Annotated in this window: 53 protein-coding genes (2 of these 53 only partly in view); 29 read left to right on the plus strand and 24 right to left on the minus strand. The window is 70.8% G+C overall.

Annotated elements, in window-relative coordinates; genetic code table 11:
* A protein-coding gene (locus ACLVWQ_RS05875; RefSeq protein ID WP_414107076.1) for a sensor histidine kinase crosses the window boundary here: on the minus strand, window positions 1-850 show its 5' portion. 296 nt of this gene lie to the left of the window's left edge; only the first 850 of its 1,146 coding nucleotides appear in the window; its start codon is at window positions 848-850; the stop codon falls past the left edge of the window.
* Complete coding sequence (locus ACLVWQ_RS05880) at window positions 847-1,512, minus strand: response regulator (protein ID WP_414107077.1); 666 nt, start codon at window positions 1,510-1,512, stop codon at window positions 847-849. The genes ACLVWQ_RS05875 and ACLVWQ_RS05880 overlap by 4 nt, the downstream gene beginning before the upstream one ends.
* Window positions 1,513-1,686: 174 nt before the next feature.
* On the opposite strand from ACLVWQ_RS05880, the gene ACLVWQ_RS05885 reads away from it, so the two are divergent.
* Entirely contained in the window at window positions 1,687-2,958 is a 1,272-nt protein-coding gene (locus ACLVWQ_RS05885; RefSeq protein ID WP_414107078.1) for a DUF418 domain-containing protein, read from the plus strand.
* A 6-nt stretch (window positions 2,959-2,964) separates the two neighbouring features.
* On the opposite strand, the gene ACLVWQ_RS05890 is transcribed toward ACLVWQ_RS05885, so the two are convergent.
* The 3 genes from ACLVWQ_RS05890 to ACLVWQ_RS05900 form a co-directional block, all read right to left on the minus strand.
* Entirely contained in the window at window positions 2,965-3,882 is a 918-nt protein-coding gene (locus ACLVWQ_RS05890) for an ion transporter (RefSeq protein ID WP_414107079.1), read from the minus strand.
* A gap of 280 nt (window positions 3,883-4,162) precedes the next feature.
* Window positions 4,163-4,870, minus strand: a complete 708-nt coding sequence (locus tag ACLVWQ_RS05895) for a hypothetical protein (protein WP_414107080.1) — start codon at window positions 4,868-4,870, stop codon at window positions 4,163-4,165.
* A gap of 281 nt (window positions 4,871-5,151) precedes the next feature.
* Window positions 5,152-5,727 carry a TerD family protein gene (locus ACLVWQ_RS05900; RefSeq protein ID WP_414107081.1) on the minus strand — a complete coding sequence of 192 codons (576 nt, stop codon included), beginning with the start codon at window positions 5,725-5,727 and terminating at the stop codon, window positions 5,152-5,154.
* Between the two features lie 183 nt (window positions 5,728-5,910).
* On the opposite strand from ACLVWQ_RS05900, the gene ACLVWQ_RS05905 reads away from it, so the two are divergent.
* Both ACLVWQ_RS05905 and ACLVWQ_RS05910 read left to right on the plus strand, forming a co-directional pair.
* Entirely contained in the window at window positions 5,911-6,300 is a 390-nt protein-coding gene (locus ACLVWQ_RS05905) for a BlaI/MecI/CopY family transcriptional regulator (protein ID WP_414107082.1), read from the plus strand.
* Between the two features lie 253 nt (window positions 6,301-6,553).
* The gene (locus tag ACLVWQ_RS05910) at window positions 6,554-7,885 is read left to right on the plus strand and encodes an LCP family protein (RefSeq protein WP_414107409.1); all 1,332 of its coding nucleotides are present in this window, start codon (window positions 6,554-6,556) and stop codon (window positions 7,883-7,885) included.
* A gap of 97 nt (window positions 7,886-7,982) precedes the next feature.
* Here the strand turns inward: ACLVWQ_RS05910 and ACLVWQ_RS05915 are convergent, their stop codons facing one another.
* The 4 genes from ACLVWQ_RS05915 to ACLVWQ_RS05930 form a co-directional block, all read right to left on the minus strand.
* Entirely contained in the window at window positions 7,983-8,438 is a 456-nt protein-coding gene (locus ACLVWQ_RS05915; RefSeq protein ID WP_414107083.1) for a tellurite resistance TerB family protein, read from the minus strand.
* A 153-nt stretch (window positions 8,439-8,591) separates the two neighbouring features.
* Window positions 8,592-9,608 (minus strand): sporulation protein, encoded by a 1,017-nt coding sequence (locus ACLVWQ_RS05920; protein WP_414107084.1) that lies wholly within the window; start codon window positions 9,606-9,608, stop codon window positions 8,592-8,594.
* Between the two features lie 142 nt (window positions 9,609-9,750).
* A complete protein-coding gene (locus ACLVWQ_RS05925; RefSeq protein ID WP_414107085.1) occupies window positions 9,751-10,512 on the minus strand; it encodes an SDR family NAD(P)-dependent oxidoreductase in 762 nt (253 codons plus the stop codon).
* Window positions 10,509-10,931 carry a VOC family protein gene (locus tag ACLVWQ_RS05930; RefSeq protein WP_414107086.1) on the minus strand — a complete coding sequence of 141 codons (423 nt, stop codon included), beginning with the start codon at window positions 10,929-10,931 and terminating at the stop codon, window positions 10,509-10,511. The genes ACLVWQ_RS05925 and ACLVWQ_RS05930 overlap by 4 nt, the downstream gene beginning before the upstream one ends.
* 90 nt (window positions 10,932-11,021) lie before the next feature.
* Between ACLVWQ_RS05930 and ACLVWQ_RS05935 the strand changes: the two genes are divergently transcribed.
* From ACLVWQ_RS05935 to ACLVWQ_RS05945, 3 genes are all read left to right on the plus strand, one after another.
* A complete protein-coding gene (locus tag ACLVWQ_RS05935) occupies window positions 11,022-11,693 on the plus strand; it encodes a GntR family transcriptional regulator (RefSeq protein WP_414107087.1) in 672 nt (223 codons plus the stop codon).
* A 102-nt stretch (window positions 11,694-11,795) separates the two neighbouring features.
* Window positions 11,796-13,103: a sensor histidine kinase gene (locus ACLVWQ_RS05940; protein ID WP_414107088.1), complete on the plus strand. Its 1,308-nt coding sequence runs from the start codon at window positions 11,796-11,798 to the stop codon at window positions 13,101-13,103.
* Complete coding sequence (locus ACLVWQ_RS05945) at window positions 13,100-13,792, plus strand: response regulator (protein ID WP_414107089.1); 693 nt, start codon at window positions 13,100-13,102, stop codon at window positions 13,790-13,792. The genes ACLVWQ_RS05940 and ACLVWQ_RS05945 overlap by 4 nt, the downstream gene beginning before the upstream one ends.
* Window positions 13,793-13,815: 23 nt before the next feature.
* On the opposite strand, the gene ACLVWQ_RS05950 is transcribed toward ACLVWQ_RS05945, so the two are convergent.
* The gene (locus ACLVWQ_RS05950; protein ID WP_414107090.1) at window positions 13,816-14,439 is read right to left on the minus strand and encodes a flavodoxin family protein; all 624 of its coding nucleotides are present in this window, start codon (window positions 14,437-14,439) and stop codon (window positions 13,816-13,818) included.
* Window positions 14,440-14,693: 254 nt separating this feature from the next.
* Here ACLVWQ_RS05950 and ACLVWQ_RS05955 point away from each other — a divergent pair, with 254 nt between their 5' ends.
* A complete protein-coding gene (locus ACLVWQ_RS05955) occupies window positions 14,694-15,809 on the plus strand; it encodes an enoyl-CoA hydratase/isomerase family protein (protein WP_414107091.1) in 1,116 nt (371 codons plus the stop codon).
* Here ACLVWQ_RS05955 and ACLVWQ_RS05960 read toward each other — a convergent pair.
* Window positions 15,763-17,361, minus strand: a complete 1,599-nt coding sequence (locus tag ACLVWQ_RS05960) for a protein kinase domain-containing protein (RefSeq protein WP_414107092.1) — start codon at window positions 17,359-17,361, stop codon at window positions 15,763-15,765. The two genes, ACLVWQ_RS05955 and ACLVWQ_RS05960, sit on opposite strands and share 47 nt — an antisense overlap.
* A gap of 572 nt (window positions 17,362-17,933) precedes the next feature.
* On the opposite strand from ACLVWQ_RS05960, the gene ACLVWQ_RS05965 reads away from it, so the two are divergent.
* Together ACLVWQ_RS05965 and ACLVWQ_RS05970 are read left to right on the plus strand one after the other, a co-directional pair.
* Window positions 17,934-19,157: a serine hydrolase domain-containing protein gene (locus ACLVWQ_RS05965; protein WP_414107093.1), complete on the plus strand. Its 1,224-nt coding sequence runs from the start codon at window positions 17,934-17,936 to the stop codon at window positions 19,155-19,157.
* Window positions 19,158-19,286: 129 nt separating this feature from the next.
* The gene (locus ACLVWQ_RS05970) at window positions 19,287-20,126 is read left to right on the plus strand and encodes an MBL fold metallo-hydrolase (protein ID WP_414107094.1); all 840 of its coding nucleotides are present in this window, start codon (window positions 19,287-19,289) and stop codon (window positions 20,124-20,126) included.
* Window positions 20,127-20,145: 19 nt separating this feature from the next.
* On the opposite strand, the gene ACLVWQ_RS05975 is transcribed toward ACLVWQ_RS05970, so the two are convergent.
* Window positions 20,146-20,757 carry a carboxymuconolactone decarboxylase family protein gene (locus ACLVWQ_RS05975; RefSeq protein WP_414107095.1) on the minus strand — a complete coding sequence of 204 codons (612 nt, stop codon included), beginning with the start codon at window positions 20,755-20,757 and terminating at the stop codon, window positions 20,146-20,148.
* A gap of 2 nt (window positions 20,758-20,759) precedes the next feature.
* Window positions 20,760-22,118, minus strand: a complete 1,359-nt coding sequence (locus tag ACLVWQ_RS05980; protein ID WP_414107096.1) for a hypothetical protein — start codon at window positions 22,116-22,118, stop codon at window positions 20,760-20,762.
* Between the two features lie 275 nt (window positions 22,119-22,393).
* On the opposite strand from ACLVWQ_RS05980, the gene ACLVWQ_RS05985 reads away from it, so the two are divergent.
* The 9 genes from ACLVWQ_RS05985 to ACLVWQ_RS06025 all read left to right on the plus strand — a co-directional run bounded on the left by ACLVWQ_RS05985 (window position 22,394) and on the right by ACLVWQ_RS06025 (window position 31,208).
* On the plus strand, window positions 22,394-23,218 hold the full coding sequence (locus ACLVWQ_RS05985; protein WP_414107097.1) for an SDR family NAD(P)-dependent oxidoreductase: 825 nt from the start codon (window positions 22,394-22,396) through the stop codon (window positions 23,216-23,218).
* Complete coding sequence (locus ACLVWQ_RS05990) at window positions 23,211-24,185, plus strand: amidohydrolase family protein (RefSeq protein WP_414107098.1); 975 nt, start codon at window positions 23,211-23,213, stop codon at window positions 24,183-24,185. Before ACLVWQ_RS05985 ends, ACLVWQ_RS05990 begins: the two co-directional genes overlap by 8 nt.
* Entirely contained in the window at window positions 24,182-25,558 is a 1,377-nt protein-coding gene (locus ACLVWQ_RS05995) for an FAD-binding oxidoreductase (RefSeq protein ID WP_414107099.1), read from the plus strand. Before ACLVWQ_RS05990 ends, ACLVWQ_RS05995 begins: the two co-directional genes overlap by 4 nt.
* A gap of 122 nt (window positions 25,559-25,680) precedes the next feature.
* Window positions 25,681-27,075, plus strand: coding sequence for an FAD-binding oxidoreductase (locus ACLVWQ_RS06000; RefSeq protein ID WP_414107100.1), 1,395 nt, complete (start codon window positions 25,681-25,683; stop codon window positions 27,073-27,075).
* Window positions 27,076-27,170: 95 nt separating this feature from the next.
* Window positions 27,171-28,187 (plus strand): ABC transporter substrate-binding protein, encoded by a 1,017-nt coding sequence (locus tag ACLVWQ_RS06005; RefSeq protein ID WP_414107101.1) that lies wholly within the window; start codon window positions 27,171-27,173, stop codon window positions 28,185-28,187.
* A gap of 18 nt (window positions 28,188-28,205) precedes the next feature.
* A complete protein-coding gene (locus ACLVWQ_RS06010; RefSeq protein ID WP_414107102.1) occupies window positions 28,206-29,051 on the plus strand; it encodes an ABC transporter permease in 846 nt (281 codons plus the stop codon).
* 14 nt (window positions 29,052-29,065) lie between these two features.
* Entirely contained in the window at window positions 29,066-29,881 is an 816-nt protein-coding gene (locus tag ACLVWQ_RS06015; RefSeq protein WP_414107103.1) for an ABC transporter permease, read from the plus strand.
* A complete protein-coding gene (locus ACLVWQ_RS06020) occupies window positions 29,878-30,801 on the plus strand; it encodes an ABC transporter ATP-binding protein (RefSeq protein WP_414107104.1) in 924 nt (307 codons plus the stop codon). The genes ACLVWQ_RS06015 and ACLVWQ_RS06020 overlap by 4 nt, the downstream gene beginning before the upstream one ends.
* A 2-nt stretch (window positions 30,802-30,803) precedes the next feature.
* A complete protein-coding gene (locus ACLVWQ_RS06025; RefSeq protein WP_414107105.1) occupies window positions 30,804-31,208 on the plus strand; it encodes a VOC family protein in 405 nt (134 codons plus the stop codon).
* Window positions 31,209-31,526: 318 nt separating this feature from the next.
* Here ACLVWQ_RS06025 and ACLVWQ_RS06030 read toward each other — a convergent pair whose 3' ends face one another.
* Window positions 31,527-33,155 carry a tannase/feruloyl esterase family alpha/beta hydrolase gene (locus ACLVWQ_RS06030; protein ID WP_414107410.1) on the minus strand — a complete coding sequence of 543 codons (1,629 nt, stop codon included), beginning with the start codon at window positions 33,153-33,155 and terminating at the stop codon, window positions 31,527-31,529.
* A gap of 265 nt (window positions 33,156-33,420) precedes the next feature.
* Window positions 33,421-34,809 (minus strand): MFS transporter, encoded by a 1,389-nt coding sequence (locus ACLVWQ_RS06035; RefSeq protein ID WP_414107106.1) that lies wholly within the window; start codon window positions 34,807-34,809, stop codon window positions 33,421-33,423.
* 143 nt (window positions 34,810-34,952) lie between these two features.
* On the opposite strand from ACLVWQ_RS06035, the gene ACLVWQ_RS06040 reads away from it, so the two are divergent.
* A complete protein-coding gene (locus ACLVWQ_RS06040) occupies window positions 34,953-36,746 on the plus strand; it encodes a helix-turn-helix domain-containing protein (RefSeq protein WP_414107107.1) in 1,794 nt (597 codons plus the stop codon).
* Window positions 36,747-36,784: 38 nt separating this feature from the next.
* On the opposite strand, the gene ACLVWQ_RS06045 is transcribed toward ACLVWQ_RS06040, so the two are convergent.
* Together ACLVWQ_RS06045 and ACLVWQ_RS06050 are read right to left on the minus strand one after the other, a co-directional pair.
* Window positions 36,785-38,386 (minus strand): long-chain fatty acid--CoA ligase, encoded by a 1,602-nt coding sequence (locus ACLVWQ_RS06045; protein WP_414107108.1) that lies wholly within the window; start codon window positions 38,384-38,386, stop codon window positions 36,785-36,787.
* Between the two features lie 459 nt (window positions 38,387-38,845).
* On the minus strand, window positions 38,846-39,022 hold the full coding sequence (locus tag ACLVWQ_RS06050) for a hypothetical protein (protein ID WP_414107109.1): 177 nt from the start codon (window positions 39,020-39,022) through the stop codon (window positions 38,846-38,848).
* A gap of 305 nt (window positions 39,023-39,327) precedes the next feature.
* Between ACLVWQ_RS06050 and ACLVWQ_RS06055 the strand changes: the two genes are divergently transcribed.
* Complete coding sequence (locus ACLVWQ_RS06055) at window positions 39,328-39,936, plus strand: hypothetical protein (protein WP_414107110.1); 609 nt, start codon at window positions 39,328-39,330, stop codon at window positions 39,934-39,936.
* Window positions 39,937-40,021: 85 nt separating this feature from the next.
* Here ACLVWQ_RS06055 and ACLVWQ_RS06060 read toward each other — a convergent pair whose 3' ends face one another.
* Together ACLVWQ_RS06060 and ACLVWQ_RS06065 are read right to left on the minus strand one after the other, a co-directional pair.
* Window positions 40,022-41,149, minus strand: a complete 1,128-nt coding sequence (locus ACLVWQ_RS06060; protein ID WP_414107111.1) for an NAD-dependent epimerase/dehydratase family protein — start codon at window positions 41,147-41,149, stop codon at window positions 40,022-40,024.
* Between the two features lie 25 nt (window positions 41,150-41,174).
* Window positions 41,175-41,630: a MerR family transcriptional regulator gene (locus tag ACLVWQ_RS06065; protein WP_414107112.1), complete on the minus strand. Its 456-nt coding sequence runs from the start codon at window positions 41,628-41,630 to the stop codon at window positions 41,175-41,177.
* Between the two features lie 187 nt (window positions 41,631-41,817).
* Between ACLVWQ_RS06065 and ACLVWQ_RS06070 the strand changes: the two genes are divergently transcribed.
* Window positions 41,818-42,267, plus strand: coding sequence for a DoxX family protein (locus tag ACLVWQ_RS06070; protein ID WP_414107113.1), 450 nt, complete (start codon window positions 41,818-41,820; stop codon window positions 42,265-42,267).
* A 134-nt stretch (window positions 42,268-42,401) separates the two neighbouring features.
* Window positions 42,402-43,736, plus strand: a complete 1,335-nt coding sequence (locus ACLVWQ_RS06075; RefSeq protein ID WP_414107411.1) for an NAD-dependent succinate-semialdehyde dehydrogenase — start codon at window positions 42,402-42,404, stop codon at window positions 43,734-43,736.
* An 86-nt stretch (window positions 43,737-43,822) separates the two neighbouring features.
* On the opposite strand, the gene ACLVWQ_RS06080 is transcribed toward ACLVWQ_RS06075, so the two are convergent.
* Together ACLVWQ_RS06080 and ACLVWQ_RS06085 are read right to left on the minus strand one after the other, a co-directional pair.
* Window positions 43,823-44,602: an SDR family NAD(P)-dependent oxidoreductase gene (locus ACLVWQ_RS06080; protein ID WP_414107114.1), complete on the minus strand. Its 780-nt coding sequence runs from the start codon at window positions 44,600-44,602 to the stop codon at window positions 43,823-43,825.
* Between the two features lie 40 nt (window positions 44,603-44,642).
* Complete coding sequence (locus ACLVWQ_RS06085) at window positions 44,643-45,425, minus strand: SDR family NAD(P)-dependent oxidoreductase (protein WP_414107115.1); 783 nt, start codon at window positions 45,423-45,425, stop codon at window positions 44,643-44,645.
* 138 nt (window positions 45,426-45,563) lie between these two features.
* Here ACLVWQ_RS06085 and ACLVWQ_RS06090 point away from each other — a divergent pair, with 138 nt between their 5' ends.
* From ACLVWQ_RS06090 to ACLVWQ_RS06115, 6 genes are all read left to right on the plus strand, one after another.
* Window positions 45,564-46,436: a fumarylacetoacetate hydrolase family protein gene (locus ACLVWQ_RS06090; protein ID WP_414107116.1), complete on the plus strand. Its 873-nt coding sequence runs from the start codon at window positions 45,564-45,566 to the stop codon at window positions 46,434-46,436.
* 4 nt (window positions 46,437-46,440) lie between these two features.
* Window positions 46,441-47,304: a fumarylacetoacetate hydrolase family protein gene (locus ACLVWQ_RS06095; protein ID WP_414107117.1), complete on the plus strand. Its 864-nt coding sequence runs from the start codon at window positions 46,441-46,443 to the stop codon at window positions 47,302-47,304.
* On the plus strand, window positions 47,304-48,536 hold the full coding sequence (locus ACLVWQ_RS06100; protein WP_414107118.1) for an amidohydrolase family protein: 1,233 nt from the start codon (window positions 47,304-47,306) through the stop codon (window positions 48,534-48,536). The genes ACLVWQ_RS06095 and ACLVWQ_RS06100 overlap by 1 nt, the downstream gene beginning before the upstream one ends.
* Window positions 48,533-49,960 (plus strand): carboxylesterase/lipase family protein, encoded by a 1,428-nt coding sequence (locus ACLVWQ_RS06105; RefSeq protein ID WP_414107119.1) that lies wholly within the window; start codon window positions 48,533-48,535, stop codon window positions 49,958-49,960. The genes ACLVWQ_RS06100 and ACLVWQ_RS06105 overlap by 4 nt, the downstream gene beginning before the upstream one ends.
* A gap of 46 nt (window positions 49,961-50,006) precedes the next feature.
* The gene (locus ACLVWQ_RS06110) at window positions 50,007-50,534 is read left to right on the plus strand and encodes a carboxymuconolactone decarboxylase family protein (protein WP_414107120.1); all 528 of its coding nucleotides are present in this window, start codon (window positions 50,007-50,009) and stop codon (window positions 50,532-50,534) included.
* A 70-nt stretch (window positions 50,535-50,604) separates the two neighbouring features.
* The gene (locus tag ACLVWQ_RS06115; protein WP_414107121.1) at window positions 50,605-51,414 is read left to right on the plus strand and encodes an SDR family NAD(P)-dependent oxidoreductase; all 810 of its coding nucleotides are present in this window, start codon (window positions 50,605-50,607) and stop codon (window positions 51,412-51,414) included.
* Window positions 51,415-51,473: 59 nt separating this feature from the next.
* Here ACLVWQ_RS06115 and ACLVWQ_RS06120 read toward each other — a convergent pair whose 3' ends face one another.
* Window positions 51,474-52,214 (minus strand): GntR family transcriptional regulator, encoded by a 741-nt coding sequence (locus ACLVWQ_RS06120; protein ID WP_414107122.1) that lies wholly within the window; start codon window positions 52,212-52,214, stop codon window positions 51,474-51,476.
* 394 nt (window positions 52,215-52,608) lie between these two features.
* On the opposite strand from ACLVWQ_RS06120, the gene ACLVWQ_RS06125 reads away from it, so the two are divergent.
* Entirely contained in the window at window positions 52,609-53,373 is a 765-nt protein-coding gene (locus ACLVWQ_RS06125) for an alpha/beta fold hydrolase (protein WP_414107123.1), read from the plus strand.
* A 120-nt stretch (window positions 53,374-53,493) separates the two neighbouring features.
* On the opposite strand, the gene ACLVWQ_RS06130 is transcribed toward ACLVWQ_RS06125, so the two are convergent.
* Both ACLVWQ_RS06130 and ACLVWQ_RS06135 read right to left on the minus strand, forming a co-directional pair.
* A complete protein-coding gene (locus ACLVWQ_RS06130; protein ID WP_414107124.1) occupies window positions 53,494-55,530 on the minus strand; it encodes a hypothetical protein in 2,037 nt (678 codons plus the stop codon).
* 271 nt (window positions 55,531-55,801) lie between these two features.
* On the minus strand, window positions 55,802-56,243 hold the final stretch of the coding sequence (locus ACLVWQ_RS06135) for a family 16 glycoside hydrolase (RefSeq protein WP_414107125.1). It continues 2,585 nt past the right edge of the window; 442 of the gene's 3,027 nt are visible here — the last part of the coding sequence; the start codon falls outside the window, past its right edge — the gene reads right to left on this strand; its stop codon occupies window positions 55,802-55,804.

Below are 56,243 nucleotides of genomic sequence, written 5' to 3' on the forward strand. Positions count from 1 at the left end.
GAAGCGCGTCGGTCAGGTCGGTGCGCAGGTCGGTGTCGATGCCGCTGGTGGCGACCAGCCGCTGGAGGTCGGCCAGGGACGGCTGGGGGGTCAGCTCGGTGGGGCGGCTCCCGGAGGCGCGCAGGACGCTGACCATGTGCCGCAGCTCGTCCAGGGTCTGCACACTGAGCCGCCGGATGGTGGCCGCGGCGTCCTTCGTCTCCCGGTCCCGGGTGCCGATCTGGAGCACTCCGGCCTGGACCGCGATCAGGCTGACCTGGTGGGAGACCACGTCGTGCATCTCCCGGGCGAGCTGTGCGCGCTCCCTGGCCAGCACGCTCTGGGCCAGCAACCTGCGTTCGTGGTCGCGTGCTTCGGTTATCTCGGTGAGCCGCAGCGAGAGTTCGCGGGTGGCCTGGACGAGCTGGCCGAGGAACACCGGCGCGGCGGCGGTGGCCAGGCTGTAGGTGACCATGACCAGTTCGGAGGCGTCCGTCAGATCGGCGAACTCCGGTGCGGGCAGCGACCATTCGGTGATGTCACTGGCCGCGAACGCCAGGGCGCACAGGACCAGAAGTACGCGACGGCGGCTGAGGGAGGCGAGGGTGTACAGGGCGACCAGGGTGGCGAGTACCGCGTCGCTGACCAGGGTGGCAGGCAGGGCGAGCAGGAAGACCGGCAGCGGCAGCCGGCGCCGGAGCACGAGGGAGCAGGCGGCGAGCAGCGCGCAGGCCATCCGCAGCGACTCCTCGCTTTCCACGTGGATCCAGACGTCCAGCAGGCAGACCCCGACGAGCAGCGCGTCCATCAAGGGAGCGGGCACGCGCCGGAGTCCGCTCCGCTCGCCGCCGCGCACCACGAGGGACCTCATCCGTCCTCCCGGCCCCGGGGCAGCCTGAGCAGGCCCGCGCGTTCCGCGAGCAGGGCCGCCCGGACGCGGCTGCCCACCTCCAACTTGGCGAGCACGGCGCTCACATGGTCCTTGACCGTGCCGATGCTCAGATGCATCCGCGTCGCGATACCGGTGTTGGACAGTCCCTCGGCGACGAGGACCAGGACGGCGCGCTCGCGTTCGGTCAGCCGGGCGACGCAGCACATGGCCTCTTCGTGGCGGCCGTTGTCCAGGAAGCCGTCCACCACGGTACGGGTGACCCGGGACGACAGGACGACGCCGCCGTCGGCCAAGGTGCGTACCAGGATCGGCAGTTGCACGGGATCGGTGTCCTTCAGGAGGAAACCGGCGGCTCCCGAGCGCAGCGCCGTCGCCACGTACTCGTCCATGTCGAAGGTGGTGAGCATCGCGACCGTCGGCGCGTGCGGCAGCCGGCGCAGCTCGGCCAGGACGGTGAGCCCGTCCACGTCCGGCATCCGGATGTCCAGCAGCACGACGTCGGGGCGCAGTTCCCGCGCCGCGTCGAGCGCCCCGCCGCCGGGAACCGCCGCCACCACGTCGATGTCGGCCGCGGAGTCGAGGATGTGCCGGAAGCCCGTCCGGATCAGCGCCTCGTCGTCGACCACCAATACCCGGATCACCCGCGCTCCCCTCGCCCCGGGCCCCGCCGGACAGCTACGACGCCCGGGGGAGCCCTCCGGTTCCGTCGCATCGGGGCTCGCCGCGCGGCGGGGGCGGCTCCGGCCGGTCGGCGGGGCGAGGTTCGACCACCTGGCGGATGGCCCGGTACCGGTGCCGCCGCAACCCTGAAACACATGACACACGACATGTCACCGGCCTTTCCCCGACCGTCCGTTGAACCACTCACCGCCGTCGAACCCGTCGCCTGTACGTCGTCGCCGTCACTGTCACCGGCGTCACCGGCGTCGCCCTCGGCGGGGCGGCTCATCGGCATCGACCTGGCCCGCGGACTCGCCGTCCTCGGCATGTACGCGGCCCATGTGGGCCCCGACCCTTCGGTGGGCGGCCCGGCGGGCTTCGTCCTGGAGGTGGCCCGCGGCCGTTCCTCCGCGCTCTTCGCCCTGCTCGCCGGGTTCTCGCTCGTCCTCATCACCGGCCGCCCGCACCCGAGGACCGGACGGGCGGGACGGCAGGCGGTGGGCAGGATCGTCATCCGCTCCGTCGTCCTGATCGCGCTGGGTTTCGCCCTGACCGCCCTGGACACCGACGTCGACGTGATCCTCGCCTTCTACGGCCTGATCTTCCTCGTCATCCTGCCGCTGTACCGGCTGCGGGCCCGGACGCTCATGGCCGTCGCCGCGGCGGGCGCGCTGGTCATGCCCCAAGTGCTCTACGTGATCCGGCAGTCGATCGACCACGGCGACTGGGCGGACCGGATCGTCGCCGGGGACCCGCTGGCCCGGGTCAGCGGCACCGACGGCTTCATGGAACTGCTGTTCACCGGCGAGTACCCGGTGCTCACCTGGATGTCGTTCATGGTCGCGGGCATGGCGGTGGCCCGCCTCGACCTCACCGGCGCCCGGGTCCGCACCCGGCTGGCCCTCGCCGGCGGCGCGCTGGCCGTCGTGGGCTACGGCGGTTCATGGCTGGCCCTGCGTCTGGTCCCGCACGCGCTCACCACGGTCGCCGACGCCACGGACGGCGGCTCGGTGTCCTCGGCGTGGTGGTCCGACAGCGTCGGCTACCTGACCGACGGCACCCCGGCCGCCTGGCTGCTGGTGGCCGCACCGCACAGCCAGACGACGTTCTCGGTCCTCGGCAACACGGGCGTCGCCCTCGCCGTCGTGGCCGGGTGCGTCGCGGTCACGGACCGGACGCCCCGCCTGACGCGGCTGACCGTCCCCGTCCGCGCGGTCGGCATGATCGCGCTGACCGCCTACGTCGTGCACATCCTCGCGATCCGCGTCGTGGGGATGGCGGAGGAGACAGGCCCCGCACTGGTCGCGCTGCTCGGTTTCACGGGAACCGCCCTGCTGGTGGCGACGTTGTGGACCCGGCGCTTCCGACGCGGCCCGCTGGAGTACCTGCTCCATCACGTCACCCGGGTCAGCCGCCTCATCAGGTGACCTGCCCTACGGCAGCCCGGCGGGCACCTGGCCGCCGCGTACCGCTTCCGTGTCGACGGGAGGCGGAACGGAGGGGGCCGGAAGGCTGTGTTCGAGGTCGTCGAGGGCCTGGCGGGCGGCGGCGATGCGGTCCCTTACGAGCAGCGGGTCCACCGGTGAGGCTGCCGGCGGCACCGGCGGGTTGTCGGCCGGCCGGGCGTCGGCCTCCGCCTCCATGGTCCGCGCCTCGTCGAGCGAGGTGATGACCACGCCGATGAGGACGTTGACCAGGACGAAGGAGGCGAGCAGGACGTAGGTGGCGTAGTAGAGGATGCTCCAGCGGGAGATCTCCAGACCCGCGCGGACCGCGTCGCCGATGCCGTCCAGGGTCATCAGGAGGAAGAGCGTGAGCACCGCGCGGCCGATGGAGCCGTAGTGCTCCGGGTCGTGGTGGGCGAAGAAGACCCAGCCGACCATGGCGAAGACGTACAGCAGCAGGGCGCCGACGAGCAGGAAGCTGAGTGTGCCCGGCAGACTGCGCCCGACCGCGACCAGGACGATCCGCAGCTGCGGCAGGAAGCGGGCGGTGCGCAGGACGCGGGCGAGGCGCAGGAGCCGCAGCACGGTGGTGTTCTCGCGTACGACGGGCAGGAACGTGCTCAGCACGACGGCGAGGTCGAAGAGGTTCCACGGATCGCGGAAGAAGTCCTTCGGGCGGTCGGCGTGGGCGGCCACGCGCAGGAGGATCTCGACGGTGAAGGCGACCACGCAGCAGTGTTCGGCGAGGCGTAACCAGTGGTGCCAGTCGTCGACCAGCCCCGTGTACGTCTCGACGCCGAGCAGCGCGGCATTGGTGAGGATCAGGGCGAAGACGGTGACCGCGAACCATCGTGCCTCGGTGATCGTGCGCGAACGGTGCGCCAACGCCACCCGGGCCGGAGCCACTTGACTCGCTGTGACCGCTGTGACCGCTGTGACCGCTGTGACCGCTGTGACCGTAGAGACCGGTGGGATCGGTGCCGTCCGGTCGTCGTGCTCTGGCATCCTGCTTCTCCTGCTCCTTCGCGCAACGCACCAGCCCCGGCCAACCAGGCCGGAACGCGGGTGAGTTGAGTGATCACGCTCCAGGAGAAACTTCTACAGCAATGTAGTTCGGAATGTGATGTCGGTGGTCGGGCGCGGCGGCGGGCCGTCGTGCCATCGCCTCCGGCGTCCGCTCGGGAGGCTATCCGGGAGCGTCTTCGAAGCCGTCCGCGACGGCACCGGTGTCGGCCCGTGAGTGAGGGCCGCGGGTGTCGGTGGAGGGAGACGCCGACCTGGGGGGAGCGGGGCGCAGGCGCTCGTCCTCGCCGATCGACCGGCGCAGATGAGGCAGCATGCCGTGCTCCAGCAGGGCCAACTGCCAGTCGAGGCGGGCCTGTTCGAGCCGGGCGGGAGCGGCGGAGCCGCCATGCCCGCGTATCGCCGTGGCCAACAGCGCGGCAAGGACGACGAGGGTGCTCACGGCCCCGACCAGTGCGAGGACCCAGCCGACGGATATGAGCGAACCGGGCAACGAGCCCCGCACGTCGGCCAGTCGGAGCACGTAACCGAGTACGAGCAGAGCGGCGGCGGCCGAGGCCGCCACCGATGGGGTGAGCACGGCGAGCGCCGCGAGCGGGCCGGCGCCGGGGGATCGGCGCTGGGTGGCCGGGGCCGCCTGTTCGGCGGCCTCTCTCAGCGCGACACGGGTGAGATAGGCGCGGTACTCGTCGTAGGTCGCCGCCGTGATCTCGTCGGCGGCGGCGAGTGCCCGGATGCGCAGGAGCCTGGCGGTCCGGCCGGTCGGGTCGGCGCGCAGTGCGTCCCGGACGTCGGGTGTGTTCAGTGCCAGATGCAGTACGGCTTCGAAGTCCGCCCGGTCCTCGGGGCGCAGGCCGGAGGGATCAACCATGTGGTCTCCTGACGGATGGGGGACGGCGGCTTCGACGCTGACCGAACGGGCACGGAGCCCGCCCCCGGGGATCAGGCCCGGGGGCGGGCGGTCTGCGGCGGACACCGGCGGGGTCGGGCCACCGAAGCCGGATGTCGGGGTCGGACACCGGCGAGGTCGGGCACCGAAGCCGGACGGCGGGGTCGGCGCGGACGCCGGGCCACGCAGCCAGGTGCCGGCGGCCGGACTGCGACGCCGTACGCCGACGCCTTAGGTTCGGACGCGGGCACCGTGCGTCGGTGTCAGACGTTGACGCCGAAGTCGGACGCGATGCCGGCCAGGCCGGAGGCGTATCCCTGGCCCACCGCGCGGAACTTCCACTCCGCGCCGTTGCGGTACAGCTCCCCGAACACCATCGCCGTCTCGGTGGCGGCGTCCTCCGACAGGTCGTAGCGTGCGATCTCCGCGCCGCCCGCCTGGTTCACGACCCGGATGAACGCGCCCCTGACCTGCCCGAAGCTCTGCCCGCGGTTCTGGGCGTCGTGGATGGACACGGGGAAGACGATCTTCGCGACCTCGGCCGGCACCGTGGCGAGGTCGACCTTGACGGACTCGTCGTCGCCCTCGCCCTCACCGGTGAGGTTGTCGCCGGTGTGCTCGACCGAGCCGTCGGGGCTCTTGAGGTTGTTGTAGAAGATGAAGTGCTGGTCGGAGAGGACCTTGCCGGACGCGTCGACCAGCAGGGCGGACGCGTCGAGGTCGTAGTCGGTGCCGGTCGTGGTCCGTACGTCCCAGCCGAGGCCCACCAGTACGGCGGTCAGACCGGGCGCCTCCTTGCTGAGCGAGACATTGCCGCCTTTGGCCAGGGAAACTCCCACTGCGAACTCCTTCTCGTTGCGTCGGGCCGGGGTCCCGGCGGACCCCGGAGGTGAAATCTACAACACTGTAGAAAAAGCGGAAGGGGTGGCTCGGCGCCCGGAGGAGTGGGCGGCGCCGTGGGTGTCGGGTGCGTCTACGATGGACCGCCCGTGAATTCGGGGTCGGCGGAAGGGTGGCAGGACGTGACGGACCAGTGGCGGCGTCCACCGCGGCGGGGGCAGGGCGAGTTGGAGGCCCTTGTCCTGTCGGCCCTGAGTGAGGCGGACGGCCCGGTCGGCACCGGGTGGGTGCAGGAGCGCCTCGGCGGCGACCTCGCCTACACGACGGTGATCACGATCCTGACCCGGCTGCTGGCCAAGGGCGCGGTGACGCGTGAGCGCGTCGGCCGGTCCTTCGTGTGGACCCCCGCGTCGGGCCAGGCGGGCCTGGCCGCGCACAAGATGCGCAAGGTGCTCGACGCCGAGAGCGACAGGGAGGCGGTGCTGGCGAGCTTCGTCACCCGCCTGGAGCCGGACGACGAGCGGCTGTTGCGCGACCTGCTGGATCGGGCCAGGGCCGAAGGGGACGGCTGAAGGCTCGGGTGCGGGTGCGGGTGCGGGAGCGGTGCCGGGTCCGGGGTCTCTGTGAGACGCACCCACCTTTCATCCGTATCTCTACATGACTGTAGAGTTCCGCCGTTCGGTACATAGGCGCACCGAACGCTCATGAGTAACGGACCGGCCGCATACGACCGAGTGGGAGAAAGGGGCGCCTGTGGGTACCAGGGGGCAACGGCGGGGGACTCCGGCGGGAAACGGGCCGAGGCGGTCGCGGCAGCCGGCGAGGCTGACACGGCGCGGCCGGATCCTCGCGTGGACGGCGGGGGGCTTCGCGGTGCTCATCCTCGGGGTGGCCGGGGTAGGCGCCTGGATATACCAGGACTTGAACGGCAACATCAGCGCCGCCGACATCGACAACAAACTCGGCGGGGACCGTCCCGCCAACCTCAGTCCGGGCTCGAAGAACATCCTGGTCGTCGGCTCGGACAGCCGTGACGGGGCCAACGCGAAGTACGGCAAGGGCCTGAACACCATGCAGTCGGACACCCTGATGGTGATGCATGTGCCGGCCAACCGGAAATGGGCGACCGTGGTGTCCTTCCCACGTGACTCATGGGTGCAGATATCGGCGTGCGACAAGGGCGACAGCGGCACCTCGGCCCCGCACCACGCCAAGATCAACGAGGCATTCGCGATCGGCGGCATCGGCGGCAAGGTCGCCGGAGCCGCGGCCTGCACCATCAAGACGGTCGAGGCGAACACCGGACTGCGCATCGACCACTTCATGTCGGTCGACTTCCAGGGCTTCAAAGGCATGGTGAACGCCCTGGGCGGCATCGAGGTCTGCCCCGAGCAGGCCATCAGCGACAAGAAGGCCCACCTGGAGCTCGAAGCCGGCTGCCAGACCATCAAGGACGAGAAGGCGCTCGGCTACGTACGGGCTCGCTACAGCGTCGGTGACGGCTCCGACCTCGGACGCATCGGCCGTCAGCAGGAGTTCATGGAGGCGCTGGCGAGCAAGGCGCAGTCCAAGCTGACCAGTCCGAACGCGCTGTACGACTTCCTGCAGTCGGCCACCAAGTCCCTGACGACGGACAAGGACCTGGCCGGCATCAAGCCGCTGTACAGCCTCGCCTCCGAGGTGAAGGGCATCCCGAGCGACAAGCTGACCTTCCTCACCGTGCCCAACTATCCGCGCGAGGCGGATGTGGCCACCGACAAGGCCAACGTGGTGTGGCAGTACCCGCAGGCCGACGACCTGTTCACCTCCCTCGCCAAGGACAAGGAGGTGGACAAGAAGGAACTGCAGGCCGACGCGAAGGACTTGGTCTACGCGTCGAGCGTGCGCGTGCAGGTCCTCAACGGCACCGGCGTCTCCGGGCGTGCGGCCGCCGTCGCGGCCAAGCTGCGCGAGGCCGGGTTCACCGTCGTCAGCACGGGCAACGCCCCGGAGACGACCGGCACCACCACGGCCACCTACCCGCAGGAGATGGGGGATCCGGCGAAGGTGCTCGCCTCGCGGCTGCCGGACGCCCGAGCCACCCAGGAGGCGGACGCCGTCGCGGGGGTGGTGACCCTCGTCGTGGGAACCGACCTCGACCCGGACGACATCCTGTGACGCCGAGCCCCTGACACAGGGATGACGGACCGGAGAAGACGACGAGCCGGGCCGAGCCCCACAAGGGGGTCGGCCCGGCTCGTGCGTCGCGGTCCGGTCAGAGATCGAACTCGTGCGGCTGCAGTTCCAGGGCGAAACACGCCTCACGGATGACGGCCTTCTCGGTCGCGTCGAAGTCGCCGTCGGCGCCCCCGATGACGATGCCGATCTGGATCACGGCACGCGCCTCGGTGGGCTTCTTCTTGGCCTTGGCGATCTCCTGGAGGACACCGACCTTGCAGAGCTGGAAGTCGGCGAGCAACTTGTTGAGGTTGTCGTCGAAGCGGTGCTGGAGGTCGGCGGGCGGGAAGTTCTGCAGTACTTCATTGGTGGCGATGAGCTGGGCCACACGCTGGCGTTCGGCCGGGTCGATGGTGCCGTCGGCGGCCGCGACCAGCGCGCACATCGCCATGCTGGCGTCCCGGAAGGCGCCGCTCTTCAGGTCGTTCTTCTTCGCCAGCAACTGGGTCTGCATCGTCGATGCAGAGTCCTTGAAGCGGTCCCACAGGGCCATTGGAACTCCGTACGTATCAGAGGCGCGCCCGGTCCGAGCCGGTCCGGGCAGGCGCCTATTTCTACAACAGCGTAGAAGTTATCAGGCGTGAGTGATGGGGCGTGAGTGAGTGGCGAGGAGGGAGTGACCGGCCAGCTGTCACTCCCTCCCGGATCACTCCTCCTCTTCGCCCTCCTCGTCGCCCTCGAAGAAGTCGCCTACCTCGTCGACGACTTCGGCCGCCACCATGCCGCCCACGACGCCCACCGCGAGTCCGGCCGCGCCCGCGGCGACGACGGTGCCCATGCCCGGCCCGGAGCGGTGGCCGTCGTGGTGGTGCTCGTCGTGCCCGTGGTGGTCGCCGTGCCCGTGCCCGTAGGGCTCGCCGTGGCTGTACGCGGTGTGCGGGTCGTGGGCCGTCCGGCGCTCGACCAACTGCCTGATCCAGCCGTCGACCACGGTGTTCCAGTCCTGGTGCTCCACCCCGTCGTGGGAGACGATGAAGCGGGTGAGCGCGTCCTGGCCGGAGGAGAAGAGCCCGCCGCGCTTGTCCGCCTCAAGGATCACCTCCGCGCCGCCGGGCGTGGCCAGGAAGGTCAGCTCGATCTCGTTGACGGCGTGGGCGTACTGGGGCGACGGGGTGAGCTCGATCTCCTGGTAGAAGGGCAACTGCTGCCCCGTGCCGCCGATGTGGCCGTACTCCAGATCGGCGGACCGGAAGCCGAAGCCGAGCTGCCCGAGGGCTTCGAGGATCGCCTCCTGTACGGGCAGCGGGCCCACCGTGAGCTGGTCGAGGTCGCCCTTGTCCTTGGCGCCGGCCACCGACAGTTCGGTGCGCACGCCGAGCACGATGCCCAGCCCCTGCCCGTACAGTTCGGTGACCGGGGTCTCCCAGGGCAGCATCGCTCTGAACGGGACGGTGCGCTCCTCACCCGCGCCGAGCCGGAAACCGCCGCCGACGGTGAACCGGTCGAAGACGACCGCACCCTCGTGCTCCCCGTCCTCGTGCTCGGTCTCGACCCGCGCCAGCAGTTCCAGGGTGATGTGCTCGATCTCGAAGTCGGCGTCGCCGCCCCGGAGACGGACCTGCCCCGACAAGGCCGCGCCGGGCAGGGTCGCACTCGGGTCGAGGGTCGTGTCGACCGTGGGGCCGCCCACACCGAGGGATCCGAGTAACCGTTTGAACACCATCGCGGCGTCCACTCCTTCATGCCGTTCTTCTTCTACAGACGAGTAGAAGAATAGAGTTGATCAGGGCCGGTCCAGAGCTGTTCTCGCGACCCGCGGCGGGAAAGTCCGAAAAGCGCCGCCGCCGGATCCGCGGCACGGTGGCTCAGGTGCGCAGATGGGAGGCGCCGTTGACGTCGAGCACCGTGCCGGACGACCAGGCGGCCTCCGGTGAGGCGAGGTAGAGCACGGCGGCGGCCACTTCCTCGGGGGTTCCCACCCGGCCGAACGGGCTCTGGCCGCGCAGGGCGTCGCCGTCCGCTCCGGCCAGCTTCTCGGTCTGTCGCTCGGTCGCGATGAAGCCGGGCGCCACGGAGGTCACCGCGATGTCGTGCGGCGCCAGCGCGATGGCCATCGACTGTCCGAAAGCGTGCAGCGCGGCCTTGCCCGCTCCGTACGCGGGAAAGTCGGGTTCGCCCCGGAAGGCCCCGCGGGACCCGATGTTGACGACGCGGCCTGGCGCGCCCCGGTCGATGAGGTGCCGCGCGACCGTGTAGGTGACGTTGACCGCGCCCATCAGATTGACCTGGATCATGCGGTGCCAGATCTCCTGCCAGTCCGCGTAGGAGACGTCGGCCACCGGATGCCGGTTCTCGGCGTTCGGTGCGAGCGCGGCGTTGTTCACCAGGACGTCGACTCCGCCGAGAGCCCGTACCGCCTCCTCGACGACACGGCGGGCCGCCTCGGGGTCCGCGAGATCGCCGCCGACCAGCGCGTGGCCGTCACCGGGCAGTTGCCGCAGGGTCAGCGCGGCGTCCTCGCGGTTCGTTCCGTAGTGCACGGCCACGCGGTCACCGCGCTCGGCGAACGCCCTGGCCACCGCGCGGCCGATGCCCCGGGACGCTCCGGTCACCAGCACCCGCCTCATGGCGTGAAGACCTTCGACTCGTCCCGGAACGCCTTGAACTCCAGGGCGTTGCCGCTGGGATCGCGGAAGAACATGGTCCACTGCTCGGCCGGTTCGCCGGGGAAGCGCAGGTAGGGCTCGACGAGGAAGTCGACGCCGGCGCCGCGCAGCCGGTCGGCCAGCTCGTGGAAGCGTGCGGTCTCCAGGAGCAGGCCGAAGTGCGGGATCGGCACGGCGTGCCCGTCGACGGAACTCGCCCCGGGGGACGAGGGTCCGTCGGCGACGACATGCGTCACCAACTGGTGGCCGTGCAGGTCCCAGTCGATCCACTGCTCGGTGGAGCGGCCTTCGGGAAGCCCGAGGACACTCCCGTAGAACTGTCGCGCTCTGCTCAGATCGTCGACCGCTATGGCCAGGTGCACTGCCGGGCGCGTGGGCATACCGCAGCTCCTCGATGATGGTCGGGCTCCGTCGGGCTCCGTGGGGCTCCGAGCTTGCTCCGGGCGTTGTCCGAATGTCAACATGAGGACATGACTGCTGCGCTGCCCAAGGCGAACCGACGCGGACTGGCCACGGAGGTCGCCGATCTCGTGCGCGAGGCGATCTTCGCCGGACACTTCCCGCCCGGCTCGCCCCTGCGTGAGACCGAGCTGGCGGCCTCGCTGGAGGTCAGCCGCGGCTCGGTGCGCGAGGGACTCGCCCTGCTCGCGGGGGAGGGGCTGGTGCGTGGTGGCTGGCACCGGGGTGCCGCGGTGATCGACGTGACCAGGGAGGACGTCGAAGAGGTCTACACGCTGCGGGCCGCCCTCGACCGCCTCGCGGCGACGAGCGCGTACGCGGCCGTGGACGGCGGCCGGCCGGCCGAGCTGGACGCCCTGGTCGGGGAGATGTCGGCGGAGGTGGCGGGCGCGGCGGACGGTCCCCGGCTGCTCGCCCTCGACATCGCCTTCCACGACCGGATCTACGCCATCGCGGGCAACCGGCGCCTCAGCGAGGCCTGGCACGCGGTGCGGTCGCAGGTCCGTCTCTTCCAACTGCGCCGGATCGCCCTCGGCCACGAGCACTACAGCGCGCGCGTGGTCGACGAACACCGCGAACTGGCCAGGCTGTTGAGCACCGGGGACGTGGAGACCCTGGCCCGCCGCGCGGAGGAGCACGTCGACGCGGCGCGGCGCGGCCTGCTGGAGCACCTCGCACGGTGAGCGGCCAGGCGTGAGGCCTGAGCGCGGAGTGGGTCCTGAGCAGCGCCGAGGGGCTGCCGGAGCCGGATCGTCCGAGGGCCGACGGAGGGATAGGCTCTGCCTGTGGTCGGATCGGCGAGGTCGTTGCTGAGGAGGAACGCGCCTGTTCTCGCGGCGCGTTGGGAAGCGCTGGGCGTGCTGGGGCGGGACGCGGTGGTCACCGTGCTGCTCGCCCCGGTGATGTTCGCGCCCGCGACGGCTCCGATCGGCGCGCGGTTCGGTGATCTCGCGGAGCGCCCGGCCGGCCTGCCCGGTGCGCTGGTGATGGCCGCGCTGTGGCTGCCCTTGGTGGTGCGACGGCGGTGGCCAGGTATGTGCCTCGCGCTGGTGGCGGGCGCGTTCGCGGCCCAGGAGCTGGCCGGCTATCCGAAGACGGGCGCGACCTGGGGGCTGTACATCGCGCTCTACAGCCTGGGCGCCCATGGAAGAGGCGTCGACAGCAGGCGCCGCGCCCTGTGGATCACCGTCGCGACCGCGCTCTTCGCGCTGTTCGCGCTCGCGCTGTACGACAGGGGCTCGCCGCAGCGGGTACCCGACTTCGTCCTCATGTACCTGGTCCTGCTGGGGTGTTGGGCCGTCGGCAGGGTCGTACGGGCCCGGCAGGACGGGGAGGCGGAGCGGCGCAGGCTCAGTGTGGAGGCGGCGACCGCGCGGGAACGGGCCCGTATCGCCCGGGAGTTGCACGATGTGGTGACCCACCATGTCACCGCGATGGTGGTCCAGGCGGACGCCGCCCAGTTCCTGCTCGCCGACGCGCCCGAGCGGGTGGAGGCGGGACTCGGTGCGATCAGTGACTCGGGGCGGCACGCGCTGACCGACCTGCAGCATCTGCTGGGCGTCCTGAAGGCGTCCGGCGGCACGTCGTCCGAGGACACGACGGCTGACGGCAAGGCGCCTGACGGTCGGGCAGCCGACGGACCGCGGGCCGCGGCATCGGCGGCGGACCGTACGCCGGAGCCGGGCAGACTGAGTGATCTGGTCGAGCAGACCCGGACGGCGGGACAGCCCGTGGAACTGGCGGAACGCGGCGAGCGGGTGCCGATGGCCTCGGCGGTCGAACTGGCCGCGTTCCGCGTGGTGCAGGAGTCGCTGACCAACGCGCTCAAGCACGCGCCGGGCCACCGCACCCGCGTCCAGGTCCACTACGGCCGCCACGAGCTGGAGGTCGAGGTGACCACCGAGGGAGCGCCCGCCTCCCCGGACGCTCCCCGGGTCAGGCCGTTGGGCCGGGGCAGTGGGTACGGCCTGATCGGGCTGCGCGAGCGGGTGAGCGTGTTCGGCGGTGACCTGTCGGCCGGCGCCCTGCCGGACGGCGGCTTCAGCGTCCGCGCCCGTATACCCTCCGGGGCGGCACCCGGGGGCCAGGAATGACCGGGCCCGACGCGCAGCCGCCGATCCGGGTCCTGGTCTGCGACGACCAGGAACTCGTACGCGCGGGATACGTCACCATCTTCACCGCGCAGCCGGACATCGAAGTCGTCGGCGAGGCCGGCGACGGCCGCACGGCGGTGGACATCGCGAGACGGCTGCGTCCCGACGTGGTGGTGATGGACATCCGCATGCCCCTGCTGGACGGCATCGAGGCGACCCGGATGCTGGCCGGCCCCGACGTCGTCGGACCGATGAAGGTCCTGGTGGTCACCACCTTCAACCTGGACGAGTACGTGTACGAGGCGCTGCGGGCCGGGGCGAGCGGCTTCCTGCTCAAGGACTCGCCCCCGCGCGAGCTGGTGAACGGCATCCGGACGGTCGACGCGGGGGAGTCCCTGCTGGCACCCGCCGTCACCCGGCAACTCGTCGGCAGGTTCGCCGACCGGATCCGCCACAGCCGTCAGCACGCGGCGGCACAGGCGCTGTCCGCCCTGGCACCCCGCGAGACCGAGGTCCTCAAACTCATCGCCGAGGGACTGTCCAACACCGAGATAGCGGACCGGATGGTGATCAGCCGCGAGACGGTCAAGACGTACGTGTCACGCATCCTGACCAAGCTCGATCTGCGCGACCGCGTCCAGGCCGTGGTGCTGGCCCACCGGGTGGGCCTCGTCAGCTCCCACGACTGAAGCCCCCGGAGCCGGGGCGCGGGTCAGCCGGCCGGGTACGGGGCCGCCTTCAGGAGGCGGGCCAGGTGGGCCGTGTTGGCCGCCAGGGTGGCCGTCGTGCCCGCGGTGGCCTCGGGGGTCTCGTCGAGGTCCTGGTAGTCGGTGCCCTGCATGGCCTCCCCGACCCAGTAGGTGACCGCGTTCGGCGCGAGCGTGAAACCGACGTCGTCGAGCCCCTGGAAGAGGTCGGCGCTCACCTTGTGCGCGCCGTCCTCGTTGCCGACGACACACACCGCGGCGACCTTCCCGTACGTGAGCGTCCGCCCCTCGTCGTCCGTCTCGGAGGTCTCGGCGTTCAGGCGTTCCATGACCCGCTGGGCGACGCTGCACGGGTGGCCCAGCCAGATCGGCGTGGCGAGGATCAGGATGTCGGCGCCCAGGACCGCGTCCCGGATCTTCGGCCACTCGTCGCCGTCCCCCATGTCGGTCTTCACTCCGGGCCGTACGTCGTGGTCGGCGACACGGATCACCTTGCCGGTGACACCGTGCTTGCCGAGTGCCGTCATGGTCTGCTCGGCCAGGAGCTGTGAACTGGAGGGGGTGGGCGAGGGCGACAGCGTGCAGACGAGCGCGACGGCCCGCAGCGAGGACGTTTCGGTGGTGGTCATGGCGCAGGAGTACCCCTCGTGCCGGCCGCGTACCGAAGTTCACCGGAGAGGCGGACCCCCGGACCGGGTCCGACGCCCGCCGAAGGGTGGAAGCGGGGGAGCCGTGGGTCCGGCGCGTGGCCCCGCGGGCCCCGGCCGCCCCGGCGGGTACGGCACTGAGAGGATCGTCCGTGACCCGTGCGTCCACCGGATACCGGAAGGAACCACCAGATCATGCGCGTCACCCCGGCCCACGGCCCGACGGAGGCAACCGGATGACCGGCGGCGAGGAGCAGGTACTGCTGCGCACCGTCGGCCGTGCCGCCCACATCACCCTCAACCGGCCCAGGGCCATCAACGCCCTCAACCACGCCATGGTGCGGCGCGTCGACGAGGCGCTGGCCGCGTGGGAGGACGACCCGGCCGTCGAGACCGTCGTGCTCACCGGCGCGGGGGACCGGGGGCTGTGCGCGGGCGGCGACATCCGTGTCGTCCACGACGACGCCCGGGACGGGGACGGCACCGCCTCGGCCGCGTTCTGGTACGACGAGTACCACCTCAACGCCCGTATCGCCCGCTGCTCCAAGCCCTACGTCGCCGTCATGGACGGCATCGTCATGGGCGGCGGCGTCGGCATCTCCGCGCACGGCGGCGTCCGGATCGTCACCGAGCGGTCGAGGGTCGCCATGCCCGAGACGGGCATCGGCTTCGTGCCGGACGTCGGCGGCACCCACCTGCTCGCCCGGGCCCCGGGCGAGCTGGGCACCCACCTCGCCCTGACGGGCACGGCGGTCGGCGCGGGGGACGCCCTGCTGTGCGGCCTCGCCGACCACCACGTACCGTCCGCCGCGCTCCCGGACCTCGTCGCCGGCCTCGCCGACCTGCCCGTACCGGAGGCGCTGGAGCGTCATGTGCGGCGCGCGCCCGAGGGGGAGCTGGCCCGGCAGCGGGAGTGGATCGACTCCTGCTACGCCGCGGACACCGTCGAGGAGATCGTCCGACGGCTGTTCGCGCACGGCGACCCGGCCGCGAAGGAGACCGCCGAGACCCTGCTCGGCAAGTCGCCCACCGCGCTCAAGGTCACTCTGGCGGCCCTGCGCCGCGCCCGCCGGCTCGGCACGCTGGAGCGGGTGCTGGAGCAGGAGTACCGGGTGTCCTGCGCGGCCCTGAGCACCCCCGACCTGGTCGAGGGCATCCGCGCCCAGGTCGTCGACAAGGACCGCGATCCGCGCTGGTCGCCGGCCACACTCGCGGAGGTGACCGACGCCGACGTGGAGCGCTTCTTCGCGCCGCTCGGCGAGCGCGAACTGGGACTCGTCCGACCGAGCCCCCTGCCCGCGCCGGTCAGTCGGCCTTGCTGCTCAGGAAGAGGTCCTGGCCGTCCTTCGTGATGGCGAAGTCGCCGTCGGCGCGGAGTTCGAGCACGGCCCCGCCGTCCGGGTATCCCGTGTTGGTGGCCCACACCGGCTTGTCCTCGGCGGTGTAGACGACCAGGTTGCCGTCCTCCTGGAACACGGCCTTGTAGTGCTCCCCGGAGGTGAGCGACGCCCACCGGGCCTGGTTGTTCTCGTCGTACGAGACCAGGTTGCCGTCCTCCTGCATGACGAGTCGCACGTGCGCGCTCTGCAGGAACTCACCGGTCTCCAGGGTCCGCCGGGGCTGGACCGTCAGTGTCTCGGGCAGGGGCGCGGGAGCCGGCGGCTTCTCCGCCGCCGGTGATTCGTCGGCGCCTTTGCGGGAGTCGTCGCGACTCGCGGACGCCCGTGGGTCCTTGGCGTCGGTCGTCGAACCGGAGCCCTGCAGCGCGACCACCGCCACCGCCGCCGCGACCGCGACGGTGACCACCGCGCCGACGACGATGACGGGTGTGCGGCGGAACCAGGCCGGTCCCGCGCCGGATGCGGGCGGGCCGACCGGTTCCGTCTGCGACGAGAGAGGCATGAGGCGGGTCGAAGCAGCGGGCACGGCGGCCACGGTGGCCTGGTCCGCCGGCGGAGCGGCGGGAGCGACCAGAGTGGCGTCGGTTCCGGGGGAGTTGTCCGGCGCTGTGGGCGTGGGCGACACGGGAGAGGGGTCGGTCGCGATGCCCTCGGAAGGCGCCGAGGCGATGATCCGCTGGTAGGCGGGGTGCCGCACGATATCGGTCTCGCTGTCGCAGAGCTCCACGATGCGCTGCGGCTCGGGGCGTCGCTCGGGGTCCTTGTGCGCGCAGGCGGCGATCAGCTGGGCCATCTCGGCGGGGATCCCGTCGAGGTCCATCTCCTCGTGGACGGTGCGATACGTGACGGTCGCCAGCGAACCGTGACCGTACGGCGCACGGCCGGTGAGGCAGTACGCCATGGTGACACCGAGCGCGAACACGTCGGACGCGGGTCCGGCGTCGCCGCGCGTGATGGTCTCCGGAGCTATGAACCCCGGGGTGCCGATGGCGGTGCCGACCTGCGTGATGTTCGACATCTCGTCACTGCGGGCGATCCCGAAGTCGATGAGCTGGGGCCCCGTGGCCGACAGGATGACGTTCTGCGGCTTGATGTCGCGGTGCAGCACACCCCGTACGTGGACGTCGGCCAGCCCTTCGGCCAGGGCGGCCAGCACGGCGCGGCCGAGGTCCACCGGGAAACGGCCCGACTTCTCGACGGCGTCGGCCAGCGTCGGCCCCGGGACGTACTCGGTCGCCATCCAGAACGGCGGGGTGTGCACCTCGGCGTCGATGAGCGCCGCCGTGAACGCGTTGCGGACGGTCCCCAGCGTCTCCACCTCGCGACGGAAGCGGTGCAACGCCGCCGGGTCGTCCTGGAGATGGGCGTTGATGACCTTCACCGCGGCGGGTCGTCCTCCCGGGGTCCGGCCGAGGTAGACGCTTCCCATGCCTCCGGAACCGAGCCGACCGATGAGACGGTAGCGGCCTATGTTCGTCGGGTCGGACTTTTGCAGCGGGTACACCTAACACGCCTTCCTGGCAGTCGAGACACAGGGATCCGTAGTGACGGGGCTCGTGTCCAAGACTCTTGCGGCGGCATGTCGGTTCCGGAGCCACCGTGGCGGTGAGTCGGCCCAACACCTGACACGCCGTCATTGTGGTCCGATGTGTGCGTCAGAGCAGTAACGCGAAGGCAGGCAGGCGTACCTGTGTGCTGCTTACTCCCTGCGCCCCTTCGGTCCACTCTGAGCATGAAGAATATAGCGCCCGCGGCACAGCCTCTTGCCGGGTTCACGCCCACAGGGCACGAACCACCTGAGCGCCCCGCCCCGTAGGCGTGCGCGACGATGGCGGATTCTGGGCAACTCGGCCCATTTGGGTATCCGTTGTCGGCGTACGGACTCCGCACGAGTAAAGGGGGTATCAGGTAGGAAAGATGCTGGGGCTGGCCGTAGTAAGGCCGGGGTGATATCACCTCCGTGGATCGGCCGGTTGTCCTCAGGGTGGATTTCGAGCGCTCTTCCTAGTGTGGTTCAGCACACCGCGGCAGCGGTGTCAGAAACCACATTCCATTGTTCGGAAGAGAGTTGTGCCGATGACCCGCAGAGCCAGGACCGTCTCCCGTATCGCCGCCGCGGCAGTGGTGGTCGCACTCACCGGCACAGGATGCTCGGCGGGCACGTCGAGTGCCGCGATCCGGACTTCGAGCTCGACGGACCGGACCGTGAATGTCTCGAAGGCGACCGGGGTCTCGTTGCGGGACGATGTGAACGCGATTCTCACGACAGGGACGGTCGGTGTCGTGGCCCGGTCGACCGGGCCACGCGGCACGCGCTCCGCCACCGCGGGAACGGCCGACCGGAGCACGGGAGAGGCCGTCCGCCGCGGTGACCGGTTCCGGATCGGCAGCACCACCAAGTCGTTCGTGGCCACGGTGGCGCTGCAACTCGTCGGCGAGGGACGTCTGTCGCTGGACGACACGGTCGAGCACTGGCTGCCGGGCGTGGTGTCAGGGCACGGCAACGACGGCAGCAGGATCACGGTACGGCAGTTGCTGCAGCACACCAGCGGACTGTTCGAATACCTTGAGGACTTCCCGGAGATCGCCAGTGTCGAAGGGTTCCAGGCCGGCCGGTACATCACCAGGACACCGGAACAGCTCGTGGCCATCGCGATGCGGCACGAACCGGGCTTCGAACCCGGCGCCAAGTGGTCCTATTCGAACACCAACTACATCGTCGCCGGGATGATCATCGAGAAGGTCACGGGGAAGAGCTGGGAACAAGAGGTGACCGAACGCATCGTCCGACCCCTGAACTTGCGCGACACCGTCGTCCCGACCACCGACCCCCACATACCCGGGGACCACCTGCGGGGCTACTCCAGTTTCGGGGAATCCGGTGAGGGCATCGACGTCACCGAATTCAGTCCCACCGCGGCCGATGCGGCCGGGGCCATGATCAGCACCACCGCCGATATCGACACGTACTTCTCCGCCCTCATGCGCGGCAGGCTGCTGGGCCCGACGCAGCTGGACGAGATGAAGAAGGTCGTGGCGGCTCCGCCCATGGACGCCCTGAAGCCCGGCGCCGGATACGGCCTGGGCCTGGCGCGGATTCCGCTGACCTGTGGAGGCGCCTACTACGGGCACGGCGGCGACGTCCCCGGCTACACCACGCGCAACGGTGTCAGCGCCGACGGCCGGCACACCGTCGCGGTGCAGGCGACCGGTGACGGCTCGGCCGACTCGGCCACCACCGAGGCACTGGACCGGCTGATCGACGACAGGTTCTGCGCTCCCGGCGACTCCGGGCGATGAATTCGCCCTGACAGTCGGCTCCGTGAGGCTGTCGCACCGTAACCGTCCGGTCGTCCCGATACCCGGCGAGTATCGAGACGACCGAACTGGTATTGGACGCACGGATCTACTGTGCCGGACGATTCCCCCATGTCGCGCCTTCCGATGCCCTCTGTTTGGACCGGCTCTCTTCCCGAGGCCGCGCCGCCACCCGAGACGGCTGTTTATCAAATACCCACCGGTACCTACGAAACCAGGGCGGCATTCGCTTTCAAGGGCGGCTCGTTCCGCGAGAAACGCCGTTTCGCCGCGACGGCTGTCCTGTTGCGTCACCCGAAGGGCGATCTGTTGATCGACGCGGGTTTCGGCTCGAATGTAGCGGCGCACATCCGGTCGCTCCCGCGAATGGAGCGAGCTCCGTTCCACAAGGCCGCCACAGCGAGCGAGCAACTCGACGCCGTCGGTTACGATCGCGGCGGCCTGCGCGGTGTATTGCTGACGCATTCCCACTGGGACCACGTCAGCGGACTCGACGGTCTGCACGTGCCCGTCTGGCTCAACGAAGGTGAACTGCGCTATGCGAACGGACACCGCGGCGGGAAGGTGTTCCGCGCCGTCTCCGCGGATCACCCGATCCATGAGTACGCATTCGACGGTCCGGCGTATCTCGGCTTCTCGTCGAGCTTCGACGTGTACGGCGACGGCTCGGCGGTCGTCGTACCGGCCCGGGGGCACACGACCGGGTCCGTGATCGTCTTCGTCACACTGCCGACCGGCAAGCGGTACGCCTTCATCGGCGACCTGACCTGGCAGAGCGACGGCATCCGCCGTCGTGCCGAGCGGCCGCTCCTGCTGCGCAAACTCGCCGACACCGACCCCGCACTGGTGCGCGAGGACCTCCTCCGGGTGATCGCGCTCGCGGACGTCATGCACGTGGTGCCTGCCCACGACGTGGCGGCGTACGACGGGATCCCGCAGCTCCCCGGCTGAGCGACGACCGGCTCCGCTCCTACCGGCTCCGGTCGTCCGGTACCGACGGCACGGGCACGCGGAACAGGCGCAGTTGGAGGGCGAGCGTGGCGTAGTAGCCGACCAGTGTGGAGAGTTCGAAGAGGGCGATCTCGCCCAGGGCCGCGCGGGCGGCCGTGTACCAGTCGTCGTCGAGCGGGTCCGAGGGGTCGGCGAGGGCGCGGACGGCCGACCACGCGGCGCGTTCGACCGGGTCGGTGAAGCCGGGGTCGGTCCCTTCGCGCAGTGCGCGCACCTCGTCCTCGGTCAACCCGGCCGCCCTGCCCAGCGGTTCGTGGGCGTACCGCTCGAAGCCGCTGTCCCGGGCGGCGGCCACGACGAGGACGGCGCTCTCGCGCACCCGGGACGACAGGTCCGTGCGATAGCGGATCGCCGTGCCCAGGTTCTGCAGGTCGCGACCCAGCTCCGGGCTGAACAGCATCGCGTTGAAAGGGCCGTTGAGGCGTCCCTCGGGGTCGGTGAGGGCGAACAGCTGGGGTCCGTCGGCACGCGGACCGCCGGTGATCTCCTCGTACAGGGCCCGCCGGCCGGGGGAGAGCCGGTCGGGCGACAGGAGGGGGAGCCTGCCGGACGGGGACGGGGACGGGGACATCGTCATCGCTCCGTGCGGGCCGGCGTCGAGGGGCCGTCCGTCACCTCGCGCGCGAGCGCCGCCAGGTCGGGGTCGGAGAGCAGCCGGGACTCCCGCGTCATGACGGCGCGGGCCCTGCGCAGGATCTCGTCGACCTGGGCGACCGTGGTGTCGACACCCAGTGCGGCCAGCTTGTCGGCGAGCGTGTACGGGCCGCTGTCGGGGGTGAAGGGGACCTTGCGCGCGTTGCCGACGAGGGCCGGCTCCAGGCAGTTGTGCAGCAGGGGATCGACCGCGGTCTCCTGGGTGATGAGGTCCATCCCGCCCCAGGAGAAGGCACTCGTACCGGTCACCGGGTGGTTCCAGGCCAGGTGATAGCCCGTCAGCTCCTCGCCCGCGCGGGCGAGTCCGGTGAGCCGCTCGGTCCTGATCCCGGTGCGCACCCCGTGCAGCGCCTCGAAGGCCAGCGCGGTGGCGGCCAGGTCGGCGTTGCCGGGGCCGCCGCAGTAGCCGTTGACCGACAGCTCGACGACATCGGCGCCGGCCCGGACCGCGCCGACCGCGCAGGCGACGGCCAGCCCGAACGTGTTGTGCGGATGCAGACCCACCTCGACACCCGGGGCGAGTTCCTTGGTGCGGGTGACCAGATGGGCGTAAGCCTCGGGGCTCATCGCGCCGGGGCCGTCGAACAGGGTGAGTTCGGTGGCGCCCGCGCCCGCCAGCGTGGTGACCGACTCCTCGAGGACCTCGTCGGTGAGGTAGGAGACCATCAGCATCGGGACGACGGCGGCCAGTCCGCGTGAGCGGGCGTGCCGGATCAGGGGCACCGCACGGGCGAGGACGTCGGCGCGCCCCCGGGGCGTGGCCCGGTCGCGCCAGTCCTCGCCCCGCCACGCCTGCTGGTAGACGGCCGGGTCGTAGATGAGGGACGCCTCGCCGAGACCCTGTACCCAGATCTGTACGGCGTCGTAGCCCGCGTCGGCGGCGCGGTCGATGTCCGCGGTGCTGCGCAGCAGGGGCAGCATGGCCCGGCAGTCGGGGTTCTCGCCCTTGACGACCTCGACCTCGGCGCGCAGCGCCTTGTCGTCGCGCCCGGCGAGACCGGCCGTGACGACCTCGCGGACGCCCGCGCCGGCGAGCCGGCGCAGGTATGCCTCCTTCGCCCCGGTGGACGCGACGACGCCGGGCAGGGTCTCCACCGATCGCAGCGTGGCGTCGCGCAGCCGCACCGACCCGGGCATCGGCCCGCGTACGTCGGGACGGCGGGTGAGCGGGCTGACCGACCAGCGGCCCGGTTCGTACGCGCCCGGCGAGCGCCTGTCGGCCAGCTCCGCGCGGAAGCGGGCGATCTCCTCATCGGTGAAGACGGCCGGCTTGTCCATGGGATGCCTCCGGAGACGTACGGGATGGGACGGAACGGGTCTGGCTTGGCGCCATTCAAGCATCACCCGTCACTACCTGTCGACACTAGTGCGTTGCTGAGCGGGGTCGAGCCGTACGTACATGCACTTGTATTTACTTTGTGTCGACACTAGGTGAGACTGTCGACAGTCGGGAGCTCCGACGGTGTCCCCCGGACCTCCCGGGGGCTTCCGGGGCCCGGCTCACCTCACGCCCGGACCGGGTCCGGACCGGGCTCGAACCAAGGGAGACCCCCGTGACCCAGGACGTGCCCTCCGCACGGCCCGGCCGCCTGGCCGGGCGGGTTGCCGTCATCAGCGGCGCCGGCAGCGTCGGCCCCGGCTGGGGCAACGGCCGCGCCACCGCCGTGATCTTCGCCCGCGAGGGCGCCACCGTGTATCTGACCGACCGGGACAAGGACGCGCTGGACGTCACCGCGGAGCAGATCCGCGAAGAGGGGGGCACCGCACACACCCACCTGCTCGACGTGACCGAACCGGACGCCGTCCAGGCCTACTTCCAGGAGGCCGAACAGCGCGCGGGGCACGTGGACATCCTCGTCAACAACGTCGGCGGCTCCCGCGCCGGCGGAGTGGCCGAGCTGTCCCTGGAGGACTGGGACAGCCAGTTGCGCACCAACCTCACCAGCGCCTTCCTGGCGTGCAAACACGTCGTCCCGATCATGCGACGCGGCGGCGGTGGCTCGATCGTCAACACCGCCTCGGCTTCAGGCCTGCGCTGGACCGGCGCCGCGCAGGTGGGCTACGCGGCGGCCAAGGCCGCCGTCGTCCAACTCTCCCGTGTGACGGCCGTCCAGTACGCGCCCGACGGCATCCGGGTGAACACGGTCGTCCCCGGACAACTGCACACCCCGATGGTCGAGGCGCGCCTGGCCCACCAGCGCGCCGACGGCGACGTGGACAAGCTCCTCGCCCAGCGGCAGGCCCGTATCCCGCTGGGGTTCATGGGCGACGGCCGGGACACGGCGTACGCGGCGCTCTTCCTGGCGTCCGACGAGGCCCGCTTCGTCACCGGCACCGAGATCGTCGTCGACGGCGGAATGACGGCGCGCTGTGACTGAGCCCGCCCTCCGCACGGCGCACCCGGCACCCTCGCCGGGCTGCCCGCCCCCGCACCCGGCCCCCCGCAGACCCACCCTGGCGCTGCCGCCCGGCAGTTGTGACGCGCACTGCCACATCCTGGGCCCCGCCACGGTCTTCCCCTACGCGCCCGAGCGCACCTTCACCCCGGTCGACGCACCCAAGGAACAGGTCGCGGCCCTGCACGCCCACCTGGGTCTGTCCCGGGCGGTCGTCGTCCAGTCGTCCTGCAACGGCGCCGACCACCGCACGCTTCTGGACGCCCTCACAGCCGGGCGTGGCAGGCTCCGCGGGGTGGCACTCATCGGCGAGCGGACCACCCGGGCGGAGATCGAGGAACTCCACCGGGCGGGAGTGCGCGCGTTCCGGCTCAACTTCCTGCCGCATCTGCGCACCGCGCCCACCCGGGCGGAGATCGACTCCGTCCTTGAGCGCGTCGACGGTCTCGGCTGGGCGGTCGAACTCCACCTCACCGGCGCCGAGGTCGCCGATCACGAAGACCTCGTCCGCGCCCTCCCCGGCCGCGTGGTCATCGACCACCTCGCCCGCGTCGACCTCGGGGAAGGGCCGCACAGCCCCGCCCTGCGCAGCCTGCGCCGCCTCCTCGACACCGGTGAGGTCTGGCTGAAGGTGAGCGGGGTGGACCGGGTCTCCCGGCAGGGCCCGCCCTACGCGGACGCCGTGGCGCTGGCCGCGTCGTTCGTGCGGCAGGCGCCCGGCCGGGTCGTGTGGGGGACCGACTACCCGCACGTGAACATCCGGGGCGCCGCTCCGGACGACGGTCTGCTGGTGGACCTGCTCACCGACATCGCCCCCGACCCCGCCCTCCTGCGCCGGCTGCTGGTCGACAACCCGGCCGAGCTCTTCGACTTCCCGCCGGCCCCGACACGACCGACACCCCTGACGCCCTCACCGGACCTGCCGGACCCGCACGTGGAGCAGACATGAACGACTTCGACGGACCCTTCCTCACCCGGGGCGCCCCCGGCTACGAGGAGGCACGGCTCGGTGCCGTCTGGAACCTGCGCAAGCCCGACCGGCATCCCGACGCCGTCCTCGTCGCCGCCGGTGACCGTGACGTACAGGAGGGAGTCCGCTGGGCCGCGGCCCGCGGGGTGCGCGTCTCCGTCCGGTCCGGCGGGCACAGCTGGGTCGGCAACGGGGTACGGGACGGCGGTCTGCTGATCGACCTCTCCGCGCTGGACGAGGTCGTCGTGGATGCGCCCCGGCGCCGTGCCACCGTCCGCCCCGCCGTCCAGGGCAGCCGCTTCAACGCGCTGCTCGCCGCCGAGGGCCTCGTCTTCCCCAGCGGCCACTGCCCCTCCGTGGGCGTGGGCGGATTCCTGATCGGCGGCGGTTACGGCTGGAACTCCCGGGCACTGGGACCGGCCTGCTTCAGCGTGGAGGCGGTCGACGCCGTCCTCGCCGACGGCACCCTGGTGCACGCCACCGATGAGAGCCACCCGGACCTCATGTGGGCCGTACGCGGCTCGGGTCCCGGCTTCTTCGCGGTGGTGACCCGCTTCCACCTGCGGGTGTATCCGGCGTACGACCAGATCCTGCGCAGCGCGTACGTCTTCCCCCACGAGCTGCGCGACGAGGTGCTGGCCTGGACCTACGAGGCCGTGCCCGGGATCTCGGACTCCCTGGAGATGTCGGCGAAGGTCGCCCGCACCCCGGGTGCGCCACGGCCCACCACGACGATCACGGCGGCTGCCTTCTGCACCCCGGGGGAGGGGCCGCAGATGCTGGAGCCCCTGGAGAAGGCGCCCTTTCTGCGTCATGCGCTGCGCAGGACCGAGCGCGTGCCGTCGACGCTGGACGACCTGTACGCCCTCTCCGACGGTCTGACTCCGCAGGGCCGGCGCTACGCCGTCGACGGCGTGTGGACGGACGCGCCGGTTCGGGACGTGCTCGACGCGGGCCGCGGGGTGCTGGACGGGCTGCCCAACCGGGACAGCTTCCTGCTCTGGATGCTGTGGGGCGGCCAGGCGACCCGGGAGAACGCCTGCTGGTCCACCCAGGCCCGGCTGTACTTCTCCCCGAACGCCGTGTGGCACGACCCCGCCGACGACCTCCGCAACGAGACCTGGGCCCATGACGCGCTGCGGGCCATGGCCCCGGTCGCCCACGGCACCCAGTTCGCCGACGCGAATCCCGCGGACCGCCCCGACCACGGGCTGGAGCCGGAGCAGACCGCGCGGCTGGAGGAACTGCGGCGCCGGTACGACCCCCAGGGGCTGTTCCGCTCGTATCTGTCGCCCGACGAGTCGACCACGGCCCTGGCCGCGCAGCGGCGCCACGACGGTATCCGTACATGAGGGCTCACATGAGGGCTCTCTAGTGTCGACAGAAAGCCGAAATTATCGGCGTACAGCCCCTTGACCTCCATTTTGTGTCGACAGTACCGTTCGGAATGTCTGCACCACCCAAGGAGCCACACTTGTCCAGGACGCCCGATCCCCATCCTGCCCCGTCCCCGCGCGGCGTTGTCGTCCGCCGTGGCGAGGCGAGCTACGAGAAGGCTCGTCTCGGCGCCGTGTGGAACGCGCGCAAGCCGGACCGGTTCCCCGACGTCATCGTCGTCGCCGAGGACGAGCGGGACGTCGTCGAGGCCGTACGGCTCGCCAGGGCGGAGAAACTGCGCGTCTCCGTCCGCTCCGGCGGCCACAGCTGGGTCGGCAACGGGGTACGGGACGGCGGACTGCTGGTCGATCTCTCCCGCCTCCAGGAGATCACCGTCGACCCGCACGGCCGGAGCGCCTCCGTCCAGCCCTCGGCCAAGGGGCCCGAGATCCAGCGGGCCCTCGCCCCGCACGGACTGTTCTTCCCGACCGGACACGCGCCCACCGTCGGCATCGGAGGCTTCGTGCTCGGCGGCGGCTACGGCTGGAACTCCCGTCACCTCGGACCGGCCTGCCTGAGCATCCGCGCGATCGACGTGGTCCTCGCCGACGGCACCCTGGTGCACGCCACCGACGAGACCCACCCCGGGCTGCTGTGGGCGGCACGGGGCAGCGGCCCCGGATTCTTCGGCGTCGTCACCCGCTTCCACCTGGACGTCCACGAACGCCCCACCGAGATCCGGCGCACGGTGCACAGCTACCCCATCGACCTGCGCGACGAGGTGCTCGCCTGGTCCTACGACCTCCTGGAACGACTGCCCACCACCGTGGAGTTCTCCGCCAAGGCCGGCTTCACCCCCGGTCTCGGCACCCCGTCGGTCTCCCTGACCGCCACCGCCTTCTGCACCCCGGCGCCCGGCCAGGGCCCCGAGTCCCTCGACCCGCTGGAGGACGCGCCCTTCCGGGACCGGGCCCTGCGCGCGGTGGTCGCCGAACCGACCACCATCGGCGAGCTGTACGACATCGCGGACCGCCTCAACCCGGAGGGCCTGCGCTGGGCCGTGGACGGGGTGTGGGCGGACGGCCCGGCCCAGGAACTCATCGGCGCCGCCCGCCCCGTGCTGGACACGATCCCCGACGGCAACAGCTTCGTCCTGTGGATGCTCTGGGGCCACTACCCGCCGCGCCCCGAGGCCTGCTGGTCCGCGCAGGCCAAGGCCTACCTCTCGCCCAACGCGGGCTGGCACGACCCGGCCGAGGACCTGGCGCACGAGAACTGGGTGCACGGCTCACTGTCCGCGGTGCAGCACCTGTCCAAGGGGCTCCAGTTCTCCGACAACAACCTCGCCGACCGCTTCGACCGCGGCCTCAGCGCCGAGAACGCCGAGCGGCTGGAGAAGCTCCGGGGCATCCACGACCCCGACGGGCTCTTCCGCACCTACATGACCCCGGCCGAGTCGACCACCGCCTACGCGGTCGCCGGCCGCGCGTAGCGCCGTGCGAACGCCGATCGACATGCCGTACGAACCCGTGCAGGGAGCGGTACGGCCTCCGCAGCGCCCGCCACCGTGCAAAGGAGCACACCCTCATGCCGAAGCGCACGAGAAGTACGAGAAGCCCGTTCGGCCGCCTGGCCGTCGGCCTGGTGACGCTCGTCGTCGCCGCCCCGATGGCCGCCTGCGGTTCGGGCGACTCCACGTCCGCCGGCAGTGACGGCTCGGCGAAGATCACCGTGCTGCGTTCCAACGGCGCGCTGTTCGAGCCGCTCTACATCGCCGAGCAGCAGGGCTACTTCGAGGCCGCGGGCCTCGACGTCACCATCAAGGCGGGCGCCCAGGACACCTCGCAGAACGCCCCGTCCGTGCTCAACGGCGAGGCCCAGTTCGCGATGACGGACAGCTCCGGCTTTCTCAAGGGCGCCGCGAAGAAGATGCCGATCCGCATCGCCACCGGCCTGGTGTCCGCCACCACCAGGACCGACCCCACCGACGGCCTCCTGGTCGAGAAGGGCAGCTCCATCGACGGCTTCGCCGACCTGGAGGGCAGGACCGTGGGGCTGTCCGCCCTCGGCGGCACGATCCAGTTCATCGTCGAGTACCTGGTCGAGAAGGACGGCGGCGACCCGAGCAAGGTCAAGTTCGTCTCCCTGCCGACCACCTCCCTCACCGACGCCGCCACCACCGGCAAGACGGACGCCGTCTACTCCTTCGGCGCCTTCTACGGGGCCGGCAAGGAGGCAGGCCTGCGCTCCGTCGGCAACGGCATGAACGACCTGCCCGGCATCCCCCAGGGCGTCCTCTTCGCCACCCAGAAGTACCTGTCCACGAACGCGGACACGGCGAAGAAGTTCACCGGTGCCGTCGCCAAGGCCATCACCTACGCCAACGCGCACCCCGACGCCGTCAAGGCGATCGACAAGAAGTACACCCAACTGCCCGCCGACTTCATCGAGAAGTCGCAGATCGCCTACTACGACAAGACCGTCAACACCACCGTGATGCGTACCGTCATCACGAAGATGCACGGCTACGACCTGCTCAGCAGCACCCCCGAGGACGACGCCGTCTACTGGGACCAGGCTCCGACGGTCACCGGCGGCAGCTGAGAACGGCAGAGGTACACCATGGCCATCTCCACGACGGACCGGCGCCCGGCGGCCCCGGACCGAAAGCGTCTCGCCCGGCACACCCGGGCCCAGGCACCCGGCCGCCGCACACTCCTGTTGCTCCAAGCGTCCGCCGTCCTCGCCGTCCTGGTCCTCTGGGCGGCGCTCGCGGCGGCCGGCCCGGTCAGCGCCACCGCGCTGCCCGGACCGACGGCGGTGTTCGGGAAGTTCCCCGAGCTGTTCGGCGACTCCGCGTACTGGCGGGCGGTGGGGGACACCCTGAACGGGGCTCTGACCGGCTTCGTCGCCGCCGCAGTGATCGGCGTTCCGCTGGGCCTGGTCACGGGCACCTACGCGGCGGCCGAGCAGTCGTCCCGGCTGCTCGTGGACGTCCTGCGGTCCTTCCCGGTCATCGCCCTGCTGCCGGTGTTCCTGCTGGTGCTCGGGTCGACGCCCACGACGAAGACCACCGTCGTCCTCCTCGCCTGTGTCTTCCCCGTCTTCCTCCAGGCCCAGTACGGCGCCCGGTCCGTGACCCCGATGATCTCGGAGACCATGGACAGCTACCGCATCCCGCGGCACCTGCGCTTCCGCAAGGTGATCCTGCCCAGCGCCACACCCTCGGTCATGACCGGGCTGCGGCTCGCGGCGACGACCTCCGTACTCGTGGCCATCGGCGTCGAGGTGCTCACCACACTGCCCGGGATCGGCCACGAGGTGGTCCAGGCGCAGCAGGGCGGGGCCGCGGCACGGGCGTACGCCTACATCATCACCGCGGGTGCGATCGGCTACTCGGTCAACCTGCTCTCCCAGTTCGCCGAACGACGTCTGCTGCGCTGGCGCCCGCCGGCGCACACCGACTGACGAGGGGAGGCATCATGTCCACGCGCGCTTCGAGCGCCCTCTTGAAGTCCCTGCTCAAGCAGGTGTGGCTGCCGGTCCTGTGTGTCGCCGTCCTGCTGCTCGCCACCGCGGGCAGCACCAGCTTCTACTTCCCGCCGGCCACCGACGTGCTCGCCACCCTGTGGCGGGAGCTCCTGCACGGCGGACTCGTCGACGACCTGCTGTTCTCCCTGCGCAACATCGCACTCGGACTGGGCATCGCCACCGTCGTCGGAGTCGGCGCGGGCCTCGTCATCGGCGAGGTCGACCTGCTCCGGCAGGCGACCGGACCGCTGCTGGACTTCGCCCGCGCCACCCCGACGGTGGCGTTCGTCCCGGTCGTCATCCTGACACTGGGCATCGGATCGGGCCCCAAAGTCTTCCTGATCGCACTCGGTTCGGTCTGGCCGATCCTGCTCAACACCGTCAGCGGCGTGCACGGCATCAACCCGGCCGTGCACGAGACCACCCACAGCTACCGCATCCCCTGGCGGCTGCGCCTGCGGAAAGTGGTGCTGCCCGGAGCCCTGCCGCAGATCTTCGCCGGCATCCGCGTGGCCCTCTCGATCGCGGTGGTCCTCATGGTCGTCAGCGAGATCTACGGATCGCCCGTGGGCCTGGGCAACTTCATCCTGCAGAGCGGTTCCGACTTCGCCGTCCCGGAGACCTGGGCCGGCACCGTGCTGATCGGCATCCTCGGCTACGGCCTGAGCGTGCTCCTCCTGGCAGCCGAGTACGCGCTGCTCGGCTGGTACCACCAGCGTCCGCCGCGCGCCCGGCGGGCCAAGTCCCGAAGCGAGGTCAAGACATGATGCAGCGACACGTCAAGGCGGGCGGGTCCAGCCTGATCGTGGAGGACGTCTCCAAGACGTTCGGCCACGGCACGGACGAACACCGCGTGATCGAGGGCCTGTCGCTGCGCGTGGACCCCGGTGAATTCGTCTGCGTCGTCGGCCCGTCCGGCGCGGGCAAGACCACCCTGCTGCGCTGTCTGTCCGGTCTGGTCGGGCCCACCTCGGGCACGGTCCGCTACGGGGACGAACCCCTCACCCGGCCGCACGCCGACATCGCGGTCGTCTTCCAGGACTACCGCGGCTCCCTGCTGCCCTGGATGCGCGTACGGGACAACGTGGCCTTCCCCCTGGAGGGGATGGGGGTCAAGCGCGCCGAACGCAACCGGCGGGCGGAGAAGTGCCTGGACGCCGTCGGTCTGGCCGGCATCGGGGACAAGTACCCCTGGCAGCTCTCGGGCGGTATGCAGCAGCGGGTCGCCATCGCCCGCGGACTCGCCTACGAGGCCCCCGTGCTCCTGATGGACGAGCCCTTCGGGTCGGTCGACGCCCAGTCCCGGTTCGACCTGGAGGACCTGACACTGTCCCTGCGCGCCGACCTCGGCATCACGGTCGTCCTGGTCACCCACGACATCGACGAGGCCGTCTACCTGGGCGACCGCGTGGTCGTCATCGGCGGCCGTCCGACCACCGTCGTCGACAACCTCCAGGTCGACCTCGGCACCGACCGCGATCAGATCACCACCCGCGCCGACCACCGGTTCACCGATCTGCGGACCCGGGTCCTGACCAGGATCCGCGAGGCACAGGCGCCGGCACCGGCACAGGCCGCGCGGCACTCGGCGCGCCCCGGGCCCGCACGGGAGGAGAACGCCCGGCCGACCGGCGAAGCCCCGACCGACGGCTCGGCCCGGGAGAAGACCGTACGGGTGGTGCGCTGACGATGACACGCTTCGACCACGTGGGCATCTCCGTGCCCGACCTGGCGGCCGCCACCTCCTGGTACTGCGCGGCCCTGGACCTCACCGCGGCCCCGGTGTTCGCCATCCCGGACACCGACCTGCGCGGGGTCATGCTCCTGCACGAGAGCGGCTACCGCGTCGAACTGCTCCACCGCCCCTCGGCGCGCCCGGGACCGGCACCGGGCAGTGCTCTCGAAGCGGCGGCCACCCACGGCTTCGGTCACATGTGCCTGTGCGTGGAGGACGTGGCGGGGGAGTTCGCGCGGCTCGTCGCGGCGGGCGCCGGGGTCAGCATGCGCCCCCGGCCGGCCCCGCGCCCCGGTGCCAGCATGGCCTTCGTCACCGACCCCTACGGCAACCTCATCGAACTCCTCGACCGCGCCTGAACCACCAGGACGACCGTCCGCCGCCACTCCCGTCCCCGAGGACGACGACGTCGCGATGACCCGTACGGTGCCGACCGAGGAGCTCGAAGCGATCTCCCGGCGCCGGCCGGTGGTGACGCCGACCGGGCCCCGCGCCACCGTGCGCCGGCCGATGGTGTGCATGGGGGAGGAGGCCCGTCGACCTGCTGGTACGACGCCTGGGCGGACAGCCTCTGCCGAACCCGTCTCCTTGATGCTGCCGGTTGCCGTGGTCCGCAGGGCGAGCTGCGGCTGCGACGAGGCGACGACGACACCCCCGGCAGCTGTCTGAGCACCACCTCAGTGCGTGCACACGAAGCTCGACGCGGTGTCCGGATCGCCGGCGCGGTACTTGGGCCAGTCCGGATATGCGCAGAGCGGACGAGTGCGGTGATGGGCGGTGTCGGTCACGACCGGATCGGTGGGCGGCCGGCCCGTTTCGACCCAGTGTTCCAGCGCGGAGAGCGAGTCCGTGGCGGCGGCGAACGCCGGTGTGCCGACGTTGGCGTGGTTGGCCCCGGGCACGACGTAGTACCGCATGAACGCGTGGGTCGACCGGGGGCCCAGCCGGGTGTGCACGCGCCGGTAGTAGTCGCTCGTCGAGCGGGAGGAGACCAGCTCGTCCGCGGCGCCGTGGAGGAGGATCAGCTTGCCTCCGGCGCGGGCGAACGGGCGGAGATCCGTGTTGTTGCGGTCCTGGATCGTCGACAGGCGGCTGATGCGGTCGAGCCACTTCCCCGGGTGCCGGGGATCCACGTCGAGGGAGTTCTGGTGCGGGTCCCGGGTCAGGAAGTACTTGACCCATTGGTCCCAGTACTGCATTCCGTAGCCGCTCGTCACCGGCATGGGGTCGGCCGGCCCCGTGGTGCCGAATCCGAGGAACGGGGTCCTCATGTCCGCCCCCGAGAGGAACGGGAAGCCGGGGTATCCGGTCTCGCCACTGGCGATCCGGTACGGCCACCTGAACGGGGAGGACATGGCGGTCACGGCCCTGATCTGGGGATCCGACAGACAGTCCGGGCCGGTATCGGCGCCGTCCGGACAGCGAAGGGTGTCAGGATCGAAGTGGCAGGCGCCCGGGTTCGAGATGACCTTGTCCTTGACCTCGTCCAGGCCGTCGCACGCGGCCATGACGCTGTTGTGGAGAAGCGTCTGCTTCTCGGGTCCCGGGAAAGCACCGGGTCGGGACAGGACCTGCGTCAGGTGCCCCAGGTAGAGGACTTCACTGAGGTTGTTCCAGGCCGGAAAGGCGGAGATCACCCCGTCGAACGTCTTCGGCCACCGTTGGGCCACGTTGAGCGCCTCGCGGCCGCCGGTCGAGCCTCCGGAGAAGTAGGCCCCGACAGGTTTCGTCCCGTAGGCGTGCCGGATGAGGAACAGGCTCGCGTCGTACGTCTTCTTGAGCGCGTCACCGGCGGCGAAGTTGCTGAGGGCCTCGTCGTTCGCGCCGAACGACCCGTCGAACGACGGAGGGGCTGTCGGGCTCTGCTGGTGGCCGGAGTCGCTGGCGAAGGTCGCATACCGCCGGGCCAGGGGCGCCGGCCGGTCCGCGGGGCCGAACGGCACGTTCGCCGTCAGGTCGGGAATGGTGCCGCTGTAGCCGCCACCGCCGAACATCATCGCCCTGCGGTTCCAGTCGTAGGGCAGGGCGGCGCGCATCTTGATGGCGGGCGCGGCCGGATCGACGGGCAGGATGTCGGCGTCGACCTGGCAGTACCTGACCGTCTCGCCGCTGACCACGCCGGTCCTGACCGAGGCCGCCACGACACGGCCGCCGGTCGTCGGCAGGCTCATCACCGACGCCGGGATCCTCAGCCGGTCCAGCCCGCCGCACTGCGGCACCGCCGTCGAACGGCCGGCGTCGGCCGGGCTCGTCGCAGGGGCCGGTCCGGCCCCGAGGACCTGGGTCGTGCCCGCCAGCAGCGCCATGGTCACCAGTACGGTGTGCCGACGGGTCCTCGGGCCTCTTGCCGATGATCTGCCCACGAAGGCCTCTTCTCTGCATCACGTAGGTACGCGTACGTACACGTAGGTATACGAAGTGCCGCTGTTTCCACGGCCTTCGCGTCATCGTCCCGGCCCTGCTCCTGCCGGAGTGCCTTCACCACGCGGAGCAGCCGCATGGCGCACGCGAACGAGTGGGGCGCCGGCCCCGCAGCGACAACCGGGCGACCCCTCAGTGGGAGTCGGTCCCTCAGCGGTAGAGGTGCGTGCCCGGCACGGCGTGCGGATCGGCACGGACCTCGGCGGTGTTCGTCTCGGGCAGGAACCACGCGCTGGCGAAGGTGATCAGCCCCATGGCCATGATGTAGCCGGCGACCGGCAGGGTGCTGTCGGTACCGGCGATGAGTGCTGTCATGAGGAACGGCGTGCCGCCACTGACGATGATCGCGGAGAGCTGGTACGCGAGCGACGCGCCCGAGTAGCGGACGCCGGGCGCGAAGAGCTCACCGAGGAAGCTCGCGATGGGGCCGTAGGTGAGGCACTGGAACACGAAGCCCACCATCACCGCGACGAAGATCAGTGGCAGTGACGCCGTGTCGACGAGCCGGAAGTACGGGAAGGCCCAGACGGCAACTCCCAGGCCACCGATCAGGATCAGCGGCCGTCGGCCCACCTTGTCCGACATATGGCCGGCCCAGGGGATGACCACGAGCATCGCCACCGAGCTGAGCAGCACGGTCGCGAGCAGGGGGTCGCGGTCGAGGCCGAGCGAGTCCGTGCCGTAACTCAGGAGGCCTGAAATGCTGACGTAGAAAAGGCTGTTGGTGGCCGACAGGAGCCCGCAGCCGAGCAGGATGGTGACCCACCTGGTGCGAATGGCCTGCGCCAGCGGGGCCTTGACCACCGTGCTCCCCGGCTGTGACGCCTCCCGCTGCAGCTCGCGGAACTCAGGTGTGTCCTCCACCTTGGTCTGGATGTAGAGAATCACCACGAACATGACGACGCTGGCCAGGAAGGGGATGCGCCAGCCCCAGCTGAGGAAGGCGTCCTCCGGCATCAGACCGCTGGCAGCCATGAAGATCAGGTTCGAGATGATCACGGCGACGGGGACGCTGGACTGTCCGAAGGTGCCGGCGAAGCCGCGCCGTTTGGGACTGGCGGACTCGGTGAGGAGGAGCACGATGCCGCCCCACTGGCCACCGGCCGCGAGCCCCTGCACGAAGCGCAGTATGACCAGCAGCGTCGGGGCCAGCGGGCCGACGGACGCCGCACTGGGAAGACAGCCGATCAGGAAGGTGGCGGCCCCCATGAGCGCCAGACAGGTGACGACGACCGGCTTGCGTCCGTATCTGTCACCGAGGTGTCCGGCCAGCACCCCGCCGATCGGACGCGCCACGAAGCCTGCCCAGAAGGTACTGAAGGCAAGGAGGGTCCCCACCACGGCCGAGGAGTTCGGAAAGAACACATCGGGGAACACGAGCGCGGCCGCGGTGCCGTAGAGGAAGAAGTCGTACCACTCGATCGAGCTCGCGATCAGTCCCGCTGCCAGCAGTTTGCGGGGCGACCGGCGCCGAGTCGGGTCCGAGCCGGCGCCGAGGCGCTCGGACTGTCCTTCGGGTTGGGCGAGCGGGGTTGCCATACATGCCGCCTTCGTCGATAGCGCGCAGAGGTGATGACGGTGAGATTAAGGCGCCGTTACCCTGTCGCTGAGGTGTACATCACCCACACCTCGCACCGATCCGGTGGGTCTTTCCCCCACCTGACGTCGAGGGGGAACGCACTGTGGTCAGCGGCCCCGGCGGCGAGGCGGAGTCGTTCTCACTCGTACGCCGACAGCGCGAACTGGCCTCGTTGTACGCGACGGCCAAGTCCCTCACCGCGCTGGGCGAACTCGACGAGGTACTGCAGTCGATCGTCCATCACGCCCACGACCTGATCAGCACGGACTTCACCTACCTCTCGCTGGTCGGCGAGAACGGCAGACTGTCGGCCAGAGCGTCGGAGGGAACGATCTCGCCCTCGTTCCTCGCGGCGGGCATACCGGCGGGTGTGGGACTCGGGGGCAAGGTGCTGGCCTCCCGGAGCCCGCATTGGGTGCCCAACTACGCCGCCACGACCCTGATCGACCACGATCCGACCTTCGACCGCCTGGTCGCCACCGAGAAGCTCGTCGCGCTCCTCGGCGTGCCCCTGGTCATACGGGGTGAAGCGGTGGGCGCCCTGTTCGCCGGGGACCGCTCCGAGCGGTCCTTCCAGGCCGATGAGATCGCCCTGCTGAGCGCGTTCGCCGATCACGCCGCGCTCGCCCTCGACAACGCCCGTCTCTACGAGGCGAGCCGGACCGCCCTGCAGGAACTGCAGGTCGCGTACCGGAGGATCGAGGGCCATATGGCTGTCATGCAGCGGGCGCAGGCGATCCACGAGGCACTGACCGGGGTGGTCCTGGAAGGCGGGGAACCGGGCGACGTCGCGCAGCTGCTCGCCGATCAACTGGGCGGCAGCGTCGCACTCCTCGACAGGGCCGGTGCCGTTCTCCTCCGCCGTGACTCGGCGTCGAGCCCGTGCCCGACCCCAGCGGAGACCGGCCTGGCCGACGCCGTCAGGAACGCGCGCCTCTCGGGCCGCTGTACGAGTTCCGTCGACACCGACCAGGTCGCCCGCAGCGTGGCTTCGATCCGGGCAGGCGACAACTACCTCGGCGCACTGGCCTGGAGCCGGGCGGAGGCCGCAGGGCGGAGCACCCCGGACGACACGGACCTGCGAACCCTGGAGCGCGCCACCCACATCCTGGGGCTGCTCATCCTCAAGGAGCGGGCCGTTGCCGAGGCCGGTGAGCGACTGAGCGGAGAGCTCCTGACCGAGCTGATGGTCGGCAGCCCCGGGATCAGTCCCGCCCAGCGCGCGCGTTTCCGGGCCCGCGCCATCGACCCCGACTGCCTGAATCTGGTCGTCGTCGCGGATTCGCCCACGGTGTCGTCGACCGATCTGGCGCGCCATCTGCACGACATCGCCCGCGACTGTTCCGGACTGGCCGGCGAACATCTGGGCAAGGCCACGATGATCCTCCGCAGCGTGGACGACGACCAGGCCGTCGAGGAGGTGCACCATCGGCTCCGTCGCACGGGTGACCCCGTCGTCGTGGTCGGCGAACGGGTGGTCCATCACGACTGGTCACGTGCCTTCTCCCTGGCCAGTCGCTGCGGCGCCGTGATGCGGGCGATCGGGCACACCGACCTGGGTGCCACCACGGGTCGGTACGCCCTCTACGCGATGGTCTTCGACACCGAACGGGTCCGTGAGCTCGACCGGTTCATCTCCGACTGCATAGGCCCGCTCCTCGACTACGACCGGCGACGCGGTACCGATCTCGTGGACACGCTCAGTGTCTACTACGACCACCGCGCCAACGTCGCGGCGACCGCACGGGCGTTGTACGTGCACGTCAACACGCTGATCAAGCGACTGGACCGGGCCGGCGGCGTACTCGGCCTCGACTGGCGCCATGTGAACGACCTGGAACTGCAACTGGGACTCCGACTGCACCAGCTCAGAGCGATCGCGGCCGCCCCGGCCTGACACACGACGGCGTCCGATCACACCGCCGGGGGTGCGGCTCAGGCGATACGCCGCGTGTCCCGCAGGGCGCTCTTCGACAGCTTGCCGGTGCCTGTCTTGGGCAAGGTGCTCATGAACACGATTTCGTCGGGCAGCCACCACTTGGCGACCATCGGCGTGATGTGCCGTACCAGCTCTTCGGCGGTGGCGGCGCTGCCGTCGCGCAGGACGACGTAGGCGACGGGGCGCTCCGTCCAGCGCGGATCCGGGCGGGCGATCACGGCGACCTCGACGACGGCGGGGTGCGAGGCGATGGCGGTCTCGAGTTCGACCGACGAGATCCACTCGCCTCCCGACTTGATGAGGTCCTTGATCCGGTCCACGAGTCGCAGATATCCGTCGGCGTCGATGGTGGCCAGGTCGCCGGTGCGCAACCAGCCGTCATCGGTGAAGCTGTCACCCCCGTCCACCCGGAAGTAGCCCCCCGCCACCCAGGGGCCCGCGACCTGCAGCTCTCCGACGGCACGGCCGTCGCGCGGCAGCTCCCGGCCCGTGTCGACATCGACGATCCGCACGTTCACCAGCGGCAGGGGCTGGCCCTGGGAGGCCCGCACGGCCACCCGTTCCTCCGCGGTGGCTTCCCGGTGCTGGGTGCGCGTACCGCCGATGGTCCCGACGGGGCTGACCTCCGTCATCCCCCAGGAATGGGTGATGGGCACTCCCACCGCGGCGCGGTAGGTCTCGGACAGTGCCGGGGGAACGGCGGATCCGCCGCCGAGCAGGAACCGTGTGGCGCTCAGGTCGAAGGCCGGCAGTTCGGGAACCAGACTCGTCCACACCGTGGGAACGGCACCGGCGACCGTCACCCGCTCGGCTTCCATCAACCGCAGCAGGTGAACCGGATCCGTGGAAGCGCCGGGAAGGACCAGGGAGGCGCCCGTCATCAGCGCGCTGTAGGGCAGGCCCCAGGCGTTGGCGTGGAAAAAGGGCACGATCGGCATCACGACGTCACTCTCGCTCAGGCCGATGAAGCCGGCCGCGAGCGTGCCCAGGCAGTGCAGGACCGTCGACCGGTGGCTGTAGAGCACACCCTTGGGCGGTCCGGTCGTTCCGGAGGTGTAGCACAGCCCGGAGGCCAGGTGCTCGTCGGCGAGCGCGAAGGTGTCCTCGAACGAGCCCGCGAACGGATCGGCGCCGGAGACCAGCTCGTCGTAGTCCACGATGCGCGGGTCCGCCGGGACCGCCGTGTCGCTGCCGTCGGGCAGCACCACCCAGTACCGCACCCGCGGCAACCGGTCGGCGCTCGGCCAGATCCGCGGGAGCAGCCCGCGGTCGACGAACACCACGTCGTCCTCGGCGTGGTCGACGATGTATTCGAGGTGTCCCGACGCGAGCCGGATGTTGATGGTGTGCAGCACTCGCTTGGTGGCCGGCACCGCGAGATAGACCTCCAGGTGGCGGCGGCTGTTGCCCGCGAACGTGGCGACACGGGCGCCGACCGGGACATCGAGGGAATCCAACGCCGTCGCGAGGCGCCGGGCGTGATCGGCCACGTCGGCGTACGAGAGCGACTCGGTGCCGGCCGTCGCGACGTGCTTGTGCGCGTAGAGCCGCTCGGTGCGCTCCAGGATGTGCGCGATGGTGAGGGGCCGTGGCTGCATCAGCCCGCTCGTGACGTCTTCGGAGAGGTGGCGGCCTGCGTGGAGCGGGGTGGTCGACAACTGGTGTGATCCCCATCCGTGAGTGTCTTCGCGACGCGGCGTCCGCTGCGTCGCGCAGTCACCCTAGGAGCGGTTCCAGCATGAGGAGAGGTGGGAATCCCACACTTCGGCACCCGTTTCAGCGGTGATTCCCCACACTGGGACCAGGGAGGCGGCGCTCCTCGGTCCGGTCGGCCCGAGTCAGGGGTCCCGCCCGCGGGCCTGCCCACCCCCGACGAGGAGACCACTCGCGCGGCGATCGCCCAGCACCTGCGCCCCGGCCTGCTCCAGCAGCCGTTCCGCACGTCCGGCTTCGACTCCCGGGTGCGCCCGCTGCCGGCGAGGGAGCGGTTCTCGATCCAGGGCTCCGGGCCGGGACTGGGACCGGGGTCGGGCGCGGGGCTGCCGTGCCGCGCCCGGTTACTCGTTGGCGGGGCCCTGCTCCGAGCGCTCCGCCCATACCCGCGCCGCCAGCAGATCCGCCTCCTCCTGCGACGTACCCGCCTTCACCAGGATGATCCCGCGCGACCCGTCCGGGAACGTCACCTGCCGCATCGCTGTACCCAACGGGCCTCCCGGCGTCGATTCCTCCGGCATGGCGGCTCCTCTCGATGGCGAAACCCCCAGGCTAGCCGGGTCACCGCGGCAACCGAGCCAGGCGCGGCAGAAATGGACCTGTCTCCGAGCGCGACGCGGAGACCTGGTTCGGCACCGGGCCGAGGCCGGGCGTCGCCCTGTTGTGAGATCTCACAGAACGAGGCCCCGTCGCTCGTGCCGTTTCACGCGGTATGACGAAGACGCCGGCTCGTCCGACCTGTGACCCTGGTGGGGGTCGCCGCAGCCGTCGTCGTCGCCGGAGGCAGGGCGCATGGATCACCGGACAGTGACGAGAGGACGCGCGTATGTCCAGCGAACGTCGTGGGCGGCTGGTGCGGGGGAGACGCCGCATCGCGGTCGGGGCGGTGCTGACCGCCTTGGTGTCGACACTGACCGTGGGCACGTCGTCGGCGCAGGCGGCGGACGGGCCCTGTCCCGCCGGGCTCCAGTGGAGTGTCAGTGACAACGGATGGTTCCAGGAAGCCTGGGCCGTGCAGTACGTGGTGAACTCGGTGACGCCCGACTTCCTGGTCAGCGAGCAGCGGGTGGTCAACAACGGTACGAGCAGCCCGATCTCGGCCACCTTCACGTCGTCGCAGTCGAAGACGTTCACCCTGACCGTCAGCACCGGCGCCAATGTCTCGTTCTTCAACTTCCTGACCGCCAACGTCAGTGCGAGCATCACGACCAGCACCACGACGACGACCGGGGTATCGGCCACCGCGCCCGTTCCCGCGTTCGGCCGGGTGGTCGGCCAGTACGGCGTCGAGGCGTTCCACGTGGCCTACACCATGAACTTCTACCACGACTACGGCAACAATCCGCCAGGCCCGCTGTGCTCCTTGGAGAGCTCGACCCAGGGTACGAGCGTCGCGCCGACCACCAACACCGGCTGGCGTGTGCTGCCTGGCTGACGCCCGGCCGACCGACACCGACACCGACACCGATCCGCGTGCCGCGGGTACGCCCACCGCTCAGCCCCACTGTTCAGCCCATTGCTCAGCCGGCTGCTCGATCGGGTTCCGACAGCGGGCTCGTGGGCAGCCGGAGGCCCGACCGGATCAGGCCGTCCGCGGTCGCCACGATCGTCTCGGTGACATCCCTGGGCCGCCAGCCCAGCACGGAACGCGCCTTCTCGTTGCTGATGACGGGGATCCGGCCCCGCAGGGCCGCGGCGTCCCGCAGGGCCGGATCGGTCTTCGCCGCCTCGCGTACCTGCTCGACGGTCAGCTCCGTGGCGGGCAGCAGACCGTCCGCGGCGGGGAAGTGCCGGCGCAGGATCCCCGCCATGCCGAAGAGGCTGACCGACGAACCGCTGACGGCGATGAAGCGCTCTCCCGCCGCCTTCGGGTGCGTCATGGCGCGCAGATGCAGGTCCACGACGTCCCGGACGTCCACGACGCCGAAGTACATGACCGGCACCACGGGCAGCTGTCCGGTCAGCATGCCCTTGACCAGGCCGACGGAGCCGGAGGGCCGGTCGCCCAGCGGGGGACCGAAGATGCCTGTGGGGTTGATGACCGTCAGTTCGATGTCGTCGTGGGTGCGGGCGTACTCCCAGGCCGCGCGCTCGGCCAGGACCTTGGACTTGTGGTAGGCGGGCAGGCCCTCGGTGTCGGGGTCGGTCCAGTCCGTCTCCGTGTAGTGGTCGTCGGACTTCAGCGTGTATCCGACCGCGGCGTAGGAGGAGGTCATCACGACCCGTGACACACCGGCCTCCCGGGCCGCCGCGACGACGCGCAGCGCTCCCTCGCGGGCGGGCCGGACGAGTTCGTCCTCCGTCTCGGGCGGCGTGACCGGGAAGGGCGACGCATGGTGCAGTACGTGGCCGACCCCGTCCAGGGCCTTCGCCCAGCCGCTGTCCGAGCCCAGGTCCGCGACGGCGAACTCCAGCAGGCCCGCCGGATCGACGCCGGCCCGGCGCAGCGCCGTCAGTACGCCGGCCTCCTGTCCGGTGTCCCGGACCGTCACACGGGTCCGGTGGCCCTCGCGCAGCAGCCGGGCGACCGAGTGGCTGCCGACGAGTCCTGTCCCGCCCGTGACGAGTACGGTCCCGTGGTCCTGGGGGAGGGTGTCGAGTCCGGCTTCTGTTCCCATGTCCTTGCTCATGTACTTTTCTGTGCTCATCTTCTTCGGTCCTTCAGCTCTTCGGTTATCGGTACGTGAATCGGTCCATCACCTGCGTGACCTCTTCGACGGCCTGCTGCTCGGCGGTGGCGTCCCCGCGGACCCGGGCGTCCCACATGTCCGCCTTCAGCCGCAGATAGGCCAGGCGGAGCTGAAGCCGTTCGATGTCGGCCGCCAGTACCTCCGCCTGACCGGCGAACAGGTCCCGCTGCTCGGCCGCCGCGGAGTCCCCCTGGGCGAGCAGGTCCAGATAGCGGCGCATCCCGCTGACCGTCATCCCGGACGAACGCAGGCAGGACAGCGACCTGACCCGCTCCGCGGTCACCGGGCCGTACCGGCGATGACCACTGGACTCGTCGCGGGTGACCCTGCCCAGCAGGCCGATCTTCTCGTAGTAGCGAAGCGTGGACTCGGTGAAGCCCGAGCGCCGCGCCATCTCCTGAATGGTCAGATCCGCGGCCTGCTGTCTGGTCACTGGCATGTGCGCAGCCTCCGATACTTGAAGCGCTGGAAGTCAAACCGGCAGAACCGGGAAGTCCGCCTGAACCGGGAGTGCCCCGCGTACGTACGGTCGGCTGAGGGCTGTGACCTGCGCTCCGCGGCCCACGTCACCCTCGCCCCCGCTGTATCCGTAGCCGTATCCGTCGTGACGCTTCCGAGGAGTACCCATGACCACTCTGCCCGTCGGCGACTGGCTGACAACGCGTCAGCCCCTCGTGCTGGGACTCTTCCGTATGGTCCTCGGCCTGCTGTTCACCAGCGAAGGCGCCGCCACCGTCTTCGGGGTGCTGGACCGGAAGGCCAGTTCGGCGGGTGACTGGCCCTTCTGGTACGCAGGGGTGATCGAGCTGGTGTGCGGGGCCCTCGTTCTCCTCGGGGTCGCGACCCGCGGCGCGGCGTTCCTCAGCTCGGGCATCATGGCGTTCGCCTACTTCACCGAGCACCAGCAGGACGGGCTCTTCCCCCTGCAGAACGGCGGACTCGCGCCGGTGCTCTTCTGCTGGGGATTCCTGCTCGTCGTCTTCTTCGGTCCGGGCGCCTTCGCCCTCGCGGGACGCGCCGGGCGTGAGCGCGGCGAGCGCTCGGCCACCGGCCCGGTGACCGAACGGACCGGGTGACTGTCTGTACCCTCCCGGGCATGGGCACCAGACGTGGACGATCCTCGGACCAGGACCGTTCCGCCGGCCCGCAGCGCGCGGGCCGGCCACCGCCGGGCGCCCCGCCCGACCACCACGCAGCACCTGGAGATCGCATGTACGCCGTCACCGACCCGGCCACCGCAGAGGTCGTCGAGACCTATCCGACCGCCACCGACAGCCAGGTCGTCGCAGCCGTCGAAGCCGCCCACACCGCAGCCGCGTGGGGCCGGTCGAGCTCCGTGACCGAGCGGGCCGCGCTGCTGCGCCGGCTCGGTGACCTGCACGCCGAGCACCAGGACGAACTCGCCGCGAGCATCGTCCGCGAGATGGGCAAGCCCTTCGCGGAGGCGGAGGGCGAGGTCGGCTTCTGCACGGAGATCTACCACTACTACGCCGACCACGCCGAGGAGTTCCTCGCCGACGAACCGCTCGACGTCACCTCAGGAACGGGCAGCGCCCTCGTCCGGCGCAGCCCGGTGGGTGTCCTGCTCGGCATCATGCCGTGGAACTTCCCCGCCTACCAGGTCGCCCGCTTCGCCGCCCCGAACCTCGCCATCGGGAACACCATCGTCCTCAAGCACGCCCCGCAGTGCCCCGCCACCGCCGCGCTGCTGGAGAAGCTGTTCGCCGAGGCCGGCTTCCCGGCCGGGGCCTACGTCAACGTGTACGCCACCAACGAGCAGATCGCCGACGTGATCGCCGATCCGCGGGTCCAGGGCGTCTCGCTCACCGGCTCGGAACGGGCCGGCTCCGCCGTCGCCGAGATCGCCGGCCGTCATCTGAAGAAGGTCGTCCTGGAACTCGGCGGCTCCGACCCGTTCGTCGTGCTGTCCACCGACGACCTGGACGCGGTCGTCGACTCCGCCGTCGCCGCCCGGCTCGACAACACCGGCCAGGCCTGCAACGCGGCCAAGCGCTTCGTGGTCGTCGAGGGCCTGTACGAGCAGTTCGTGGCGAAGTTCACGGCTCGGCTCCTCGAAGGCGAGACCGGCGCGCCCCTGTCGTCCGTGGCCGCCGCCGAGAACCTCGGCCGGCAGGTCGACGCGGCCGTCGCCGAGGGCGCGACGCTGCACAGCACCGGCCGACGGGCCGGGGCCCACTTCCCGGCGGGCGTGCTCACCGGGCTCACCACCGAGCACACCGCCGCCCGGCAGGAGCTGTTCGGCCCGGTCGCCATGGTCTTCGCGGCCACCGACGAGGACGACGCCGTCCGCATCGCCAACGACACCCCGTACGGCCTGGGCTCCTACGTCTTCACCACCGACCCGGCCCAGGCCGAGCGGGTCGCAGGCCGGATCGAGGCCGGCATGGTCTTCGTCAACGGCGTCGGGGCCGAGGGCGCCGAACTGCCCTTCGGCGGCGTCAAGCGTTCGGGCTTCGGCCGGGAGCTAGGCCGCCCCGGCATCGAGGAGTTCGTCAACAAGAAGCTGATCCGGACCGTGGTGTAGCGCGGCGGGCGGAGCCCGTACGAGGACCGGGCGGGCGGTGGGTCGCCACCGTGCCCCCGGTCCGCGCGGCTCAGGGTTCGTCGCGTTCACGCTCCGATCATGTTGTAGCCGCCGTCGGCGATGAGGAATCCGCCGGTGATGTGGTGCGCGTCCTCCGTGGCCAGGAACAGGGCGGCCCCCGCCAGCTCCTCAGGGCCCGGGATGCGGCCCATCGGAGTCGCCTTGCGCAGCTGCTCCCCGCGGCCGTTCCGCCAGTCCTCCCGGCCCAGCGTCGCGGTCGTCTCGATGAACCCGGGGGCGAAGACGTTGACCCGGACGGCAGGGGCGAAGGCGTGCGCGTACGACTTCGTGAGGCCGATGATCCCGTACTTGGCGGCGGCGTACTGAGGTGCCCGCGCGCTGCCCCGGGCCACCACCGTCGAGCCGATGTTGACGATCGAGCCGCCACCCTCCTGCTCCAGCATCCGCGCGCCGAACTCGTGCGTGCACAGCAGCGTGCCCTTGATGTCGACCGCGAGGACGTGGTCGACGGACTCCTCGGTGAGGTCACGCCAGGACATCTGCTGGCGGGCCACGTCGCCGACGTTGTTGACCGCCACGTCGAGCCGGCCGAACGCGGTCCACACCTCGTCCGCCATGCGCCGGATCTGGTCGTGCTCGGCTATGTCCGCCTGCACGACGAACGCCTTGCGGCCCAGCGCGGTCACCCGCTCGGCGGTGGCCTCCGCGCCCGCGCGGGAACTGCGGTAGTGGATCGCCACGTCGGCGCCCTCCTGGGCGGCCCGTACGGCGATCTCGGCGCCGAATCCGGTGCCGGCGCCGGTGACGAGCACGGTCCGGTCGGTGAAGCGCTGGGAGACGGTCATGGTGTGACTCCTTGATGAGGGGGATCGGGGGTCCGGCGGGTCAGACGAGGGTCCGGCCGCCGTCCGCGTACAGCACCTGTCCGGTGATGAAAGCGGCCTCGGCTGAGGAGAGGAACAGGGCGGGGCCGACCAGATCGTCGGGGCGGCCGAGCCGGCCGGCGGGCACCAGGGCCTCCATCGAGGCCCGCATGCCGGGTTCGGCGAGGTAGGCGCGGGTGAGGTCGGTCTCGGTGTAGCCGGGGGCGACCGCGTTGACGGTGACGCCGTGGGAGGCCCACTCCCGGGCCATCACCCGCATGAGCTGGTTGACGCCGCCCTTGGTCGCCGCGTACGGCGCGTGGTCGCGGTGGGCGAGCAGGCCGGACACGGAGGACAGATAGACGATGCGGCCGTAGCCGCCGGGCACCATGACGTCGCCCACCGCACGGCCCAGCCAGAAGGCGCTGCTGAGGTTGACGGCGACGATGCGTTCCCAGACCTCGTCGGGTGTCTCCAGTACGGGGCGGCGGTCGTTGGTGCCGACGGCGTGCACGAACACGTCCAGACCGCCCAGGAATCCGGTGGCGTCAGCGACCGCGTCCTGGCAGGCGTCGGCGGAGGTGAGATCCACGTCCAGGCCACGCACCGAGCCGCCCGCGCCCTCCGTACCGCCTGCGCCCTCCGTACCGCCCGTGCGCGTGAGTGCGGCAAGTTGTCCGGCGTCGTGGTCGAGGACCACCACGTCCGCCCCCGCGTCGGCCAGGGCCCTGATCACGGCGGATCCGATGCCGCCCGCGCCGGCCACGAGCGCGCGGGTGCCGGTGAAGTTCCACGTCGTCTTCATGCTCCGGACCGTAATCGACCTCCGAACAATGTGTCCACACTTGGCGCTACTGTTGACGCGAATACTGGAATGATGGAGGGTGAGTGTCGACAGTTGCAGGGTTAGGCAGACACATGTCGATGGTTACTGGGAGGTCTGATGAAATTGGTGACGTTCGACGACGGGCTCGTGGGCCGCCTGGACGAGGGCACGGTGATCGAGCTCGATGTCCCGTCGACCCGGGTGTTCTTCGAGCGCGAGGGACAGGTCGTCGAGACCGGGCGGACGTATCCGCTCGCCGAGGTCCGGCTGCGCGCGCCGATCGTGCCCAAGAAGTTCTTCCACACGGCCGGCAACTTCCGTGAGCACCACGAGGACCTGGCACGGGTCGACTGGTCGCACCCGGTCAACAAGGGCATCGTGTTCTTCCAGAACGTCGACGCGATCATCGGCACCGACGAGCCCATCGTGTATCCGGCCAACCTGACCCGTGAGCTGGACTACGAGCTGGAACTCGCCGTGATCATCGGCAGGCCCGGCAAGTTCTTCACCGCCGAGCAGGCCGTCGAGCACATCGCGGGGTACCTGGTCTTCAACGACATCACCGCGCGCGACATCCAGCGCAAGGAGATGGAGTCCGGTGTCTTCTCCTTCTCCAAGGCGATCGACACCTTCTGCCCGATCGGCCCGTACATCGTCACCGCGGACGAGATCGGCGACCCGCACGACCTCGACATGGAACTCCGCGTCAACGGCGACGTACGGCAGAAGTCGAACACCTCCCGTATGTCGGTGTCGATCCCGCAGTTGGTCGCCTACCACTCGCCGCAGACCTACAGCGCGGGCGACATCGTCACCACCGGCACCATCGCCGGAGTCGCGGCGAGCACCGAGGACCCCTTCGCCCAGTACCTCAAGCCCGGCGACGTCGTCGAGGCCGAGATCGAGAGCCTCGGCGTGCTGCGCAACCGGGTCGTCTCCTGGCAGGACGCGTACGGAACACCCGAGCCGCCCGCCGAACAGTGGGTGTGAGGGCATGCGGATCGTCAACCTCGCGGGCCGCCTCGCCCTGTTGACCGGCGACGGAGGCGACGGAGACGGCGACGGTCATGGCCACGGCGCCGTCGATGTGTCCGACGGCGGCTTCGACGCCGACCCGGGCGCCGTCTTCGACCAGTGGGACGCCCTGCTGCGCTGGTCCGCCGGTGTCGACCCGGCCACGGCCGTGCCGTACAAGGAGTCCGACCTGCGCGCCCCCGTGCCCGAGCCGCGCCAGATCTTCGCCGTCGCCCTCAACTACCGCCCGCACACGGCGGAGGCGGGGTACGAGGAGCCGGCCGAGCCGCTGGTCTTCACCAAGTTCCCCAGCTGCCTCACCGGCCCCTACGACACCATCGGCCTGCCGCCCGGCCATGTCGACTGGGAACTGGAGATGGTCGCCGTCATCGGCCGCGACGCCTACCGGGTGCCGGAGGAGAACGGCTGGGACCCGGTCGTCGCGCTCACCGTGGGCCAGGACCTGTCCGAGCGGATCGTCCAGCTCGCCGGGCGCCCCGCCCAGTTCTCGCTCGGCAAGTCCTTCCCCGGCTTCGGTCCGGTGGGGCCCGCCCTGGTCAGCGTCGACGAACCGGCCGACCGCGACGACCTGGAGCTGACCTGCGAGCTGAACGGGGAGACCGTCCAGCACGACCGCACCTCGAACATGATCTTCCCGGTGCCGCGGCTGGTCGCCCACCTCAGCGCGATCTGCCCGCTGCGCCCCGGCGACCTGATCTTCACCGGCACCCCCGCGGGGGTCGGCAACCGCCGCACCCCGCAACGCTTCATAGGCAACGGTGACACCCTCGTCAGCAGGATCGGAGCACTGGGCGAGATGCGGCACACCTTCAGGAGCACGTGATGAGCGACAGCAGCGACAGGACCGTTTTCACCGGAGTGCGGGTCTTCGACGGCACAGGACGCGATTCCTTCCCCGCCGAGGTCCTCGTCGAGGGTGAGCGCATCACCGCTGTGGTTCCGCACCTGCCCGCCGCCCGCTGGCTCGGGGCCAGGGTCGTGGACGGCGGGGGCGGCACCCTGATCCCCGGCCTGGTCGACTCCCACACCCACCTCGGGTTCGGGTCCACGACCGAGCACAGCTCCCGCCGCCGGGACGAGCCCGAGGAGGAGAAGGCCCTGCTGGTCGCCCACGCGGGCCGCGTCCTGCTGGACCAGGGCTTCACCAGCGCCTACTCCGGGGGCAACCGGCTGCCCCGTACCGAGACGGCCGCCCGCAAGGCCTTCGCGGAGGGCTGGATGCCGGGGCCGCGACTGAAGGCGGCCTCCTGGGAGGGCACCGCGGGCATGGTCGAACCGGGGGTCTACGACTTCCCGGGCATCGACGGCCGGGCGTCCGACCCCGAGTCGGTGAGCCGCTTCGTCGGGGAGATGGCGGACCTCGGCGTCGACATCGTCAAGCTGTCGCTGTCGGGCGAGAGCGCGGTCGTGCAGGGCACCTCACGGATCGTGCAGTTCACCGAGGAGGAGGTCGCGGCGGCGGCGGCCGTGGCCCGTGAGCGCGGCGTCTGGCTGACCGCCCACGCCCACGCGGCCGAGTCGATCAAGATGGCCGTACGCCATGGCATCCGCGCCGTCTACCACTGCACCTTCGCCGACGAGGAGGCCCTCGACCTGCTGGAGGCCGCCCGCGACCGGCTGTTCGTGGCCCCCACCCCCGGCATCATCCACGCCAATCTGCACGAGGCCGACAGCGAGCCCGAGCCCGGCATGGAGGTCGAGGCCACGCAGAAGGCGGTCCGTGAGGTCGTTCCCGAACTCGTCCGGCGCGGCGTCCGCGTCGTCCCGGGCGGCGACTACGGCTTCGCCTGGAACCCGGTCGGCCGCAACGCCCGCGACCTGGAACTGTTCGTCGACTGGTTCGGGTTCACCTCGGCCGAGGCACTGCGCGCCGCAACCGGACACGGGGGCCAGGTCATGGGCATGGGTGACGAACTGGGCCTGGTCCGGGAGGGGTTCCTCGCCGACCTGGTCCTCGTCGACGGCGATCCCCTGGACGACATCCGCATCCTCCAGGACCGCGACCGACTTCTCGCGATCATGAAGAACGGCTCGCTGTACAAGGCACCGGCGTGAGCGGCCCGTACGGCGAGGTCGGCGCGAGGGGTGGCCCCCGGGTCCGGACGGGAGGGGTCGGCGCACCCCGGGCGCACCCTGGCGCCGGACGGCTGGTGGGGGAGTGGGACGGCCCGGTCGCCGTCTTCCGCGGCATCCCCTTCGCGGAACCCCCGGTCGGCGACCTGCGCTGGCGCCCGCCCAGGCCTGCCGCCCGCTGGGACGGTGAGCGCAGGGCCGAGCAGTTCGGTCCGGCGCCGCTGCAGCCGCAGCCGCCCAGTGACTCGGTCATGTACCGGACCAACTTCGCCGACCGGCGCGCACTGGTGATGAGCGAGGACTGCCTCTACCTCAATGTGTGGACACCCGATCCCGCACCGGGCACGGGCCTGCCCGTCATGGTCTGGATCCACGGCGGCGGCAACCGCTACGGACACGGCTCCCAGGACATCCACGACGGCCGCGCCCTGGCCGGCCGCGGTCTGGTGGTCGTCACCCTCAACCACCGGCTCGGCGCCCTCGGGTTCCTCGCCCACCCGGGCCTGGCCGCCGAGGACGACCTCCACGCCGCCGGCAACTACGGCCTCCTCGACATCGCCGCCGCCCTCACCTGGGTCCGCGCCCACATCGCGGCCTTCGGTGGGGACCCCGACCGGATCACCCTCGCGGGCAACTCCGCGGGCGCCGCCCACATCTGCCATCTGATGGCCATGCCGCAGGCCGCCCGTCCCCACTTCCGGGCGGCCCTCGGCCAGAGCGCCTCCGGTGTGGGCCGGGCGGAGGGCCCGCTGCCCGCCCAGGAGGAGGCACAGAAGCGTGGACTGGCCTACGCCGAGGAGTTCGGCGGCCGGGACATCGAGGGACTGCGCCGGATCTCCGGAGTCGAACTGATCGTGCGCGGCCACTTCGGACCCGTCGTCGACGGCAGGATCCTCACCGAGCCGACCGACGCCGTCTTCGCCACGGGCCGCCAGCACCGCGTCCCGCTCCTGGTGGGCACCAACAGGGACGAGGGCACGGTCTACGCCGCCATCGACGAGGACGCCGGCGCCGTGGGCGACGCCCGGTTCGTGGGCCCCGTGTGGGAGTGGGCGCGATGTCATGGCGGCACGGGTACGCCGACCTGGATGTACCGGTTCGAGCGGCGGCCCCCGCTGCCGCCGGGGCTGCCCGACTCGCCCGACCTGGGTGTCCATCACACCGCCGAACTCCCGTACGTCCTCGACAACCTCGGACGCCGGCCCGACTGGCCCTGGCAGGACACCGACCGGCGACTGTCCGCCCTGATGGCCGACACCTGGGCGCGCTTCGTGGCCACGGGCGACCCGGGCGGACCGGATCTGCCGCCCTGGCCGCGGTTCACCGGACCCGACACCTCACCCGCGATGTTCTTCGGCGACACCGTGCGCCAGGACATCCTGCGCCGGCCCGCCCCACCTGTATGACGGTCCACCCGTATGACGGTCCACAGAACTCAGAAGGGAACGGCCCGTGGCACGACTTCCGGGTACCGACGGAGCCGGCGACATCGCGGAGCGCATCCGCGAGCGGCGCGGCGGAACCCTGCGGCCCCTCGACCGGATGCTGCTGCACAGCCCGTCGGTGGCGGACGGCTGGAACAGCCTGCTGGGCGCCGTCCGGCAGCGGATGACCCTGCCCGCCGACATCCGTGAACTGGTCGTCCTGCGCATCGCCGTGCTCAACCGGGCTCCCTACGAATGGGCCGCCCACGAAGGGGACGCACGCGCCGCCGGACTCGACGACCGGCACCTCGACGCGCTCCGCGCCGAGGACGCCGCGAACCACCCCGACCTCGACGAACGACGGCGCCGGGTCGTCGCGTACACCGATGCCATGACCCGGGACGTCCACGTCCCCGCCGACGTCTTCGACGCGCTGCGCGCCCACTTCGGCCCCGCCGAGCTGGTCGAACTGACCGTCACGGCGGCCGCGTACAGCATGGTCTCCCGCTTCCTGGTCGCGCTGGACGTGGAGCTGCCGGCCGGCGCCGGAGGCTGACCCACCGGCCCGATTCCCTTACATCACCCCGTACACACGTCATCCCGCACGCCGTTCTCAGGAGGACAACGTGACCACTCCCCGCCCCGGGGCCATGGCAGAGCCCGGTACAGGCAGGCTCCACAGCAAGGTCGCCCTCGTGACCGGTGCCGGTGCGGGCATCGGCCAGGGCTGCGCGCTGCTCTTCGCCGAGCAGGGCGCCACCGTGGTCGGCTGCGACCTGGACCCGGCCGCCGCCGAGCGCACCCGCAAGCTCGCCGCCGACCGGGGTCTCGCCGTCGAGATGCTCGCCCCGCTGGACATGACCGACCCCATCGACGCCCGCTGCTTCGCGGAGGAGGCGTTCGCGCTGCACGGCCGTGTCGACGCGCTGGTCACCGCCGGTGCCATCGCCCCGCACATGGCCACCGCGGCCGAGATGGACTTCGACACCCAGTGGACCCCGACCATGCGCGGCGAGGTCGACGTCGTCTTCCTGCCCGTGCAGGCCGCCTGGCCGCACCTGGAGGCGTCCGGAGGCGGTTCGATCGTCAACTTCGCCTCGGTCAACGCCTTCCGGGGCAGCGGCACCTTCGGGATGGTGGCGCACTGCGCGGGCAAGTCCGCCGTACTCGGGCTCACTCGCCAACTCGCCGTGGAGGGTGGGCCCTTGGGCATCCGGGCCAACACCATCTCGCCGGGCATGGTCCGCACTCCCGCCACCGAGTCGGCGGGCGCGCACGAGGGCGCGGCCCAGGAGGCGCTGCTGGCCCGTATCCCGCTGGGGCGGGTCGGCCGGCCCGAGGACATCGCCTGGTGCGCTGTCTATCTGCTGTCCGACGAGTCGACCTGGGTGACGGGCGGGAACTTCCCCGTGGACGGCGGCGTGCTCGCCAAGTGACAAGTGACAAGTGACAAGTGACAAGTGCCAAGTGACAAGTGAGCAGGGGGAGTGGTGGATCAGTCGGCGGAGCGGCGTTTGCGGGCGGGTTTGCCGCCGCTCGGGGTGTCCTGCTCGATCTGGTCCTCCACGGCTCGCAGCGCGCGCACCGTCGCACCCGCGATCAGCGCCGAGGCGAGCTCCCCGTCCCGCTCGGCGCACGCCTGGATGAGCCGTTCCTGGTCGTCCACGCTGTAGGCGAGCCGGCCGGGCCGGGTCAGGCTCAGGTGCCGCAGCATCAGGGTCCGCAGGGCGAGTGAGTCCAGGATCTGCTTCAGGGTGGTGTTGCCCACGATCTCGGTCATCCGCTCCTGGAGCAGGACATGGCTCCAGAAGTACGCGTCCACGTCGGCGGCGTCGGCGAGTTCGCGCATCGCCTCCACCCGGGTGCGCAGCTCGGTCAGCTCGGCGTCGGTGGCCCGCTCGACGAGCAGGCCCGCCAGCATCGACAGCAGCTGACGGCGCACCTGGTAGATGTCCTTGATGTCCGTGAGCGAGGGGGCGGCGACGCGGGGGCGACGCCGGGCCTTCATCTCGACCAGACCCTCCTGTTCGAGGAGCATCAGGGCCTCACGCACGGGGGTACGACTGGTGTCGAACCGGCGGGACAGCTCGACGCTGTTGAGGTCCTGCCCCGGCTGCAGCCGGCCCTCGATGATGCCGGCGCCGACCCACTCGGCGATCTGCGCCACCAGGGGTTCCCGTCGGTCCCGGAGCCGCAGCAGCCGCTCCAGTACCAGGTGTGTGTCCTGATCCGACATGCGCCGCGTCTCCCCGTTTCGGGTCCAGATCTCAAAGGTGGCTCAACGGTGTCGACACTACCGCATGAGGAGGTCGTTCCCGGGGGTGATCAAGTACCCCCTGTCGACACATACGTCAGTACGTACGTCAGTGGAATGGGTGGAACGAGTGGGAGGAAAAGAATGGAAAACGACAGCAGGACTCCGTCGGCACTCAGCAGACGGACCGTGGTCGGCGGTGCGGTGGCCCTGGCCGCTCTGACGACGACCGGCGCCGTGCCGGGCACCGCCCGAGCCTCGTCCGGCAGCGGTACCGGCACCGGTGTCGCCGCATCGTCCGGCGCCGGTCGCCCCTGGCAGCCGGTGCCCCTGCCCGCCCAACGGCCCGTCACCGAGTACCAGGTGCCCGTGGCCGGTGGCGGCAGCCTGTGGTGCTGGGACACCGGCGGGTCCGGCGAGCCGCTCGTGCTGCTGCACCCCCGGTTCCGGCAGCGGGGAGAGCTGGCCGTACCAGCAGCCCGTCCTGGCCGAGGCCGGATACCGCGTCATCGGATACTCGCGGCGGGGCGCGTACCGCTCCGTCGCGGGCACCAAGGCGGAGGCGGACACCCTGCCCGGGGACCTCGACACGCTCGCGGATCATCTCGGGCTCGACCGCCTCCACCTCTGCGGGTCGGCCGCCGGTGGTGTGCTGGCCGTCGACTACGCGCTCGCGCACCAGGAGCGGCTGCTCAGCCTCACCGTCTCCGGCAGCATCATGGGCACACAGGACGCCGCCTATCTGGAACTGACCGGGGCGCTCCAGCCGGACCCGTTCGGGGATCTGCCCGTCGAGGTCAAGGAGTTGGGGCCGTCCTATCGCGGCGGCGACCTCGACGGGGTGGCGGCCTGGCTGGCCGTCACCGCACGGGCTCGTACCGCGGACGCGTTCACGCAGTCCCTCGCACACACCATAACCTGGGCGGCGCTGGAGACGCTGACGCTCCCGGTCCAGCTGATCACCGGGGACGGCGACCTCTACAGCCCGCCGTCGGTCATGCGCCTGAACGCCCGGCATCTCCGCAAGGCGGAGACCCATGTGGTGGACGAGTCGGGTCACAACCCGCACTGGGAGCAGCCGGCGGCCTGGAACCGCCTCCTGGTCGCCTTCCTCAGGCGGCACGGCGGGCGCGGGAGGTAACCCGCACGCGTAACCCGCGTGTGGTCCCACGCGGAGGCGCGTGCGACCGGCACAACGGACTCCGGCCCCCGGGATGTCGCCACATCCCGGGGGCCGGCTCATGTCCGGTTCGCATGGGGCTCACGCCACCGTCAGTGTGAGTGCCCCCGTGTAGCTCTGGCCCGCCTGGATGGCGGTGGGTGTGTCGTCGACCGTCAGGGTGACGGTCCTGCCCCGCGGGGCCTTGACGACGGCGTCGGCGGCCAGCGTCAGAGCGCTGAGGTAGGAGGTGCCGGTGACGGTCCAGGTGGAGCCGCTGCCGAGGGTCACCACCACACCGTTGTTGACGACGGGGGAGGGGGTGTTGGTGACCTCGCTGATCTCCCGGTACTGCTCGAAGGTGATGGTGGAGACCCGGTGCTTCGTGGTGGTCGCGGAGATGACGCCCTTGACGGTGGAACGGGTGAAGTCCAGGACCAGGTTCTGCCCCTGGAGACTCGCGTTGCCGCCGCCCCTGACGGCGTTGTAGAAGTCGCCGCTCAGGTCGATGTCGGTGAAGGAGCCGGTCGCGTCGGTGGCCTGGGCGCTGGTGGTGACCCAGGTCGACGACTTGGCGGCGGAGCCGGTGGGCTCCGTGTAGGTGCCGGTCATCTCGGTCGTCCAGGGCTTGCCCGTGACCGAGACGCTGCTGGGCCGGTCGGTGTCCATGAGCTGGTAGATGACACCGTTGCCCGGGTCGAGGGCGGCACCCTCGGAGCCGTCGACCGTGACCTTGGCCGCGACGGCCTTGCACATGAAGGTGGTCTTGCCGGTCCTGACCCGGGTGCCGCCGTCGACGGTGACCGAGCCGGCCGCGTACCACAGCACCATGAAACGGCCGGCGTCGATGACGGTCGAACGCACCGGCAGTTTCTTCAACTCGGTGTCGGAAAGGCCGAGTTCGAGTGAGTCGTTCAGTGCCGCGACGGCTTCCCTGGTGCTGTCGCCGTAGTGGGCAGAGGCGCCCCAGTGGATGAGCGCGTAGTCGCCGACGTCGAAGGTGCAGCCGAGGAAGTGTTCGGTGACACTGCCGATGGCGTACGAACCATAGCCCTGGCCCTTGGTGTTGGCGATATGGCTGTTGATGGCGGTGAGGGTGCACCTGCTGCCGCCGTCGACGGACAGCGCGCCCCACTTCTCCGAGGAGATCGAGGAGTTGATGTACGACGCCCGGGTGCTCGCGCCGAGCAGGTTGGTGGCGCGGACGTTCCCCGACAGGCCCAGCATCCACGGCACGGTGATCATGTACCGGGTGTCGCCGGTGCCGGTCTCCGGGTACTCGGCGGGTACGTGGCTGCCGTCGGCGCAGTGGATCGTGGAGTTCTTGACGACGACGTTGGCGGTGGCGTCGGCGATGACCGCGGTGCGGACCACACCCTCGTTCTTGATGACGGCCCCGTCGATGACGAGGTTGGTGCCCTCTCCGGTGCCGACGACGGAGGCACCGTAACCGACGAAGTCGCAGCGGCCGTTGCCGTCGAAGGCGATCTTCGGCCGGGTCAGGGTGTAGGAGCCGCCGCCCGTGACGTACACGCCGTTGAACGACTCGCCGTCGGACAGCAGGGTGATGTCGCGCGCACCGGTGTCGGTGACGGTGCCGCCGCGTACGTCGGACGGGACGGACTTGGCCTCGTCGACGCCGTCGGCGTCGACATAGAGGGCCTGGCGGAGCGGGAAACTGAGGTCGCCGTAGGTGACGTCGTTGGCCACGGCGACGTCCAGGACCACCTTGCCCCGGTAGGTGCCGGCGGCGACAGCGGTGGCCAGTCCGCCGTTCCCGTCGGTGAGTTCGTTCAGCTTGGCTCCCGTCTCCACGCCGTTGACGGTGAGGGTGAGGCGATGTCCCTCGGGGGCGGCGATGACTCCGCCCTCCTTGATGACGAGCGTGTTCACCGAGGTGGTCTCGGTGAGTTCCAGGGTCTCCCCGGAGCCGACGGTGAGAGTCCTGCCGCCCTTCGCGGCGCGTGCGGCGGTGTGTCGCGTGGAGTGTGCCGCGGCCGGAATGGTCAGCGCGGGGGTGACCGCGAGGCCGCCGATCGCCACGAGGAGCGCGCGGGGGCGGGCCCGGTAGGTGACGTCCTGGTCCATCACGGACGTCCCGGCCGGACGGTCCGCTCCGGTGCTGCTTCTGCGTACCACTGTGAACTCCCTTGTCTTCCAGTGCAATCGGGCATGCCGACCGTCGCCGGCGCGCGGTGAACGGCGACGGCGAGGACGACGGCTGAACCCATGGAGAAGGCCTGCAGGCGAGGTTCGACTGCACGGTACTGTCGACACTTATTGGCCTACAAGAGGTGCGGCGTGGATACACAGGCAAGTACTGGCGACACTAGGCGGTTTGGGGGCGGCGGTCAGGGCACAAAAGATGCCGGGCCCGACGAAAGCCGGGCCCGGCATCGGTCAGGTCGGATCAGGTGAGAGGTTCGATTCTGATGTTGCGGAACCTGACCTTGTTGCCGTGGTCCTGCAGCCGGATCGCTCCCGCCGCCGGTGTCTCGGCCCTGCCCGCGGCGGTGGGTCCGTCGAGGACGATGTCGTCGTGCACCTTCTGGCCGTTCCACACCACGGTCAGCCGGGCGTCGGCGGTCTTGTCGCCGTTGTCGTCGAAGCGGGCGGCGCGGAAGACGATGTCGTAGGTCTGCCATGTCTCGGGCGCCTTGGCGGCGTTGCTGTCGGGCGCCTTCTTCAGATAGATGGCTCCGGCCTCGTTGGTGTCCAGCGTGGTGTCACCGTAGGAGTCCAGGATCTGCAGTTCGTAGCGGTCCTGGAGGTAGATGCCGCTGTTGCCGCGGTCCTGTCCGGTGACGTCGTCGGGCAGCAACGGCACACGGAACTCCGCGTGCAGCTTGAAG

The organism is Streptomyces sp. CWNU-52B (assembly GCF_047444975.1).
Lineage (GTDB): Bacteria > Actinomycetota > Actinomycetes > Streptomycetales > Streptomycetaceae > Streptomyces.

Bases quoted from the DNA above. Each gene is read 5' to 3' on its own strand.
- ACLVWQ_RS06075 (WP_414107411.1), top strand. From the start codon at position 42,402: ATGTACGCCGTCACCGACCCGGCCACCGCAGAGGTCGTCGAGACCTAT.
- ACLVWQ_RS05980 (WP_414107096.1), bottom strand. From the start codon at position 22,118: ATGGACAAGCCGGCCGTCTTCACCGATGAGGAGATCGCCCGCTTCCGC.
- ACLVWQ_RS06005 (WP_414107101.1), top strand. From the start codon at position 27,171: ATGCCGAAGCGCACGAGAAGTACGAGAAGCCCGTTCGGCCGCCTGGCC.
- ACLVWQ_RS06070 (WP_414107113.1), top strand. From the start codon at position 41,818: ATGACCACTCTGCCCGTCGGCGACTGGCTGACAACGCGTCAGCCCCTC.
- ACLVWQ_RS05935 (WP_414107087.1), top strand. From the start codon at position 11,022: ATGACTGCTGCGCTGCCCAAGGCGAACCGACGCGGACTGGCCACGGAG.
- ACLVWQ_RS06095 (WP_414107117.1), top strand. From the start codon at position 46,441: ATGCGGATCGTCAACCTCGCGGGCCGCCTCGCCCTGTTGACCGGCGAC.
- ACLVWQ_RS05995 (WP_414107099.1), top strand. From the start codon at position 24,182: ATGAACGACTTCGACGGACCCTTCCTCACCCGGGGCGCCCCCGGCTAC.
- ACLVWQ_RS06010 (WP_414107102.1), top strand. From the start codon at position 28,206: ATGGCCATCTCCACGACGGACCGGCGCCCGGCGGCCCCGGACCGAAAG.
- ACLVWQ_RS05950 (WP_414107090.1), bottom strand. From the start codon at position 14,439: ATGACCACCACCGAAACGTCCTCGCTGCGGGCCGTCGCGCTCGTCTGC.
- ACLVWQ_RS05965 (WP_414107093.1), top strand. From the start codon at position 17,934: ATGACCCGCAGAGCCAGGACCGTCTCCCGTATCGCCGCCGCGGCAGTG.
- ACLVWQ_RS05895 (WP_414107080.1), bottom strand. From the start codon at position 4,870: ATGGTTGATCCCTCCGGCCTGCGCCCCGAGGACCGGGCGGACTTCGAA.
- ACLVWQ_RS06020 (WP_414107104.1), top strand. From the start codon at position 29,878: ATGATGCAGCGACACGTCAAGGCGGGCGGGTCCAGCCTGATCGTGGAG.
- ACLVWQ_RS06035 (WP_414107106.1), bottom strand. From the start codon at position 34,809: ATGGCAACCCCGCTCGCCCAACCCGAAGGACAGTCCGAGCGCCTCGGC.
- ACLVWQ_RS06030 (WP_414107410.1), bottom strand. From the start codon at position 33,155: ATGGCGCTGCTGGCGGGCACGACCCAGGTCCTCGGGGCCGGACCGGCC.
- ACLVWQ_RS06085 (WP_414107115.1), bottom strand. From the start codon at position 45,425: ATGAAGACGACGTGGAACTTCACCGGCACCCGCGCGCTCGTGGCCGGC.
- ACLVWQ_RS06050 (WP_414107109.1), bottom strand. From the start codon at position 39,022: ATGCCGGAGGAATCGACGCCGGGAGGCCCGTTGGGTACAGCGATGCGG.
- ACLVWQ_RS05970 (WP_414107094.1), top strand. From the start codon at position 19,287: ATGTCGCGCCTTCCGATGCCCTCTGTTTGGACCGGCTCTCTTCCCGAG.
- ACLVWQ_RS05925 (WP_414107085.1), bottom strand. From the start codon at position 10,512: ATGAGGCGGGTGCTGGTGACCGGAGCGTCCCGGGGCATCGGCCGCGCG.
- ACLVWQ_RS06080 (WP_414107114.1), bottom strand. From the start codon at position 44,602: ATGACCGTCTCCCAGCGCTTCACCGACCGGACCGTGCTCGTCACCGGC.
- ACLVWQ_RS05975 (WP_414107095.1), bottom strand. From the start codon at position 20,757: ATGTCCCCGTCCCCGTCCCCGTCCGGCAGGCTCCCCCTCCTGTCGCCC.
- ACLVWQ_RS05955 (WP_414107091.1), top strand. From the start codon at position 14,694: ATGACCGGCGGCGAGGAGCAGGTACTGCTGCGCACCGTCGGCCGTGCC.
- ACLVWQ_RS06100 (WP_414107118.1), top strand. From the start codon at position 47,304: ATGAGCGACAGCAGCGACAGGACCGTTTTCACCGGAGTGCGGGTCTTC.
- ACLVWQ_RS06060 (WP_414107111.1), bottom strand. From the start codon at position 41,149: ATGAGCACAGAAAAGTACATGAGCAAGGACATGGGAACAGAAGCCGGA.
- ACLVWQ_RS06045 (WP_414107108.1), bottom strand. From the start codon at position 38,386: ATGCAGCCACGGCCCCTCACCATCGCGCACATCCTGGAGCGCACCGAG.
- ACLVWQ_RS06065 (WP_414107112.1), bottom strand. From the start codon at position 41,630: ATGCCAGTGACCAGACAGCAGGCCGCGGATCTGACCATTCAGGAGATG.
- ACLVWQ_RS05930 (WP_414107086.1), bottom strand. From the start codon at position 10,931: ATGCCCACGCGCCCGGCAGTGCACCTGGCCATAGCGGTCGACGATCTG.
- ACLVWQ_RS06025 (WP_414107105.1), top strand. From the start codon at position 30,804: ATGACACGCTTCGACCACGTGGGCATCTCCGTGCCCGACCTGGCGGCC.
- ACLVWQ_RS06015 (WP_414107103.1), top strand. From the start codon at position 29,066: ATGTCCACGCGCGCTTCGAGCGCCCTCTTGAAGTCCCTGCTCAAGCAG.
- ACLVWQ_RS05945 (WP_414107089.1), top strand. From the start codon at position 13,100: ATGACCGGGCCCGACGCGCAGCCGCCGATCCGGGTCCTGGTCTGCGAC.
- ACLVWQ_RS06090 (WP_414107116.1), top strand. From the start codon at position 45,564: ATGAAATTGGTGACGTTCGACGACGGGCTCGTGGGCCGCCTGGACGAG.
- ACLVWQ_RS06120 (WP_414107122.1), bottom strand. From the start codon at position 52,214: ATGTCGGATCAGGACACACACCTGGTACTGGAGCGGCTGCTGCGGCTC.
- ACLVWQ_RS05915 (WP_414107083.1), bottom strand. From the start codon at position 8,438: ATGGCCCTGTGGGACCGCTTCAAGGACTCTGCATCGACGATGCAGACC.
- ACLVWQ_RS06055 (WP_414107110.1), top strand. From the start codon at position 39,328: ATGTCCAGCGAACGTCGTGGGCGGCTGGTGCGGGGGAGACGCCGCATC.
- ACLVWQ_RS05885 (WP_414107078.1), top strand. From the start codon at position 1,687: ATGACACACGACATGTCACCGGCCTTTCCCCGACCGTCCGTTGAACCA.
- ACLVWQ_RS05920 (WP_414107084.1), bottom strand. From the start codon at position 9,608: ATGGTGTTCAAACGGTTACTCGGATCCCTCGGTGTGGGCGGCCCCACG.